Raw genomic sequence first — 57,671 nt, 5'->3', positions numbered from 1 at the left:
CGCAGAATTGCGATCAGCGGGAGTTTAGTTTGCCACTGCATGAGCGATGCTCCTTATACCTGCCTGAAATGCCGTGTCACCGGCCACCGTCGCCACGTCACGCCCGGCGGCGCGAAACGCCTGCTGATAGCGCGACGTCAACGAGGAGCCTGCAACAATGGTGATGGCCTGCTCACCCGCAACAAAGTCGCGCATACTGGCGACTTCAGCGCCAATCAGCAGGCCCGATAAAAACTCGCCGACCTGCTCACGCGGGAGGCTTCCCAGCACGTGTGAGGCGCGAACTTCAAACAGTTTCGGCAGAACATCAGGCGAGGCGAGACCGCGCTCAAGCCCGGCACAGAAGACCTCTGCAGCGCTTTCCTGCTCCGGCAATCCTGCGCCAACCAGCGAATGATTCAGGAGCAGATGGTGCAGCTCACCGGTCATCACCGTGCGAAAATCGTGGATCTGGTCAGCATCGGCACGCACCCATTTGCAGTGCGTTCCAGGCATCACATACACCGAAGAGGGGGAAAGGGTGCGCGCGCCGAGCAGCTGCGTCTCTTCGCCGCGCATCACATTGTGGTTGTCGTCACGAGAGACGCTAAGACCCGGAATGATCCAGATATTGTCGCCAACGGACGTTAACTGTTCGCCAATGGCAGAGAAATGGGCAGGAACCGGCAGATAAGGTGCCACTTTCCAGCCGACATTGCTGCCGACCATTCCCGCCATCACCACCGGCGTGGCGCCCTGGCGCCAGCCCTGAGTCACTTCTGCTAACACCGCTTCCGGGGACTTACCGTTCAGACGCGTAACGCCTGCTTCCGATTGCCTGCTCTCCAGGCATTTGTCGCCCTGATAAAGCCAGGCGCGCAAATTGGTCGATCCCCAGTCAATAGCGATGTAGCGAGATGTCATGTGATTTCCTTCAACCTTCGTGTTGAGCTGGCGATCATGGTTAACGCCGCCTGCTCTGCCGCATCGCTGTCCTGATGCCGTATCGCATCGAACAGCGCTTTATGTTCCTGGAGCGTCTTCGGCATGTTGGCCTCATCACCCATCCAGGTTCGTTCAAATACTGCTCGCTGGAGCGAGCTGATCGCGATGCTGAGCTGCTGCAGCACCGGATTATGCACCGACTGCAGCACCGCCTCGTGATAGCGGATATCCGCTTCGTTAAAGGCATCGCGATCCTGGTTATTGGCGATCATGTCGTTGAGCGCCGCCTCAATGTGTGCCAGATCGCCAGAGGTTGCGCGCTCTGCTGCCCAGCGGGCTATCGCCGGCTCGACCAGATTTCGCACCTCGCTCATGGCGCCGATCAGCCGTGGGTCATAGTCGTTTTCCAGCACCCACTGCAGCACATCGGTATCGAGGTAGTTCCACTGGTTACGTGGGGCGACAAAGGCGCCACGATAACGCTTCATTTCTATCAGCCGCTTCGCCATCAGCGAGCGGAATACTTCCCGAATGATGTTGCGCGACGTTTCGAACTCTTCACACAGCTCCGCCTCTGCAGGGAGCGGCGAGCCGGGAACATATTTACCGCCAACAATCTGGGTTCCCAGGGTGATGACGATGCGATCGGTTTTATTGAGAGTCATGGAGAGTCCTTGTGCTCTGTGTGTCCATCCCTACTTTACCGCGACCGCTGAATTTCACCTCACTTTTGCAGTACAAACGTGAAGTCATTCGTTAATGCTATGGTCGCAATGTAGTACAACTTATATGTGTTGTACTACAATCCAGATCACAAAAAGAACAATTCAATAATCTGAAGGCAAAAAAAAGCCCCGGTTGATAACCGGGGCCGATGAATTCACGAACTGTTAACGCAGAACAAACTTCTCAATCGCGTAAGCTACGCCGTCTTCGAGGTTAGATTTGGTGACGAAATTGGCCACCTCTTTCACCGACGGGATCGCGTTTTCCATCGCCACGCCTAAGCCTGCGTATTCCAGCATCGCAATGTCGTTTTCCTGATCGCCAAGGGTCATGATCTCTTCTGGCGCGATCCCCAGAGCATCGGCCAGCGACTTCACGCCGGTGCCTTTATTGACGCGTTTATCAAGGATTTCGAGGAAGTACGGCGCACTTTTCAGCACGGTATATTTCTCTTTTACTTCCGCCGGGATGCGGGAAATGGCTTTGTCCAGGATCTCTGGCTCATCAATCATCATCACTTTCAGGAACTGGGTCGCCGGATCCATTTTATCCGCTTCACAGAACACCAGCGGGATAGTGGCAACGAAAGATTCATGCACGGTGTAGTAGCTGATATCGCGGTTGGCGGTGTACAGCGTGTTGCGATCGAGTGCGTGGAAATGAGAACCCACGTCGCGGGAGAGTTGTTCCAGATACCGGTAATCGTCATAGCTCAGCGCGGTTTGCGCCACCGTGCTGCCGTCGGCCGCTTTCTGCACCAGCGCGCCGTTGTAAGTGATGCAGTAATCACCCGGCTCATTCATGTGCAGCTCTTTCAGGTAACTGTGCACGCCTGCGTACGGACGACCGGTGCACAGCACCACAATTACGCCCTGCGCACGCGCAGCAGCAATCGCGTTTTTAACGGCTGGAGAAATGGTGTGGTCTGGCAGCAGCAGCGTGCCGTCCATATCGATTGCAATGAGTTTGATAGCCATGGGATCCCCGGTTGGAATGAGTCTTTCCTCATGCTAACGCGATTCCGCTCAAAAAACAGTAAAGAAAAGGGGGATAGAAAGGGGAAGCAGGATTCCTCTTTTGCGGGCAAAGAAAAGCCCGGTAGCGCTAACGCTTACCGGGCCTGCAACGTCGAGGGTTACGTTAAATATCGATGTTCGCCGCTTTCAGGGCGTTTTCTTCGATAAAGGCGCGACGCGGTTCTACAGCATCACCCATCAGGGTGGTGAACAGCTGGTCGGCAGCAATGGCATCCTTAACGGTCACGCGCAGCATGCGGCGGCTTTCTGGATCCATGGTGGTTTCCCACAGCTGCTCTGGGTTCATTTCGCCCAGACCTTTATAACGCTGAATATACAGACCGCGACGGGACTCTTTCACCAGCCACTCCAGCGCCTGCTCGAAGCTGGCAACCGGCTGACGACGCTCACCACGTTCGATGAAGGCATCTTCTTCGATCAGGCCGCGCAGCTTCTCACCAAGCGTACAGATACGGCGGTATTCCGCACCGGTCACGAACTCCTGATCCAGCGGATAGTCGGTATCGACACCGTGGGTACGGACGCGGATAACCGGCTCGAACAGCTGCAGTTCTGTATTTTCAGTGATGTCGAACTTCCACTGGCTGCCGTGCTGCTCGTTCTCGTTCAGATCGCTGACCAGGGTATTCACCCAACGGGTGACCGCCTGCTCGCTGCTGAGATCGGCTTCGGACAACGTCGGCTGATAGACCAGCGCTTTCAGCAGCGTGCGCGGGAAGCGACGCTCCATGCGGCCAATCATCTTCTGCGTAGCGTTGTATTCAGAAACCAGCTTCTCTAAACCTTCGCCTGCCAGGGCTGGTGCCCCTTCAGTTGCATGCAGGGTCGCGCCATCCAGAGCGATAGAGAGCTGATATTGATCCATCGCCTCGTCGTCTTTAATGTACTGTTCCTGCTTGCCTTTCTTCACTTTGTACAGCGGTGGCTGGGCAATGTAGACATGGCCGCGCTCAACGATTTCTGGCATCTGACGATAGAAGAAGGTCAACAGCAGCGTACGGATGTGCGAGCCGTCGACGTCCGCATCGGTCATGATGATGATGCTGTGATAGCGCAGCTTGTCCGGGTTGTACTCATCGCGGCCGATGCCGCAGCCCAGCGCAGTGATAAGCGTTGCCACTTCCTGAGACGCGAGCATTTTGTCGAAGCGCGCTTTCTCGACATTGAGGATTTTACCTTTCAACGGCAGGATCGCCTGGTTCTTACGGTTACGCCCCTGTTTTGCAGAGCCGCCCGCTGAGTCCCCTTCCACTAAGTACAGCTCGGAGTGTGCCGGATCGCGTTCCTGACAGTCAGCCAGTTTGCCTGGCAGGCCTGCCAGGTCCAGCGCGCCTTTACGGCGGGTCATTTCACGGGCACGACGTGCCGCTTCACGGGCACGTGCCGCATCGATAATTTTGCCGACCACGATTTTCGCGTCAGACGGGTTTTCCAGCAGGTATTCGCTCAGCAGTTCGTTCATCTGCTGTTCAACCGCCGTTTTCACCTCTGAAGAGACCAGTTTATCTTTGGTCTGAGAGGAGAACTTCGGATCCGGCACCTTCACGGACACTACGGCAATCAGGCCTTCGCGGGCATCGTCACCGGTAGCGCTGACTTTCGCTTTTTTGCTGTAGCCTTCTTTGTCCATGTAGGCGTTCAAGGTACGGGTCATCGCCGTACGGAAGCCTACAAGGTGGGTACCGCCATCACGCTGGGGAATGTTGTTGGTAAAGCAGTAGATGTTTTCCTGGAAACCGTCGTTCCACTGCAGCGCCACTTCCACGCCGATTCCGTCTTTTTCTGTGGAGAAATAGAAGATATTCGGGTGAATTGGCGTTTTGTTCTTGTTCAGATACTCAACGAACGCCTTGATGCCGCCTTCGTAATGGAAATGGTCTTCTTTGCCGTCGCGCTTGTCGCGCAGGCGGATAGAGACGCCGGAGTTCAGGAACGACAGCTCGCGCAGGCGCTTGGCCAGGATCTCGTATTCGAATTCCACCACGTTGCTGAACGTTTCATGGCTTGGCCAGAAACGGACCTGAGTCCCGGTCGCGTCGGTATCACCGGTAACCGCCAGCGGTGCCTGAGGTACGCCGTGGACGTAGGTTTGCTGATGTACTTTGCCTTCGCGGCGGATCAGCAGTTCCAGCTTCTGCGACAGGGCGTTAACCACTGACACGCCTACGCCGTGCAGGCCGCCGGAAACTTTATAGGAGTTATCATCGAATTTACCGCCTGCGTGCAGCACGGTCATGATAACTTCCGCTGCAGAGACACCCTCTTCCGGGTGAATACCGGTTGGGATCCCACGACCATCATCGGTCACGGAGACAGAGTTGTCGGCGTGGATCGTCACCACGATATCTTTACAGTGACCCGCGAGTGCTTCGTCGATAGCGTTATCCACAACCTCGAATACCATGTGGTGCAGACCGGTGCCGTCATCCGTATCGCCGATATACATACCCGGGCGCTTACGTACCGCATCCAGCCCTTTCAGGACTTTGATACTGGAGGAGTCATAAGAATTCGACATCAACGTTTCTCGCTCATTTTTTCTTGGGTTAATCCGTTATTTTACCCTTTTCCACGGTGAACATCTTCGAATTTTTGTCCGACATGTCCATTACGTGCTCAGCGCTGATGGCGCTGACGAAAACCTGCGACTGCGTGGCTTTTAAGCGGCTGGCCAGCAGCCCGCGCCGCGCATCGTCAAGTTCCGAGGCAAAATCATCAATCAGATACAGGCAGCGTCGCCCGCTTTCACGGGTGAGAAACTCCCCCTGCGCCAGGCGCAGCGCACACATCAGGAGCTTGAGCTGCCCGCGCGATAAAGTATCTTCAACCGGCGCACCGTCAGCACGAATGCGGAAATCCGCCTTGTGCGGGCCATGCGCGGTATAGGTCAGCATGCGATCGCGCTCGAAGCTTCTCTCCAGCACCTCGGCATAGTCGGTCTCTTTCTCCCAGCCACGCTGGAAGGAGAAACTGAGAGAAAACTCCGGCAAAAACTGTTTGCAGGTGTCGGCCATGTCTTCGGCGATGCCTGCACTGTATTCGGCGCGCCAGCGGCTGATCTGCTCCGCCAGCGGGATAAGCTCTTTATCCCACGGCCGCAGCTGGGCGTAGCGGGTGACCTGTCGCAACGCGGCGTTACGCTGTTTGAGCAGGCGTTTAAGGTTGCTCCAGGCGTTAAAAAAACCCGCTTCGTTATGAAAGCAACCCCAGTCGAGGAAAGCTCTTCTGTATTTGGGGCCGCCGTTGAGTAAAGTAAACCCTTCGGGGGTGATCAGCTGCATCGGCATCAGTAGCGCCAGCTCGGCCACCTTATGGCCATCGGTGCCGTCAATGCGCACCTTACTGTCGCCGTGCTTGTCTTTGGTCAGGCCGATGGCGGTTTCACGCGCTTCACCCTGTAAACGGCCGTGAAGCACAAAGGCTTCCTGCTCGTGGCGAATGACGCGACCAATCTGCAAACTGCGAAATGCCCGGCCATGGCCGAGGGTATAGATGGCTTCCAGCACGCTGGTTTTGCCACTGCCGTTGGCGCCAACCAGGAAGTTAAAGCCGGGGGATAAGGCAAGATCCGCGCTTTCGATATTGCGAAAGTCGCGGATCAATAGGCGGGTCAGCGACATTACAGTCTCATTGGCATAACAACATAGGCTGCCGACTGAGACGCAGCATCTTCAATCTGTACGCTTGAAACGGAGTCAGTGAGCAGAATGCGAACGTTCTCGCACTTCAGCGCATTCAGCACATCCAGCACGTAGCTGACGTTAAAGCCGATTTCCATTTCGGTGCCCGCAGCGTAAGTGACGTCGAGGATCTCTTCGGCCTCTTCCTGCTCCGGGTTGTTAGCGGTGATTTTAATCTGGTTTTCGCTCACATACAGACGCACACCGCGGAACTTCTCGTTAGAGAGGATCGCCGCACGGGCAAACGCCTGTTTAAGGATGTCACAGCCCGCTTCCAGCGTTTTGTCCGGGTTCTTCGGCAACACGCGGCGATAATCCGGGAAACGGCCATCAACCAGCTTAGAGGTAAAGATAAAGTCACCGACATGGGCGCGGATATTGTTGCTGCCAATCTGCACGCGCAGCGGGTTTTCGCCGCCGTCGAGCATACGCATCAGCTCAATCACACCTTTACGCGGCACGATCACCGAATGGTTCGGCAGCGTGACGCCAATCGGCATCGAGCACACCGCCAGACGGTGACCGTCGGTCGCGACGGTACGCAGCTCTTCGCCTTCGGTTTCAAACAGCATGCCGTTTAAATAGTAGCGAACGTCCTGATGCGCCATCGAGAACTGGGTGGCTTCAATCAGGCGTTTCATGGTCGCCTGCGGCAGGGTGAATTCAACTTCACTCTGCCAGTCGTCCAGATTCGGGAAGTCAATGGCCGGGAGCGTAGAGAGCGAGAAGCGGCTGCGGCCAGAACGCACCAGCATCCGATCGCCTTCGAGCTGCACGGCGATTTCTGCCCCTTCCGGCAGACCACGGCAGATATCAAACAACTTACGTGCCGGAACCGTCGTCGCGCCCGCTTCATGCGGGTGAGTCAGCGTCACGCGAGCGACCATTTCCATCTCAAGATCGGTACCGGTCAGCGACAGCGTACCCTCTGCAACCTGCAGCAGCAGGTTACCGAGAATAGGCAGCGTAGGGCGGCCGCCTAATGGGCCACTCACCTGTTGCAGCGGTTTTAATAAGTGTTCACGTTCAACGGTAAATTTCATAGCATCACGATGATAATGTTCTGATTAAATTGGAGAAGTCTTCTTTAATGTCGTGGCTTTCTTCGCGCAGCTGCTCGATCTTACGGCAGGCGTGCAGCACGGTAGTGTGGTCACGGCCACCAAACGCATCGCCGATTTCCGGCAGACTGTGATTGGTTAATTCCTTTGCCAGCGCCATCGCCATCTGACGCGGTCTCGCCACCGAGCGGGAACGACGTTTGGACAGCAAATCTGCCACTTTAATTTTGTAGTACTCCGCCACCGTCTTCTGAATATTGTCGATGGTGACCAGCTTTTCCTGCAGCGCCAGCAGATCGCGCAGCGCTTCACGCACGAAATCGATGGTAATCGCCCGGCCGGTAAAGTTGGCGTTGGCGATCACGCGGTTCAGTGCGCCTTCGAGCTCACGCACGTTAGAGCGTAGACGCTTGGCGATGAAGAAGGCGACTTCGCCCGGCAGACGAATGTCGTTTTCGTCAGCTTTTTTCATCAGGATCGCCACGCGGGTTTCCAGCTCCGGCGGCTCGATCGCCACTGTCAAGCCCCAACCAAAGCGTGATTTCAGACGATCCTCAACCCCGTTGATCTCTTTAGGATAGCGATCCGAAGTCAAAATGATCTGCTGATTGCCTTCCAGCAGGGCATTGAAGGTGTGGAAAAACTCTTCCTGGGATCGTTCTTTATTAGCAAAGAACTGAATGTCATCGATCAGCAGCGCATCAACGGAACGGTAGTAGCGTTTAAACTCTTCGATCGCGTTGTTTTGCAGGGCTTTTACCATGTCCTGCACAAAGCGTTCGGAGTGCATATACACCACTTTCGCATTCGGCTTACGCGCAATGATGCCGTTGCCCACCGCATGCAGCAGGTGCGTTTTACCTAAACCGGTGCCGCCATAAAGGAACAGCGGGTTATACGCACCGCCAGGGTTATCAGCGACCTGACGGGCCGCCGCGCGCGCCAGCTGGTTCGACTTACCTTCAACGAAGTTATCGAACGTGTGCTTGAGGTTAACGTTGGAGCGATAGGTCGGCTCCGCTGGGGCCGGAACGTTGTCCCAGCCAGAGCGCGGCGCAGGCGCAACGCGTGGCATATAAACCTGCGCGGTTTGCGCAGGTGCAGCGGCAACGTTAACGGTCGTTTTCAGGGTTTGGGGAGCCGGTTTGGTGCCCACTTCGAAACGCAGTTGTGGGATTTCGGTACCGCAAAATTCGTTTAGCAGTCCATTGATGTTATTGAGGTATTTATCCCTGACCCAATCGAGCACAAAACGGTTTGGCGCATACAAAGCCAGCGTGTTATCGCTCAGTTCCGCCTGCAACGGGCGGATCCACATACTGAATTCTGTGGCTGGTAACTCATCCTGCAATCGGGCAAGACATTGCTGCCAAAGCGAAAGTGACACGGCGGACTCCACTCGAACATAAAAAGAAAGCTATTGAATAGTCATGATTGTAGACACACGTCGAAAAGACCCGGCGTTTAAGGGTGACGTGCGAACCGCTATCGGCGGTTTTTACCCGTTCAGGATCCTGGGGAACGATCGGGACCGCGGATCATAGCCTAAACTGAGCCAGAGATCTTGTGTTTCTCACAGTTTCTTCCCGTTTTATCCACAGGAGGATCCGAAACCGGATAAGTGTAATCGATCCTGATGGAGGGGCCCTACGATTCAGGCCGCATATTGGAAAAATTAATGAGTAACGCCCCCATTTTTGCTTAAATGATCTAACGAAGATCCGGGACGATCCTTGCGCTTTAACCAGGAGCCCGTATAATCCTCCACCCGGCGCGTGGGAGTCGAATTCCTGTGTCTGGCACTGCTTATTTTACGCGCGAAAAGGTGCGGAAAGACGCAGGAAATAAGGAAAGAGAATTGACTCCGGAGTGTACAATTATTACAATCCGGCCTCTTTAATCACCCATGGCTTCGGCGTCCATCGTTCGTTATTCGTTCGGACTCCTTAAAAAGCCATTGAATTTATTCAAGTTTAGGTAGAAATCGCCATGAAACGCACTTTTCAACCGTCTGTACTGAAGCGCAACCGTTCACACGGCTTCCGTGCTCGTATGGCTACTAAAAATGGTCGTCAGGTTCTGGCACGTCGTCGTGCTAAAAGCCGTTCACGTCTGACCGTTTCCAAGTAATTAAGCTAACCCCTGAGTGGTTAAGCTAGCATTTCCCAGGGAGTTACGTTTGTTAACTCCCACTCATTTCACTTTCGTCTTCCAGCAGCCACAACGTGCTGGCACGCCGCAAATCACCATCCTCGGCCGCCAGAATTCGCTGGGGCATCCCCGCATCGGTCTTACAGTCGCCAAGAAAAACGTTAAACGCGCGCATGAACGCAATCGGATTAAACGTCTGACGCGTGAAAGCTTCCGTTTACGTCAACATGAACTCCCGTCTATGGATTTCGTGGTGGTGGCGAAAAAAGGGGTTGCTGACCTCGATAACCGTGCTCTCTCGGAAGCGTTGGAAAAGCTATGGCGTCGCCATTGTCGCCTGGCTCACGGTTCCTGATAGCCCTTATCCGGGTCTATCAACGCCTGATCAGTCCGCTGCTTGGGCCGCACTGCCGTTTCACTCCAACCTGTTCAAGCTACGGAATTGAGGCATTGCGCAGGTTTGGAGTGATAAAAGGCAGTTGGTTGACGGTGAAACGCGTATTAAAATGCCACCCTTTACATCCCGGTGGAGACGATCCCGTCCCCCCAGGACCTTTTGATACCAGAGAACACTAACGATGGATTCGCAACGCAATCTTCTTATCATCGCTTTGCTGTTCGTGTCTTTCATGATCTTCCAGGCTTGGGAGCAGGATAAAAATCCTCAACCTCAGCAGCAGATCACGCAGACAACGACCACCGCAGCGGGTAGCGCCGCCGACCAGGGCGTACCGTCCAGTGGCCAGGGTAAACTGATTACGGTTAAAACCGATGTGCTTGAACTGACCATCAACACCCGTGGTGGTGATGTTGAGCAGGCGCAGCTGGTAACGTACCCGAAAGAGCTCGCATCTACTGAGCCTTTCCAGTTACTGGAAACCACACCGCAGTTTATCTATCAGGCACAGAGTGGCCTGACCGGTCGTGATGGCCCGGATAACCCGGCTAATGGCGCGCGTCCGCTGTATAACGTCGATAAAGATGCGTTTGTGCTGGCTGATGGCCAGAACGAACTCGCGATCCCGATGACTTACACTGATGCTGCTGGCAACACCTTCACCAAAACCTTCACCCTGAAACGCGGTGAATATGCGGTGAGCGTAGGCTATAACGTGCAGAACACCGGTGCGAAACCACTGGAAGTCTCCACCTTTGGTCAGCTGAAGCAAACCATCAATCTGCCGACGCACCGTGACACCGGAAGCAACAACTTCGCGTTGCACACCTTCCGTGGCGCTGCGTACTCCACGCCAGATACCAAGTACGAGAAATACAAATTCGACACCATCGCCGATAACGAAAACCTGAACGTCAGCTCTAAAGGCGGTTGGGTAGCGATGCTGCAGCAGTATTTCGCGACGGCATGGGTGCCTAATAACGCGGGCTCCAACAACTTCTACACCGCCAACCTGGGCAACGGCATTGCCGCTATCGGCTATAAGTCTGAGCCGGTTCTGGTTCAACCGGGTCAAACCGGTACGCTCGGCAGCACCCTGTGGGTCGGCCCGGAAATCCAGGACAAAATGGCTGCTGTGGCACCGCACCTGGATCTGACCGTAGATTACGGTTGGTTGTGGTTCATCTCTCAGCCGCTGTTCAAACTGCTGAAGTGGATCCATAGCTTCCTGGGTAACTGGGGCTTCTCGATCATCGTTATTACCTTCATCGTTCGTGGCATCATGTACCCGCTGACTAAAGCGCAGTACACCTCCATGGCGAAGATGCGTATGCTGCAGCCGAAGATTGCGGCGATGCGTGAGCGTCTGGGCGATGATAAGCAGCGTCAGAGCCAGGAGATGATGGCCCTGTATAAAGCAGAGAAAGTAAACCCACTGGGTGGTTGCTTCCCGCTGCTGATTCAGATGCCAATCTTCCTTGCGCTGTACTACATGCTGATGGGTTCCGTTGAGCTGCGCCACGCGCCGTTCGCCCTGTGGATCCATGACCTGTCCGCACAGGACCCGTACTACATCCTGCCGATCCTGATGGGTATCACGATGTTCTTCATTCAGAAGATGTCGCCTACCACTGTGACCGACCCGATGCAGCAGAAGATCATGACCTTTATGCCGGTCATCTTCACCGTGTTCTTCCTGTGGTTCCCGTCAGGTCTGGTGCTGTACTATATCGTCAGCAACCTGGTCACCATTCTGCAGCAGCAGCTGATCTACCGTGGTCTGGAAAAACGTGGCCTGCATAGCCGCGAAAAGAAAAACTCCTGATTAGGTTAGGCTGTAGCTAAAATAAAGGCGGTCATCAGACCGCCTTTTTTATTGCTTTTAAAAGAGATAAACCATGAGCCATAACGACACTATCGTCGCCCAGGCAACCCCACCAGGACGCGGTGGTGTGGGCATCCTGCGCATTTCCGGTCTGAAGGCGCGCGAAGTGGCCGAAGCGGTGCTGGGCAAGCTGCCAAAACCACGCTACGCCGATTATCTGCCGTTTAAGGATAACGACGGTATCGCGCTGGATCAGGGCATTGCGCTGTGGTTCCCGGGCCCAAATTCCTTTACCGGCGAAGACGTACTCGAGCTGCAGGGTCACGGTGGGCCAGTGATCCTCGATCTGTTGCTCAAACGGATCCTGACCCTGCCCGGCCTGCGTATTGCCAGACCGGGCGAGTTCTCCGAGCGCGCCTTCCTGAACGACAAGCTGGACCTGGCCCAGGCCGAAGCAATTGCCGACCTCATTGACGCCAGCTCCGAGCAGGCCGCGCGTTCAGCGCTCAATTCGCTGCAGGGGGCGTTTTCTGTCAGGATAAACCATCTTGTGGAAGCGCTGACTCACCTGCGCATTTACGTCGAAGCGGCGATTGATTTCCCGGATGAAGAGATCGACTTCTTGTCTGATGGCAAAATCGAAGCCCAGCTGAACGGCGTAATGGCCGATCTGGATGCGGTGCGGGCCGAAGCGCGCCAGGGCAGCCTGCTGCGCGAAGGGATGAAGGTGGTGATTGCCGGGCGTCCCAACGCCGGTAAATCGAGCCTGCTGAACGCCCTCGCGGGCCGTGAAGCGGCGATCGTGACCGACATTGCCGGTACCACCCGCGACGTGCTGCGTGAACACATTCATATCGACGGGATGCCGCTGCATATTATCGACACCGCCGGTTTACGCGATGCCAGCGACGAAGTGGAGCGCATCGGCATCGAGCGCGCCTGGCAGGAGATCGAGCAGGCCGACCGGGTGCTGTTTATGGTTGATGGCACCACCACTGCTGCACTCGACCCGGCTGAGATCTGGCCGGACTTTATCGCCCGCCTGCCTGCAAAGCTGCCGATCACCGTGGTACGTAACAAAGCGGACGTCACCAGTGAAACGCCGGGCCTCAGCGAGGTGAACGGTCACTCACTGATCCGTCTGTCGGCGCGTACCGGCGAAGGCGTGGACGCACTGCGCAGCCATCTGAAACAGAGCATGGGCTTTGATACCAACATGGAGGGCGGTTTCCTGGCCCGTCGTCGTCATCTGCAGGCGCTGTCCGATGCCGCCGATCATCTGGAGCAGGGCAAAGCCCAACTGCTCGGGGCCTGGGCGGGTGAACTGCTGGCAGAAGAGTTGCGTCTGGCGCAGCAGGCGTTAAGCGAGATCACCGGTGAGTTTACCTCGGACGATTTGCTGGGGCGCATTTTCTCCAGCTTCTGTATTGGTAAGTAATTCCCCTTAACACAAGGTGATTTCCTCACAGGAAATCACCTTTGTCCAAATGGCAACTCGCCACCTCCCCGTTATCCCCCTATGCTGCTTGCCTGTATCTATGGGGGTTATATGGCTCGTTTTCTGTTTTGTAGTTTTGCGCTGGTGCTGCTGTATCCATCAGGGATTGATATGTATCTGGTGGGGCTGCCGCACATCGCCCGCGATCTGGGCGCCAGCGAAGCGCAGCTGCATATCGCGTTTTCGGCCTACCTCGCCGGGATGGCGTCATCGATGGTGTTTGCCGGGAAGATTGCCGACAAAGCCGGCCGCCAGCCTGTCGCCATTACCGGAGCGATCATTTTTGCCCTCGCCTCGGTGCTGTGCTCGCTGGCTCAGGACAGCACCCTGTTCCTCACCGGGCGCTTTATTCAGGGTATTGGCGCAGGCGCCTGCTATGTGGTGGCCTTTGCAATTTTACGCGATACCTTAAGCGCCCAGCGCCGCGCCAAGGTGCTGTCGATGCTGAACGGCATCACCTGTATTATCCCGGTGCTGGCGCCGGTAGTGGGTTATCTGATTATGCTTAAGCTGCCGTGGCAAAGCCTGTTCTGGACGATGGCGGCAATGGGCGCACTGGTCTTTATTCTGTCGATTACGGTGCTGAAAGAGACCCATCCGGGGTCGCAGAATACGGGCCATGGCGCCACAAGCCTACCGGATGAAAAGCTCCTCAACCGTTTCTTTATCAGTCGGCTGCTGGTGACCACGCTGAGCGTGGCGGTGATCCTGACCTATGTAAACGTTTCCCCGGTGTTGCTGATGGAGGTGATGGGTTTTGATCGCGGGGAATATTCCACGGTGATGGCCTTAACGGCAATGGTCAGTATGGCCGTGTCGTTCTCAACGCCGTTTGCCCTGAATATCTTTAGCCAGCGCACGCTAATGCTAACCTCTCAGGTGCTGTTCCTGGCGGCGGGCGTGATTCTGACCATCGCCAGTTCCCACGCCCTGATGCTGGCGGGGATCACCCTGATTTGCGCCGGATTCTCGGTGGGCTTTGGTGTCGCCATGAGCCAGGCGCTGGGCCCGTTTGCCCTGCGTGCAGGGGTGGCAAGTTCGGTGTTGGGGATCGCTCAGGTATGCGGTTCTTCGCTGTGGATTTGGCTGGCGGCAATAATCGGGCTCAATGCGCTGAATATGCTGATCGGGGTGCTAATTGGCTGTAGCATGCTGTGCATTACCTTACTTTTGGTTATCCGGCCCGCAGCGCACTATGAAGAAACCCATCAGCAGTCTCGATCTTAACCTTTTGTTGTGCCTGCAGCTTTTGCTGCAGGAGCGCAGCGTGACCAAAGCCGCCAAGCGAATGAACGTCACCCCGTCGGCGGTCAGTAAATCACTGGCCAAGCTGCGCGACTGGTTCGAAGACCCGCTGTTCGTTAAAACTCCGCTGGGCTTGCTGCCGACGCCGCTGACGGTGAGTCTGGAGCAGGATCTTGCCGACTGGATGCAGATTGGCAATCAGATCCTGGACAAATTCCATCACGACTCCCCTGGCGGCCTGACGTTCGAGATGGCTGCGGAAACGCCGCTGATGCTGATCCGTTTTAACACTCTGCTGGAACAGATTAATCAGCGCTATCCGCAGGCCACGGTCAAAATGCGCCACTGGGATTACGATTCGCTGGACGCCATTACGCGTGGGGAGGTCGACCTTGGCTTTACCGGGCGGGAAACCCACCCGCGCTCCCGCGAACTGCTCAAGCTGATGCCGTGGTTTATCGACTATGAAATACTGTTTAGTGACCGCCCCTGCGTCTATCTGCGTGAGGATCACCCCGCGCTGCAGGACGAGTGGAACCTTGAGACGTTTCTGCGCTACCCACATATCAGTATTTTTTGGGAACGTAGCGACACTTGGGCGCTGGATGAAGTGCTAAGAGAGATGGGCCGTACGCGTAATATCGCCATGAGTTTGCCGGGTTTCGAACAGTCGATGTTTATGGCCGCGCAGCCGGGCCATAACTACATTGCCACCGCACCGCAGTACTGCCATCACTATAACCAGCTCCACCAGCGCAAGCTGATTGCCCTGCCGATCCCCTTCGATGAAGCACAGGCTCAGAAGCTCACCGTGCCCTTCACCCTGATCTGGCACAAGCGTAACAGCCACAATCCTAAAATCCTCTGGCTACGGGAAACCATTAAGGCGATTTATGGTTCACCACTGTGTTAGCAAGCGCGTTTTTGACTAAAAATAATGTAAAGTTCGGCTCCAGGACTTCTCTTCGCCTCATTTAGCCATTAAAACAGACGGAAAGTTAAGCGATAATGATGTAAGCGTTTAACATCACTACTGACCATTATCATGGAGCGAAAAATGGCTACGCATTTTGCAAGAGGGATGCTTACCGAGGGGCGACTGGTTTCATCCAGACTCCCGTCATCCTGTCATAACGAAGCCCGTAAGCTACCTGAACATCGCCGAACCCGGTTCCTGGCCTCCCGGGCGCTGCTCGCTGAACTGCTGTTTATGCTTTACGGCACCAGCGAGCTACCAGAGATGATCACCCAGCCCGAAGGCCGGCCTGAATTTGCCGATCCGGATCTGCCGCGTTTTTCTATTGCTTACGCCGGAAACATCGTGGGGCTGGTGCTGACGACCGAGGGCGACTGCGGGCTGGACATGGAACTCCAGCGCGCGATCCGCAACCTGCACGGTTCCCATGCCCACGACGAGTATCCGCTTTCCAGCAATGAGAGCTTATGGGTGCGTAATCAGAACGATCCCAACGAAGCCAAAGCCCAGCTGATCACCCTACGCCAGAGTATCCGTAAGCTGTCAGGCGACGCCAGTGATTGCGCCAGCCTGCTGCAGCTGTTACCCGGCTCGGGTCGCCTGCGCGCCACCAGAGCCCCCGAGATTGAAGCCCTGAGCGATGCCGAAGACGTGCTGATCTGGTCGATTGCCGTCACCCCAGCCATTGAACGCCTCAAAATCTGGCAGTTTGATAGCCGCCTCGGCTGGCACTGTCTGCCGGACGTGCCGGCGCGCGCAAACGAGCCCGAAGCGCGCCTGATGCGCTTAACCAGTTTACCGATTGAAAAAGCCATTATCCTAAACTGACCCTTCAGGGCCATCATGATGAAGAAGGAGTAATCATGTCTGATACGCTGAACGTTGTTACGTTACTGGGAAGTCTGCGCAAAGAATCCTTTAACGGGATGGTTGCCCGGACGCTGCCGAAGCTGGCCCCGACGGGAATGGCGATTTCCGCCCTGCCTTCGATTGGCGATATTCCGCTGTACGACGCGGATGTGCAGCAGGAAGAAGGATTCCCGGCGGCAGTCGTCGCGCTGGCAGATCAGATTCGCCAGGCCGATGGGGTGGTGATTGTCACCCCGGAATATAACTACTCGGTGCCGGGCGGCTTAAAGAATGCTATCGACTGGCTTTCTCGTCTGCCAGAACAGCCGCTGGCGGGTAAACCGGTGCTGATCCAGACCAGCTCCATGGGGGCAATTGGCGGCGCACGCTGCCAGTATCACCTGCGTCAGATTCTGGTGTTCCTTGATGCAATGGTGATGAACAAGCCGGAATTTATGGGCGGAGTAATTCAGAACAAGGTCGACCCGCAGACGGGTGAAGTGGTGGATCAGAGTACCCTGGACCATCTGACCGGTCAGTTGACCGCGTTTGGGAAATATATTCAGCGGGTTAAAGCGTAAGGTGAGTGCGGCCTGATGCCCTCACCACGCCCCTCTCCCTGTGGGAGAGGGAGAAAACACCAAAGCCCTTTTCTTAGAAAAGGGCTTACTGTTTATTAATGTGCGTCGATAAACGCAATCTTCAGAATGAACAGCAGCGCCACCACGATCACGCACGGGCTCAGTTCACGCCAGCGCCCGGTGCCCAGCTTCATCACGCAGTAAGAGATAAAGCCCAGCGCAATCCCTTCGGTGATAGAGAAGCTGAACGGCATCATCACCGCGGTAATAAACGCCGGAACCGCTTCGGTCAGGTCGTCCCACTTCACGCGCGACAGGCTGGATGTCATCAGCACACCCACGTAAATCAACGCGCCTGCAGCAGCGTATGGTGGCACCATGCCGGCCAGCGGAGAGAGGAAAATCACCAGTAGGAACAGCAGACCGACAATCACTGCGGTCAGGCCGGTACGGCCACCGACAGAGACACCGGAAGAGGATTCGATGTAGGCGGTAACCGAAGAGGTGCCGATAAAGGAACCCGCTACGGAAGAGATGCTGTCGACATAAAGCGCCTGCTTCATGCGCGGGAATTTGCCTTTCTCATCGGCCAGACCGGCTTTATCGGTCACGCCAATCAGCGTACCGGAGGAGTCAAACAGGTTCACCAGCATGAAGGAGAAGATCACACCCGCCAGGCCCAGATTCAGCGAGCCCGCCAGATCGACATGACCAATCACGGTAGTGACGCTTGGTGGCGCAGAGATGATCCCGCCGTATTTCACATCGCCCATCATCCAGCCCAGCAGGGTGGTGACCACGATGGAGACCAGCACCGCCGCGTGGATATTACGCGAGGCCAGAATCGCAATGATAAAGAAGCCCAGTACGCCCAGCAGCACGCTGTGCGACGTCAGGTTGCCGATGCTGACCAGCGTTTCCGGGTTCGCCACAATCACGCCAGCGTTTTTCAGCCCCATCATGCCGATAAACAGGCCGATACCGCTGGTGATGCCTACGCGCAGGCTGACCGGGATATTGGCAATCATCCAGTAACGCACGCGGAAAATGGTCAGGATCAGCAGACCGACGGCACCCCAGAAGATGGCACCCATCCCCACCTGCCACGGCAGGCCCATCGCCTGAACCACCACAAAGGCGAAGAAGGCGTTCAGACCCATCGCAGGCGCCAGCGCCACCGGCAGGTTAGCGAACAAGCCCATCAGGATGCTGCCGAAGGCGGCGATCAAACAAGTAGTCACGAAGACGGCGCTGGTATCCATGCCAGCAACGCCCAGAATTTGCGGGTTCACGAAAACGATATAGACCATCGTCAGGAAGGTAGTGAAACCGGCGATCACTTCGGTGCGTGCCGTTGTGCCGTGTTCGCGCAGTTTAAACACGCGCTCAAGCAAACCCGTTCCAGAAGACTGGGTAGTGTGTTGTTGACTCATCATCTATTTCCGAACAAGGAGGGAAAATTCGTCGCTATCCTATACCAAAATGCGACAATAGGGGCGGTTGGCGCGCATTTTTTTTCATTGAATTTGCTTATACGGCAACGATTGCGTCCCACCATTCGGTATTACGTAAACGTTAAACTTGTTAAGAAAGGGAAAGGCATGTCTCAGATTGAAGCAGTGTTTTTCGACTGCGACGGTACGCTGGTCGACAGTGAGGTCATCTGTTCCCGGGCGTATGTCACCATGTTCCAGGAATTTGGTATTACGCTCGATCTCGAAGAGACGTTCAAACGCTTTAAGGGCGTGAAGCTCTACGAAATCATCGATATCATTAACGCCGAACGTGGCGTCAGTTTCGCGAAAGCGGATCTGGAGCCTGTTTACCGCGCCGAGGTCGCACGCCTCTTCGACTCCGAACTGGAAGTGATCACCGGTGCCAGCGAGCTGCTGGATGCGATGGCCGTGCCGATGTGCGTGGTCTCCAACGGTCCGGTCAGCAAAATGAATCACTCTCTTGGCAAGCTGCAAATGCTGCACCATTTTCCGGAAAAACTGTTCAGCGGCTACGATATTCAGCGCTGGAAGCCCGATCCGGCGCTGATGTTCCACGCGGCTAAAGCGATGAACGTCAATGCGGAAAACTGCATTCTTGTGGACGATTCCAGCGCGGGCGCGCAGTCGGGTATTGATGCGGGGATGGAGGTGTTTTACTTCTGCGCCGATCCGCATAACAAACCGATCGATCACCCGAAGGTGACCACCTTTACCGATCTGGCTCAGTTGCCAGAATTGTGGAAAGCACGCGGCTGGAATATCACCCGCTAAGCCTGACCAGCCGTAAAGTGATGTGCTTTACGGCTGTACGCCGAATATCAGTGCGGCTGAGTTAGCGCCGAGACCGCCGCGTTATCCGCAATAATGGTCAGCGACGGATGCAGCTGCAGCACCGACGCCGGAAGTTGTTCCGTTACCGGCCCTTCAAGCACCCCCTTCAGCGCCTTCGCTTTACCTTCACCGTTCACAATAAGCAGCAGGTTTTTTGCTGCCATGATGCTTTTCGGCCCCATCGTCACGTAGCAGTCCGGCACCAGCGAAAAATCTCCGCCCAGTTCGCCGTGTGCCACAAGATCGACCATCTCGCCTGCAATGGGTACTGCAACGGTCATATCGTGAAAATGGGTGGTGTTGGGTAGGTTTCCGCAAAAATGTCCATCAGCTCCCAGTCCCATTACCACCAGATCCAGCCCACCCTGATTTGCAATGTTGGCATCATGATGGCGATAATTCTCTAGGGTCAGCTGCTGAATGTTCTCTTCGCTGATGCTGGCTGGGGTAAAAAACAGGCTGCGTAAATTGGTGATGGTCACGCCATCCCCGGTTTTGCCGCGAAACGGAATTTCATCGAAATTATAAAAATGCACGTTCTTCAGCCAGGCTTTGCCTCGTACGGACGCGGTAAGCAGCTCATACATTCTCTTGGGCGTTTTGCCCGCCGTGATCGCCAGATTCACCCGGCGCGTTTTTAGCATGAATTCTACCAGGTGATGCGCCGCAACCTGGCTCATCTGCTCATAGTCTTCCGTTATAATTAGCTTCATCTTTTAACTCCCGCGATTATTTGAATAATTTTTGCACAAAGGACGAGTAAGCCGGACGCCAGACGTCCATCTCATGATTCAGGCCGGGATATTCCTGGTAATCAAAGCGGATCTGCCGTTTCTCAAGCTCTTGCTTCAGCCCGAGGATGTCTTTACCAGTGACGACGTCTTTCTCACCAACCACCACCGTGAAATTGCGCAGCTGCTTGTTGATCGACTCCGGGTCATTCAACCGCGCGCTGACGCCCGCGTCCGGCACAGTGGTGGTGGTCACACCGCTTAAGGTGGCCAGCCAGCCAAAGCTTTCCAGATGGTTCATCCCCGAGACCAGCGCCTGATAGCCACCCTGCGACAACCCCGCCAGCGCACGGCCATCGGCATCATTCCGCACATGAAAGCGTTCGCTAATCAGCGGGATAATGTCGTTCATCAGCTCGCGATCGGCGGCCTGGGCATTCAGCGGGTAGAAGGCCTTGCGCCGCTCGTTGGGAACGAACGCTTCTGCGACGATCCCCGTAGCGTCGGTTTCGGTGTCTGGCACCACCACCAGCATCGGCTCAATTTTGCCGTCGGCGAGCAGGTTATCCATGATCTGCGCGATACGCCCCTGATCGATTGCCGAACGGCCGGTGTCGCCAAAGCCGTGATAGAAGTAGAGCACCGGCAGCGGTTTGCCCTGCCCGCGGTAGCCCGGTGGCGTCCAGACGTACAGCTGGCGCTCAGACTTGAGCGCAGCAGAGTGATAGGTCAGGGTAATGAGATCCCCGTGCGGTACCGGATTCACATCCAGAATGCTCCCCGGCACCAGCACCATGCTGGTATTCACCTGGCGCTGCGGCTTGGTCATCGCCGTGCCAGTATCGATGCTGCGCACGCCGTCAACGTTGAAGAAATACTCGTAAAGATTGGGCTGCATCACCGGCCCCTGCCAGTGCCAGAGGCCCGCGCTGTCTTTGGTCATCGGATGAATATTTTCCGCTGAGGGGATCCCTACCACCACCGACACGCTTTTCGCGGTCGGCGCAAAGTAGCGATACGTCACCGACTTATCGGCATTCACCTGCGTGACATATTGACTCAGTGGCCGGGACGGGTCCGGCGCAGCCGGGAGATCGGCCGCGAAAGCGGTCTGGCTCATACAGAGGCACAGCGTAATCAACGATAAGCTCGTTTTGATGCGTTTCATCGGTATCGTCCTTAATAAATTGATCGGGTTACCACCAGATTTCAGCCTGCGCACCCACTGCAAACTGATCCGTCTTCTGATCTTCGAACGTGAAGTTATCCAGCTCGGTGTCTTCCGCTTTAATGTAAGTCGCGTAGAAACGGATTTCCGGGCGGGAGGTCAACATACTGGTGTTGACTTTAAAGGTATGAAAGAGCGTGGTTTTGTAGCCAGGCTCGTCATATTTCTCGCCGCTGAGATCGGTATTCTGCTGTTTGAAGTACCCCAGCTCGACGCCGGTCTGGTTATATTGATCCCAGATATACGCCGGGCGCACGACGGCACGGATGGATTCGAAGTCGGAATGTGCCCCGGTTTCATAGCTGTAAACGCCATTACCGAAGGAGTAAACCAGCGCATTGGCGACAATAACCCGGTCGTTAAGGTACATCTCGCTGATCCTTTAACAGTATTGGGCAAAAAAAAACCTGAAAAAGATGCCTCTTCTTGAGAAGATCATCTCTTTCAGGTTTTGCCCGTATGATTACGGTAGCAATCCACTATTTAAAACTGTTACACCATCGAATAAATAATTAATGATGACTATTATTGTCGTTGAAGTGTTTTATTTCAGTTGGGATTTAAAAACAATGCGGGATTAAAGTAAATGTGACTGGCGTCGTAATTAATAACAACAAAGGGCAGGAGGTATTGATGGGGTAGATATAACGCCAGCATAACTGGCGTTATGAATGATATTACTCTTTCGGATCTTTACCCGCGAGCATTTTGTCCAGCTCATCACCGCCAACGTGACGGAAATCCTGACCCTTCACGAAGTAGAAGATGTATTCGCAAATGTTCTGGCAGCGGTCACCGATACGTTCGATAGAACGGGCGCAGAACAGGGCGGTCAGTACGCTTGGAATGGTACGGGGGTCTTCCATCATGTAGGTCATCAGCTGACGCACAATACCTTCATATTCCTGGTCGACTTTCTTGTCTTCACGGTAGATACGCACCGCTTCGTCCAGATCCATACGCGCGAAGGCATCCAGCACGTCGTGCAGCATCTGCACGGTGTGACGGCCAAGCGACTCCAGGCTAACCAGCAGCGGCTGGTGCTGCTGAGAGAATTTCTCCAGCGCAGTGCGGCAGATTTTGTCCGCCACGTCGCCAATACGTTCCAGCTCGGCGATGGTTTTAATGATCGCCATCACCAGACGCAGGTCGCTCGCCGTTGGCTGACGCTTGGCGATGATCCGTACGCAGGCTTCGTCGATGGCGACTTCCATCATGTTGACGTTTTTATCGCCTTCCACCACGCGCTTCGCCAGCTCGCTATCCTGGTTATGCATCGCGGTGATTGCATCAGACAGCTGCTGCTCGACCATTCCGCCCATGGTCATCACCTGGGTGCGGATGCTTTCCAGCTCTGCGTTGAACTGGCCGGAAATGTGTTTATTAAGATTGAGGTTGTCCATGGTTAACTCCAAATCAACCGTAGCGGCCAGTAATGTAATCTTCTGTTTGTTTCTTCGCGGGCTTGGTGAACAGATCGTCCGTTTTACTGAACTCAATCAACTCGCCCAGGTACATAAACGCGGTGTGGTCGGAACAACGCGCAGCCTGCTGCATGTTGTGGGTCACGATCACCACGGTGTAATCCGCTTTCAGTTCCGTGATCAGTTCTTCGATACGCCCGGTGGAGATCGGGTCCAGCGCTGAACAAGGCTCATCCAGCAGCAGCACTTCCGGGCGAATGGCGATGCCACGCGCAATGCACAGACGCTGCTGTTGACCACCAGAGAGAGAGTATCCGCTCTGGTGAAGTTTATCTTTGGTTTCGTTCCATAATGCGGCCTTGGTCAAGGCCCACTGCACGCGCTCATCCATATCGGTACGGGAGAGCTTCTCGAACAGGCGCACACCAAAGGCGATATTGTCATAAATGGACATCGGGAACGGCGTCGGCTTCTGGAACACCATCCCCACCTTCGCACGCAGTAGCGCGATATCCTGGGTATTGGTGAGAATGTTATCGCCATCGAGCAGGATTTCGCCTTCGGCGCGCTGCTCAGGATAAAGCGAATACATTTTGTTAAAGGTTCGCAGCAGGGTGGATTTTCCACAGCCTGAAGGACCGATAAATGCCGTCACCTGGTTCTTGGCGATATCCAGATTGATGTTCTTAAGGGCATGGAACTTGCCATAGTAAAAGTTCAAATCACGAACCGTAAGAATACCTGGGGCAGTATCAACCATACTCATTGACTCATTTCCTCATCCGGCGCCGCAGAGTGCCACGCCGTCAATAATTAACCGTGTTTCTTCTTCGCGAAAATAACGCGCGCCAGAATGTTCAGTAACAATACACACAGGGTAATAATCAGAACCCCGGCCCAGGCCAGTGACTGCCATTCGGCAAACGGGCTCATCGCAAATTTAAAGATGGTCACCGGCAGGTTGGCGATCGGCTGCATCATGTCCGTGCTCCAGAACTGATTGGAGAGCGCAGTAAACAGCAGCGGTGCCGTTTCACCTGCGATACGGGCAATGGCCAGCAGTACGCCGGTCAGGATCCCGGAGACCGATGCCTTCAGGGTGATGGCAGAAATCATCTTCCACTTCGGCGTACCCAGCGCGTAGGCCGCTTCACGCAGGCTGTCCGGCACCAGTTTCAGCATGTTCTCGGTGGTACGGATGACGATAGGCACCTGCAACAGCGCCAGCGCAATCACACCCGCCCAACCGGAGAAGTGTTCCATCTGCGCCACCACGATGGTGTAGACGAACAGGCCGACCACAATTGACGGAGCGGAAAGCAAAATATCGTTAATGAAGCGGATCACTTCTGCGACCCACGACTTGCGCCCGTATTCCGCCAGATAAATCCCCGCCATGATGCCCAGCGGTGTACCGAAAACGGTCGCCCACAGGATCAGCAGGCCGCTGCCCGCCAGGGCATTCGCCAGGCCGCCACCCGCCGTGTTAGGCGGTGGGGTCATTTCAGTGAACAGCGCCAGCGACATACCGTCGATACCGCGGGTCACCGTGGAGAACAGGATCCAGACCAGCCAGAACAGACCAAATACCATCGTCGCCATTGAGAGCGTCAGCGCCAGGCGGTTTTTAAAGCGGCGCTTCGCCTGCATTTTGCGGCGGGATTCTGCCAGCTCTGCGGTGTTTTGCATTTCGAGCGTTGCCATTAGCGTGACCCCTCATTTTTGGCCAGGCGCGTGATCATCACTTTAGAGATCGCCAGAACGATGAAGGTGATAACAAACAGGATTAAGCCCAGTTCCATCAGCGCAGCTACGTGCAGACCTGATTCCGCTTCGGCGAATTCATTGGCCAGCGCCGAGGTAATGCTGTTACCCGGCATGTAAAGCGATGCGCTGTCGAGCTGGTAGGTATTACCGATGATAAAGGTCACGGCCATGGTTTCACCCAGGGCACGACCCAGACCCAGCATCACGCCGCCAATCACCCCGTTGCGGGTAAACGGCAGGACGATACGCCAGATAACTTCCCAGGTAGTGCAGCCGATGCCGTAGGCCGACTCTTTCATCATCACCGGGGTTTGTTCAAAGACATCGCGCATGACCGCCGCAATGTACGGAATAATCATGATGGCCAGGATCACGCCTGCAGCCAGGATCCCGATACCGAATGCCGGGCCGGAAAAGAGCGCGCCCACAAACGGAATATTCGACAGGATATTGCCGACCGGCTCCTGGAAGTACTTCGCGAACAGTGGCGCAAAGATGAACAGGCCCCACATGCCGTAAACGATACTCGGGATCGCCGCCAGCAGTTCGATGGCGATACCCAGTGGTCGCTTCAGCCAGTTCGGTGCCAGTTCAGTCAGGAACAGTGCGATACCGAAGCTTACCGGTACTGCGATCAGCAGGGCGATAAACGAGGTGACCAGCGTGCCGTAAATCGGCACCAGCGCACCGTAGATATCGTTCGGTGCATCCCACTCTTTGGTCCACAGGAAGGAGAAACCAAATTTCTGGATGCTCGGCCAGGAGGAGACAATCAGCGACACGATAATGCCGCCCAGCAGCAATAGCACAATCAGCGCAGCCAGTCTTACCAGCGCGCTGAAAATCATGTCACCTTTTTTACCCGGAGGGTTAAATGCAGGCTTGGTTGCAGCCATAAGTTACTCTTCTGTTTGAGACGTCTTACGAACATGCCCGGTGGCGCGAGCGCTTACCGGGCCTACTGTTGGAGCTGTAGGGCGGATAAGCGCCAGCGCCACCCGCCATCTTCGTCAAATATATCCTGTTAGTACAGCGCTTTACCGCTGCTGTCTTTCACGTTGGTTTTCCATGCAGCACGAATCTGCTCAACCACGCTGTCTGGCAGGCTGGCGTAGTCCAGGTCATTAGCCTGTTTGCCGCCATTTTTGTACGCCCAGTCGAAGAACTTCAGCACTTCAGTACCCTGCTCAGGTTTCTTCTGATCTTTGTGCACCAGGATGAAGGTGGTGGACGTGATTGGCCACGCCTCGTCACCTTTCTGGTTGGTCAGGTCCTGGGCGAAAGATTTGCTCCAGTCAGCGCCTTTAGCCGCGTTAGCGAAGCTCTCTTCGGTCGGGCCGACAGGCTTACCATCAGCAGAGATCAGCTTGGTGTAGGCCAGGTTGTTTTGCTTGGCGTAAGCGTATTCTACGTAGCCGATTGAGCCTGGCAGACGCTGTACGAACGCGGCGATACCGTCGTTACCTTTACCGCCCAGACCAGTCGGCCAGTTAACGGTAGAGCCAGAACCGACTTTGGATTTCCACTCTTCGTTCACTTTCGCCAGGTAGCTGGTGAAGACGAAGGAGGTACCGGAACCGTCAGCACGACGAACCACAGCGATGTTCTGCGAAGGCAGCTTCACACCTGGGTTCAGTTTGGTGATGGCTTCGTCATCCCATTTTTTGATTTTGCCGAGGTAGATATCCCCCAGAGTTTTGCCATCCAGCACCAGCTCGCCAGATTTCAGACCCGGGATATTCACGGCCAGCACAACACCACCGATAACGGTCGGGAACTGGAACAGGCCTTCCTGCGTCAGTTTTTCATCAGACAGTGGAGCGTCAGATGCGCCGAAATCAACGGTATTCGCCGTAATTTGTTTTACGCCACCGGAGGAGCCGATACCCTGGTAGTTAACCTTGTTACCAGTCTCTTTCTGGTAAGTATCAGCCCATTTGGCATACACCGGCGCAGGGAAGGTTGCACCAGCGCCAGTCAGGCTCGCCTCTGCAAATACAGAGAAAGCGCTCATCGATAAGGTCGCGGCGACAACAGTTGCGACAGTGGTACGCATAACTTTCATAATGTCTCCTGCAAGGATTTCGTAAATCATTGTTTAAGTGGCTACGTTGAGCAAAATAGGACAAACAGGTGACAGATAAATGTCTGAATTATGACAGTTTTATGACAACGAAATTTGCGGGAAAAAATCTACAAAATAACTGTTTAACTTCATGATGTTAGAGTTAAACGTGACAGATTTTTTTCAGTAAAATTATCTTTATGTGACACTGAAAAAGTAGCTGAAGATGACGAATTGTCATACAGAGGCGGGAAAAAAAACTCCACCCGAAGGTGGAGTCTGGAGAGATTATTCTACGGTAACTGACTTCGCCAGGTTACGCGGTTGGTCAACGTCAGTGCCCTTGATCAGCGCAACGTGATACGCCAGCAGCTGCAGCGGAACGGTGTAGAAGATTGGCGCAATCACCTCTTCCACATGCGGCATCTCGATGATGTGCATGTTGTCGTTGCTGGTGAAACCGGCATCGCTGTCCGCGAAGACATACAGCTGGCCGCCACGGGCACGCACTTCTTCGATGTTGGATTTCAGTTTTTCCAGCAGTTCGTTGTTTGGCGCCACGACGATCACCGGCATATCCGCATCAATCAGCGCCAGTGGGCCATGTTTCAGCTCGCCTGCCGCGTAGGCTTCTGCGTGAATGTAGGAGATCTCTTTGAGCTTCAGCGCGCCTTCCAGCGCGATCGGATACTGATCACCGCGACCGAGGAACAGGGCGTGATGCTTGTCAGAGAAATCTTCTGCCAGCGCTTCAATACGCTTGTCCTGAGACAGCATCTGCTCAATACGGCTCGGCAGCGCCTGCAGACCGTGAACGATATCCTGCTCAATGGCCGCATCCTGGCCTTTCAGACGCGCCAGTTTCGCCACCAGCATCAGCAATACCGTCAACTGAGTGGTAAACGCTTTGGTCGACGCCACGCCGATTTCGGTTCCGGCGTTGGTCATCAGCGCCAGATCAGATTCACGCACCAGCGACGAGCCTGGCACGTTACAGATCGCCAGCGAACCGAGAAAGCCCAGCTCTTTAGACAAACGCAGCGCCGCCAGGGTATCGGCCGTTTCTCCGGACTGAGACAGGGTGATCATCAGGCTGTTATTGCGTACAGCCGATTTGCGATAGCGGAATTCAGAGGCGATTTCCACATCGCACGGCACGCCTGCCAGCGATTCAAACCAGTAGCGGGACACCATACCGGAGTTGTAGGAGGTGCCGCAGGCAACAATCTGAATGTGCTCGACTTTCGCCAACATTTCGTTGGCGTTCGCCCCCAGCTCGCTCAGATCTACCTCACCGTGGCTGATGCGCCCGGTCAGGGTATTTTTGATGGCGTTAGGCTGCTCGTAGATCTCTTTCTGCATGTAGTGGCGGTATGCGCCTTTATCACCCGCATCGTACTGCAGGCTGGATTCGATATCCTGACGCTTCACCTGCTCGCCGGATTTATCAAACAGGGTCACATCGCGACGGGTCACTTCGGCGATATCGCCCTCTTCCATGAAGATAAAGCGACGGGTAACCGGCAGCAGCGCCAGCTGATCGGAGGCGATAAAGTTCTCGCCCATCCCCAGACCGATAACCATCGGGCTGCCAGAACGCGCGGCCAGAAGGGTGGACGGGTCACGGCTGTCCATGATCACGGTGCCGTAGGCGCCGCGCAGATGCGGGATCGCACGCATCACGGCTTCACGCAGCGTACCGCCCTGCTCCAGTTCCCAGTGAACCAGGTGGGCGATCACTTCGGTATCCGTTTCAGAAACGAAGGTATAACCGCGCGCGGTCAGATCTGCGCGCAGGGGTTCGTGGTTTTCGATGATGCCGTTATGCACCACCACAATGTGTTCTGAGACATGCGGGTGCGCATTGCCTTCTGAAGGTTCACCGTGGGTTGCCCAGCGGGTATGAGCAATACCTGTGCCGCCATGAAGCGGGTTTTCTTCCGCCGCCTGCGCCAGCATGTTCACTTTACCGAGGCGACGCAGGCGGGTCAGATGACCTTCTGCATCGACCACAGCCAGACCGGCTGAGTCATAACCACGGTATTCCAGACGACGTAATCCTTCGAGAAGGATTTCAGCAATATCACGCTGCGCAACTGCTCCAACGATTCCACACATAGTTTTATATTCCAGATAGAGGCTTTACGCCTGTGTTGTCGCTGACCTGTTTTGCCCGTTTTATCGGGCGCCCCGAGCCTTGTAGAGAGTGGGGTTATATTTATTAGATACTGCCTTTGGGCGGGGGATTATGTTATCCCCTCAACCCTGTTTGCCGGATGTCGCTAACGCTAATCCGGCCTACAAAATCGGAATTACTTCTTTTTCACCGGGCGTTTCCAGCCGGGCTTCTGCACCTGCGGTACGCGGCTGATAACCAGCGCGTTTTCTGCCACGTCGCGCGTGACGGTGGTGCCTGCCGCAATAGTGACGCCATTGCCCACAGTGACCGGGGCCACCAGCTGGCTGTCGGAACCGACAAACACGTCATTACCGATAATGGTTTTAAACTTGTTCGCGCCGTCGTAGTTACAGGTGATTGTACCGGCGCCGATATTCACGTTGTCGCCGATCTCTGCATCGCCCAGGTAAGTAAGATGACCCGCTTTGGATCCTTTACCCAGACGCGCTTTTTTCATTTCGACGAAATTACCGACATGCGCACCTTCCAGCAGCTCCGCGCCAGGACGCAGACGAGCAAACGGCCCGATGGTGCAGGCGGCAGCCAGGTTTGCATCTTCAACCACGCTGTAGGCGCTGATTTCGCAATCGTCGCCAATCACGCTGTTTTTGATAACGCAGCCCGCGCCGATCTTCACGCGGTGACCGAGGGTCACGTTACCTTCAAGAATAACGTTAGTATCGATTTCAATATCGCGCCCGTGATTGAGCACGCCTCGTAGATCGAAACGTGCCGGGTCACGCAGCATTACGCCTGCCAGCAGCAGCTTTTCAGCCTGCTCGGACTGGTAGACGCGTTCCAGACGGGACAGCTGCAGACGGTTATTCACGCCTTCGACTTCGCTTAAGCGATCCGGGTGCACGGCGGCGATCTCGTGGCCTTCCTGATACGCCATCGCAATAATATCGGTGATGTAGAATTCACCCTGTGCATTGTTGTTGTTCAGGTTTGCCAGCCAGCGCTTCATGTCCGCACCATTGGCGATCAGAATCCCGGTGTTAATTTCCTGAATTTCACGCTGCGCGTCGGTCGCGTCTTTATGTTCGACAATCCCGGTCACCTTGCCGTTATCACGGGTGATTCGGCCATAGCCGGTCGGATCGTCCAGCTTGACGGTCAACAGACCAATGCCGCCCTGCGGTTTTGCTTCACGCAGGCGAGCCAGGGTTTCAACGGAGATCAACGGCACGTCGCCGTAGAGCATCAGGATGTCTTCATCATCAGAAAAGAACGGCGAGGCCTGCTGCATAGCATGACCGGTACCCAGCTGTTCAGCCTGCAGTACCCAGTTGAGTTTGTCGTCACGCAGCGTCTGCTTAAGCAAGTCGCCACCGTGACCGTACACCAGATGGACCTGGCTGGCGCCAAGCTCATTTGCCGCGTCGATGACATGCTGCACCATCGCTTTCCCTGCCAGGGTATGCAGCACTTTTGGAAGATCGGAATACATGCGGGTGCCTTTGCCAGCGGCAAGAATGACCACGCTCATCGTATTATTCAACATACACGTCCTGACTGTAATTTGAGTGAGAAGTAGAACCCTTCGGTGTTGAAAATTCTACATATTTTTCGCCATGAAATGGAGCGACTGTAAAACGTACAACATCACATGATCCGGGCTATTTACCGGTACTTTTTACAGCAGAATAAGTAACTTTGCCTAAGGAATATAGCCCCGTTTAGCCAAGTCTCCAGTCCTCACAACATGTTAGCCATTCTTTCGCCCCATGAATAAAGACACCAGAAAACAAAACGCCGTTTTATTTATCTAATTATGTGACAAATGAAAAAGAAACGATGTTTCAACCTGATGATAATAGCGCTCAATTATTACTCAGGAGAATAAAATGAAGTCTACAATACCTCTGGCCCTGATGATGTGCTCCGCCTTCGCTGCCACCGCTGCCGAGCAGCCTCGTGTCTGGAAGGCCATTGCCTTTGGTCAGTCAACGGACGTGAATTTTTCGTCTAACGTGCTGCCCGAAAAAATTGGCGTTAACGATGTCACTGTCGACGGGAAAACGCTGAAGCCGCAGGAGAGCGTCGATCTGGCCAAAGCCATCACGCTGGAAAGTCGCGGCGGTAAAATTGCCAACGCCCATGACGGCCTGACCTTCTTCTATACTGAGCTGCCGGCCGGGGAGAATTTCGTCTTACAGGCCAATATTAAGGTAGATCAGTTTGGACCGGAAAATGGGGCTAAACCGGCGGCCCAGGAAGGTGCCGGGCTGCTGGTGCGCGATATTATCGGCACGCCACGTCAGCAGCCGCTGAAAGCCGGTTATGAAGAGTTTCCTGCCGCCTCGAACCTGGTGATGAACGCCATCATGACCCAGGACAAAAAGGATCATCAGCGGGTGAAGATGCAGACCATCACCCGGGAAGGGATCACCCGTCCGTGGGGGAATGCCGGCGCCGCCATCAAAAAGCAGAGTTATAAGGAAGAGGTGGATCTAAGCCAGACCCCGGAATTCCGTCTGAAACTGCAGCGCACCAACGACGGGTTTGTTACCGCGTGGGCGCCGGCAGGCAGCGACAGTTGGGTGAGCAAAACGGTGCCGCGTGCCGATCTGATTTCAGTGCAGAATAAAGATCGCTATTACGTCGGCTTCTTTGCCTCCCGCAACGCTAAAATTACGGTGACCGATGCCTCACTGACCACCTCCAGCGCCAACACCGTCTCATCCGCCCCGTGGAAAGCAGAGCCGCTGCCGCTACTGGTCCAGCTGGCATCCGCTAGCACCAGCCCATCCGCGGATTACCTGCTACAGGCACGCGCTAACGAGGACGGTACCTTTAACGTGCGACAAAATGAAGTGGTGATCGGGAATGCGAAAGCGGTAAAAGCAGGCGAGATGTACACCCTGCCGACCCGCCTGGAGCAGACCAGCCACTTTGCTCTCACCTTTACCCCTGCGCAGGGCGAGCCTGTGACGCAGCAGTTCAGCGTCGAGCGCGTTGCTGAGCGTAAAACCGACATCCTGTACGCCGCACCGGATGGCAAAGCCGATGCGCAAGGCACAGCCGATGCGCCACTGGATTTTGCCACGGCCATCACCCTGCTGGCCCCCGGCGGTAAGCTGGTGCTGAAAAACGGGGATTACCCACGCGGGCAGATCCCTCTTACCGCCAGCGGCACCCCCGATAAGATCAAAACGCTGGAGGCAGACGGAAAAGTGGTAGTCCACGGCCTGCTGGTGGACGCCAGCTACTGGCATATCAAGGGTATCGACATTACGGAGAAAAGCCTGCGTATCCAGGGTAGCCATAACCTGATTGAGCAGGTCACCGCGTACCGCAATGACGATACCGGGATCCAGATATCCTCCCCGGAGAAAATTGGTCGCCCACTGTGGGCAAGCTATAACCGGGTGATCAATTCAGAATCATATGGCAACCAGGATCCTGGCAAGATTAACGCCGATGGTTTTGCGGTGAAGATGCGCGTGGGTGAGGGAAACCGACTGGAAAACTGCTATGCGCATGACAATATCGATGACGGCTTTGACTTGTTCAACAAGATTGAAGATGGGGCGAATGGCGTGGTGGTGATCGAGAATTCAGTCGCCAGCAACAATACCAGCAACGGCTTTAAGCTTGGCGGGGAAGGGCAGCCTGTGGCGCACCAGATCCGTAACAGCAAAGCGACGGGCAATCATCTGGATGGCTTCACAGACAACTTTAACCCAGGCAAGCTGGTGGTGGAGAACAACCTTGCGGTGGATAACCAGCGCTTCAACTATATCTTCCGTCCAAGTCCGTACGGCGATGTGACCACGCAGGGGACGTTTACCGGCAACGTGTCGATCCGTAACCAGCCAGGACAGTACGATGATGCGGTGGTGGGGATAATTGATAACACCAATTACTTTATGGCCGGGGGAAAAAGCGTTAATACAGAAGGGAAAGAAGTCGATAAAGCTCAGGTTAAAACCCAGTAACCAGAGAGGCGCTTCGCTTATCACACTACGGTAAGCGTGGCGCCACCCGGCAGTTCAGCACTTAGTGATTGATTGTACCGAAAGAGATGGTCATGTTGCTGAAAAGGGCGATGATTTTGTTGATAATTTTCATGATGGCATCCTGATGTTATTGGAGTTCAGTTATGTGACATTCATCACAAAACAGAGTCTACTCCTGAACATTTTGCCGATCAAGCTTTTGTGATGTAAATCACAAAATAAATAAAACACCTTTTCAGTTTTAAAATTAGTGAAACGCAGCCATAAAAAAAAGCCAGCCTGGATACCAGACTGGCTTTTATGCTTTCAAGCCGGTGTTACATCGCTTTTTTGGTCAACTCGATAACGCGCAGTTTCGCGATCGCTTTGGCCAGCTCTGCAGACGCCTGAGCGTAATCCACGTCGCCATGAGAGCTTTTAATCTGCTCTTCTGCTTTACGCTTCGCTTCCAGAGCTCGTGCTTCGTCGAGATCCTGGCCACGAATTGCGGTATCAGCCAGTACGGTCACGCTACCAGGTTGCACTTCAATAATGCCGCCTGACAGATAGATAAACTCTTCATGACCGAACTGTTTAACGATGCGGATCATACCAGGCTTAATGGCGGTGAGCAGCGGGGCGTGACCCGGGAAAATACCCAGTTCACCTTCGCTACCCGTTACCTGGATTTTTTCGACCAGACCAGAGAACATTTGTTGCTCTGCGCTGACGACATCCAGGTGGTATGTCATTGCCATATCACCCTCCGATTAAGGCGTTAAAGTTTTTTGGCTTTTTCCACTGCTTCGTCAATGGAACCGACCATATAGAACGCCTGCTCCGGCAGGTGATCGTATTCGCCTTCCATGATGCCTTTAAAGCCACGGATGGTGTCTTTCAGCGCAACGTATTTGCCCGGAGAACCGGTAAATACTTCTGCTACGAAGAACGGCTGGGACAGGAAGCGCTGGATCTTACGTGCGCGTGCTACCACCAGTTTGTCTTCTTCAGACAGTTCATCCATACCCAGGATGGCGATGATGTCTTTCAGTTCCTGATAACGCTGCAGCAGTGACTGTACGCCACGCGCGGTGTCATAGTGTTCCTGACCAACAACCAGTGGATCCAGCTGACGGCTGGTGGAATCCAGCGGGTCAACGGCCGGGTAGATACCCAGAGACGCGATCTGACGGCTCAGTACCACGGTTGCATCTAAGTGAGCAAAGGTGGTGGCTGGTGATGGGTCAGTCAAGTCATCCGCAGGTACGTATACCGCCTGAACAGAGGTGATAGAACCGGTTTTGGTAGAGGTGATACGTTCCTGCAGAACACCCATCTCTTCCGCCAGGGTCGGCTGGTAGCCTACCGCTGATGGCATACGACCCAGCAGTGCAGATACTTCTGTACCGGCCAGGGTATAACGATAGATGTTGTCAACGAACAGCAGTACGTCACGACCTTCGTCACGGAACTTCTCAGCCATGGTCAGACCGGTCAGCGCAACGCGCAGACGGTTTCCTGGTGGCTCGTTCATCTGGCCATAAACCAGGGACACTTTGTCCAGAACGTTGGAGTCGGTCATTTCGTGGTAGAAGTCGTTACCCTCACGAGTACGCTCACCCACGCCTGCAAACACGGAGTAACCGGAGTGCTCGATCGCGATGTTACGGATCAGCTCCATCATGTTTACGGTTTTACCTACACCCGCACCGCCGAACAGACCGACTTTACCGCCCTTCGCGAACGGACACATCAGGTCGATAACTTTGATGCCGGTTTCCAGCAGTTCCTGAGAGCTTGACAGCTCTTCATAGGAAGGTGCTGGACGGTGAATAGCCCAACGATCTTCTTCGCCGATGTCGCCTTTCATATCGATCGGCTGACCCAGGACGTTCATGATACGACCCAGAGTTGCTTTACCTACCGGGACTTCGATCGGGTGCTCGAGGTCTTTAACATCCAGACCACGACGCAGACCGTCGGAAGAACCCATGGCGATGGTACGCACGATACCGCCACCGAGCTGCTGCTGAACTTCCAGCACCAGGCTCTCGTTACCATTCTGAACCTCAAGAGCATCGTACACGCGCGGTACGGCATCCTGAGGGAATTCGACGTCAACCACGGCGCCGATTACCTGGACAATTTTTCCAGTAGCCATCTTGAATCCTCTACGAATTAACCTGGTTATACCGCGGATGCACCACCGACGATTTCGGTGAGTTCCTGAGTAATGCTGGCCTGACGAGCTTTGTTGTATACCAACTGCAGCTCTTTAATCAGGCTGCCGCCATTGTCGGTCGCGGCTTTCATCGCCACCATACGTGCGGCCTGCTCGCTGGCCAGGTTTTCTACCACACCCTGATAAACCTGAGATTCAACATAACGACGCAGCAGGGTATCCAGCAGCGGTTTAGGATCAGGTTCATACAGGTAATCCCAGGATTTACGCTTCAGCTCACCGTCTTCTGATGCCGGTAACGGCAGCAGTTGCGTGAGGGTCGGAGCCTGGGACATGGTATTAATAAATTTGTTGCTGACAACGTACAACCTGTCCAGACGGCCTTCATCATAGGCCTGCAACATCACTTTTACCGGGCCGATCAGTTCGGATACGGACGGGTTATCACCCATGCCGGTCACCTGGGCGACGATATTGCCGCCTACGGAATTAAAGAAAGAGACGCCTTTAGAGCCGATCATCGCGATATCGCTCTGAACGCCTTTATCAGACCACGCTTTCATATCCGCCAGCAGCTTTTTAAACAGGTTAATGTTCAAGCCACCGCACAAACCACGGTCGGTAGACACCACCAGGTAGCCCACGCGCTTAACATCGCGTTCTTCCAGGTAAGGGTGCTTATATTCCAGATTACCGTTCGCAAGGTGACCAATCACTTTACGCATGGTATCTGCATAAGGACGGCTGGAAGCCATACGCTCCTGCGATTTACGCATTTTGGAAGCGGCGACCATCTCCATCGCTTTAGTGATTTTTTGCGTATTCTGGACGCTTGCGATCTTACTACGTATCTCTTTTGCGCCGGCCATGAGCTTCTCCTCAATGCCTTGCGGTCTGCCCTAAGACAGACCGCCAGACTTTACCAGGACTGGGTTGCTTTGAAGGAATCGAGCAGGCTTTTCAGCTTGCCTTCGATCTCGTCGTTATAGCCACCGGACTGGTTGATCTCTTGCATCAGTGGAGCATGGTCACGGTCAGCGTAAGCCAGCAGAGCGGCTTCGAAGCTACCGATTTTCGCCAGTTCTACATCCCCCAGATAACCACGTTCTGCTGCGAACAGTACCAGGCCCTGCTGTGCAACTGACATAGGGGCATACTGTTTCTGTTTCAGCAGCTCGGTCACTTTCTGACCATGGTCAAGCTGTTTACGGGTTGCATCATCAAGGTCAGATGCAAACTGGGAGAACGCTGCAAGTTCACGATACTGTGCCAGCGCGGTACGAATACCACCGGACAGTTTCTTGATGATCTTGGTCTGCGCTGCACCACCCACACGGGATACGGAGATACCTGGGTTAACTGCCGGACGAATACCGGAGTTAAACAGGTTGGTTTCCAGGAAGATCTGACCATCGGTAATCGAGATTACGTTGGTCGGAACGAACGCAGAAACGTCACCCGCCTGGGTTTCGATGATTGGCAGTGCGGTCAGAGAACCGGTCTGGCCTTTCACTTCACCTTTGGTGAAAGCTTCAACGTATTCCGCGTTAACGCGGGATGCACGCTCCAGCAGACGGGAGTGCAGATAGAACACGTCGCCCGGGAATGCTTCACGTCCTGGTGGACGACGCAGCAGCAGGGAAACCTGACGGTAAGCAACAGCCTGTTTGGACAGGTCATCGTACACAATCAGTGCATCTTCACCGCGGTCACGGAAGTATTCGCCCATGGCGCAACCGGCATACGGAGAAAGATACTGCAGTGCAGCGGATTCAGAAGCAGTCGCCACAACAACGATGGTGTTAGCCAACGCGCCGTGCTCTTCCAGTTTACGCACCACGTTTGAAATGGTGGACGCTTTCTGGCCGATAGCCACGTACACACATTTGATGCCAGAATCACGCTGGTTGATGATTGCATCGACAGCCATCGCGGTTTTACCGGTCTGACGGTCACCGATGATCAGCTCACGCTGGCCACGGCCGATTGGAATCATCGCATCAACGGATTTGTAACCGGTCTGCACCGGCTGGTCGACGGACTGACGTTCGATAACGCCTGGCGCGATAACTTCGATTGGCGAGAAGCCATCGTTATCAATCGGACCTTTACCGTCGATTGGTGCACCCAGGGTGTTCACCACGCGACCCAGCAGGCCACGGCCAACCGGAACTTCAAGAATACGGCCAGTACACTTAACCTTCATGCCTTCGGCGAGGTCAGAATACGGACCCATCACAACTGCACCTACGGAGTCGCGCTCCAGGTTCAGTGCGATAGCGTAACGGTTACCCGGCAGGGAAATCATCTCACCCTGCATACAATCGGCCAGGCCGTGGATGCGGATAACACCGTCGCTTACAGAAACAATAGTACCTTCGTTGTGAGCTTCACTCACAACACTGAACTGAGCAATGCGCTGCTTGATCAGTTCGCTGATTTCGGTGGAATTCAGTTGCATGCTCCAGTCCCCTTAAGACTGCAAGACGTCTGCAAGGCGTTCAAGACGGCCGCGTACGCTGCCATCAATGACCATATCACCCGCTCGGATGATTACGCCCGCCATTACAGACTTATCTATATTGCAATTCAGCTTCACTTTGCGTGACAAACGTTTTTCCATCGCAACGGTGATCTTCGAAAGCTGTTCTTTACTCAGTTCAATTGAAGAAGTTACATGAACTTCAACGGTCGCTTCACTGAGGGCACGTAAGTGCTCGAACTGCTCAAGAACATCCGGGAGCGCTTTAAGACGACCATTTTCTGCCATTACCCGAATCAGGTTCTGACCGTTGGTGTCCAGTTGCTCACCGCAAATGGCGATGAACGAACTGGCGAGGGTCTCTGGTGCCAGTGCACCAGAAAGCATCTCAGCCATGTGTTCGTTTTTCGTTACCTCAGCGGCAAACGCCAGCATATTCTGCCAGCGATCGACATTTTGGTGTTCGATAGCAAAGTCAAAAGCTGCTTTGGCGTAGGGGCGAGCTACCGTAATAAATTCAGACATCAGCCCCTCCCTCCTTACAGTTCAGCGACAAGTTTGTCCACGATGTCGCTGTTAGCAGCTACATCCACGGAACGTTCGATGATCTTCTCGGCGCCAGCAACAGCCAGAATCGCGACCTGCTTACGCAGTTCTTCACGAGCACGTTTACGCTCGGCATCAATTTCTGCCTGCGCCTGTGCAACGATCTTAGTGCGTTCCTGTTCTGCTTCAGCTTTCACGTCGTCCAGGATCTGAGAACGGCGTTTGTTAGCCTGTTCAATGATCACCTGAGCTTCAGCTTTCGCTTTTTTCAGCTGGTCTGTCGCGTTGGCCTGTGCAAGGTCCAAATCTTTCTTAGCGCGTTCAGCAGAAGCCAAACCGTCAGCAATTTCTTTTTGACGTTTTTCGATGGCTGCCATTAAAGGCGGCCATACATACTTCATGCAGAACCAGACAAAGAGAATAAACGCGATGGCCTGGCCGAGGATTGTTGCGTTCATGTTCACAGCACAATACCTCTTAAATTTCTGTGGCTTGGGGTTTTAAAAACTGATTACGCGACAGCAAACATCACGTACAGACCCAGACCAACAGCGATCATCGGGATTGCATCCACCAGACCCATAACGATAAAGAACTGTGTACGCAGCAGAGGAATCAGATCCGGTTGACGCGCTGCGCCTTCCAGGAATTTGCCCCCGAGGATGCCGATACCGATCGCAGCACCGATAGCCGCCAGACCCATCATCACAGCGGCAGCCATGTACAGCAGATCCATATTCAGGTTTTCCATGACAGTCTCCAGTTTGTTTCAATAAAAACGTAGTAGTGGTGGTAAAGAATCAGTGCTCTTCAGACGCCATCGACAGATAGACGATCGTCAGAACCATGAAGATAAAGGCTTGCAGCGTAATGATCAGGATGTGGAAAATGGCCCAAGGCACATTCAGAATCCACTGTGACCACCACGGCAGAAGACCCGCGATCAGAATGAAAATCAGCTCACCCGCATACATGTTACCGAACAGTCGCAGACCAAGAGAAACTGGTTTGGACAGCAGGCTAACGCCTTCCAGGATCAGGTTGACCGGAATGAACGCCCAGTGATTGAACGGCTGCAAGGTAAGCTCTTTCACGAAGCCGCTTACGCCTTTCATTTTGATGCTGTAGAAAAGAATGAGGATGAATACGCCCAGCGCCATGGACAGGGTGATGTTCACGTCAGCAGACGGAACCACACGCAGTGCAGGCAGACCAAGCACATGCTCGCCGATGTACGGCAGCAAGTCGATAGGCAGAAGGTCCATCATGTTCATCAGGAAGACCCAGACAAAGACCGTCAGTGCCAACGGAGCAATCAGCTTGCTCTTACCATGGTACATGTCTTTGACACTGCTATTGACGAAGCCGATGACCAACTCGATTGCCGTCTGGAATTTCCCAGGTACGCCACTGGTCGCTTTTTTGGCAACACTATGGAATACGGCCAGGAACAACAGACCCAAAACCACCGAGAAGAACATGGAGTCAATGTTGAGCGTCCAGAAGGTGGCCGGGGGGTTATACGGATCCACCAGCGAGAATGTACGCAAGTCTATCTGAAGGTTCATCAGATGGTGACTAATGTAATCCTGCGGCGTCATATTTTCTGAAGCCATGATGCCTTTTACCCTTTGTTGTTGATTACAGCTGGCGCCAGAACTTGTACCACCAGCACCAAAACCCACGTCACGATCAGCGGCAGAAATACCACCTTAAAAACAGCCAGCGCCACCACCAATAAAGCAAAGGTTAGCAACACCTTACACACTTCACCAAGAGCGAAGGACCAGGCCATGCGGCCTTTGGCGGGTGTATGCGCCTGATGACGCCAGGCAAAAATCATAAACAGCATATTCGGCACAACAACTGCCAAACCTCCGCTTACCGCAGAGATGCCCCAAAAGGGGTCTTTGAGGCAGAATAGCAATCCACTTGCTATCACCGCCAGAAACTGAATGAACAGAAGCTTACGAGCAACGTTTCGACTCAAGAGCGACACTGACATCACGTTTTTACTCCTGCCTACTTCGAGGTATGTCGCGTGTCGTATAAAACGTTCTTTAAGGCTCTGAGTCAAGCAGCAAAAAGCGGTCAAATTATACGGTGCGGCCCCGTGATTTCAAACAATAAGTAGCGAAAAGGTGAATAAATGTTTAAATATTTTTCTGCGACGCTATTTCTTAACTTTTAGTTAAACTGAGAACGACTCATTAAAACTGCAAACCACGTAGAAACATTGGCAGTAAAGCGTGCACACGATCACAAAATAGGCATTTACGTTAAGGTCGAACAAATCAAATCAGTAAATCACCGTATTTCATCTTTCTGATATTAAAGAGTAATTTCAGTAACTTTTCCCAAAACAGCCCTGTACACAATGAAAACCTTTTATTGACATTTATAATAAAAATTTAACATTGCAATCTTGTTACCTCTGCCTACTTTTAGCAGGCTGATATTTCCCTGGTTGATTATATTTCAGGGTTAACGACCCACAACGTTAACCACAGGAAAAACATCAGTAACATTAAGGTTAAAATTAATCTGCACGTTTCCGGTGCCTGACGCTGTTATTTAACATACAAAGAACAGCACAAATTCCACATTTTTTATTAATTTTTTAAAAATTGTTTGGCTTAATTACCACCAAATGACGCTCCCCTTCCAGTTGAGGGACACGCAGCTTAACCGCAGATTCAACAGAGAATCCCGCTGGCATGTGTGCAATTTCATCTTCCGGCAGCACGCCTTTCAGGGCATAGAAGCGTCCGTTTTGCGCAGGCAAGTGCTTGCACCAGCTGATCATATCATTGAGCGAAGCGAAGGCACGGCTGATGACGCCATCAAACGGCGGCTCTGCCGGGAAGTCCTCTACCCTACTCTGCACCGGATGAATATTTTCAAGTTTCAGCTCGTGCTGAACCTGACGCAGGAAGCGCACGCGCTTGCCCAGGCTGTCCAGCAGCGTGAACTGGCACTCAGGGCGTACGATAGAGAGCGGAATACCCGGCAGACCAGGACCTGTGCCAACATCGATAAAACGCTCGCCCTGCAGGTGGGGTGCCACAACGATGCTGTCGAGGATATGACGAATCAACATCTCGTTGGGATCACGCACCGAGGTGAGATTATAGGCCTTGTTCCATTTGTTGAGCATATCGACATACCCCACCAGCTGGTTTTTCTGGTGATCGGTGAGCGAAATGCCGGCTTGATCCAGCAGACGAGTGAGTTTGTTGAGCACGGTGAATACCTGTTTAAAAGAATTGCCCGGTGGGGCTGACGCTTACCGGGCCTGCGAATGGTAGGGCGGGTAAGCGTTAGCGCCACCCACCATAACCACAGCGAAGAACGGAATTACGCGCTGCGGCGTAACATTCCCTGTTTTTTCAGCCAGACCAGCAGAATCGAGATGGCCGCAGGCGTGATGCCTGAAATACGCGTTGCCTGACCAATGGATGACGGCTTATGGTCATTCAGCTTGGCGATCACCTCGTTGGAGAGACCATTCACCAGGCGATAATCCAGCGTTGCCGGCAGGATCGTATTCTCGTTTCGCTGCTGTTTCTCGATCTCGTCCTGCTGACGGGCGATGTAACCTTCGTACTTCACCTGGATTTCAACCTGTTCTGCAGCTTGTACATCGTCCAGCCCTGGGGCGAACGGCGTCAGCTGGGTCATCTGTGCGTAAGTCATCTCCGGACGACGGAGCAGATCTTCACCGCTGGCTTCACGCGACAGTGGCGCAGACAGGTGAGCATTCACTTCGGCTACAGACTCTGTGGTTGGGTTTACCCAAGTGGATTTCAGGCGCTGACGTTCACGCTCGATGTTTTCCAGCTTCTCGTTGAAACGCGCCCAGCGGGCATCATCCACCAGACCCAGCTCGCGACCCATTTCGGTCAGTCGCAGGTCGGCGTTGTCTTCACGCAGCATCAGGCGATATTCCGCACGCGAGGTAAACATGCGGTACGGTTCTTTGGTCCCGAGCGTGCAGAGGTCGTCCACCAGCACACCCAGATAAGCCTGAGAACGTCCCGGTGCCCAGCCTTCTTTCTCGGCAGAGAAGCGCGCTGCGTTCAGACCGGCCAGCAGGCCTTGTGCAGCGGCTTCTTCGTAACCGGTGGTGCCGTTGATCTGGCCCGCGAAGAACAGACCCTCGATAAATTTGCTTTCCAGGGTCGGTTTCAAGTCACGCGGATCGAAGAAATCGTACTCAATGGCATAGCCCGGACGCACAATCTTCGCGTTTTCCATCCCCTGCATCGAACGGACGATTTGCATCTGTACGTCGAATGGCAGGCTGGTGGAGATCCCGTTAGGGTAGATCTCGTTAGAGGTCAGCCCTTCTGGTTCGAGGAAGATCTGGTGTTGGTTACGATCGGCAAAGCGCATCACTTTGTCTTCGATCGACGGGCAGTAACGTGGACCGATCCCTTCGATCACGCCAGCATACATCGGGCTACGATCGAGGTTATTGCGGATCACGTCATGGGTTTTCTCGTTCGTATGCGTGACATAGCACGGCACCTGGCGCGGATGTTGATCCACATTGCCCATGAACGAGAAGACCGGTATTGGGTTGTCACCGTGTTGTTGTGCCAGCACGCTAAAATCGATCGTACGGGCGTCAATACGGGGCGGCGTGCCGGTCTTCAGGCGGCTGACGCGAAGCGGCAGCTCGCGCAGTCGGCGCGACAGCGAAATGGACGGCGGATCGCCTGCACGGCCACCGCTGTAGTTATCCATCCCGATATGAATTTTGCCATCAAGGAACGTCCCGACTGTCAGCACTACGGCTTTGGCACGGAACTTGAGACCCATCTGAGTGACGGCGCCAACGACGCGATCGTTCTCGACGATCAGATCTTCAACCGCCTGTTGGAAGATCATCAGGTTCGGTTGATTCTCCAGCGCAGTACGCACCGCCTGACGGTACAGCACGCGGTCGGCCTGAGCACGAGTCGCACGAACGGCGGGGCCTTTGCTCGCGTTTAGTATCCTAAACTGAATGCCAGCATGATCGATCGCGGTCGCCATCAGGCCGCCAAGCGCATCGACTTCTTTTACCAGGTGTCCTTTCCCAATGCCGCCAATCGCCGGATTACAGGACATTTGTCCCAGCGTGTCGATATTGTGTGTCAGAAGCAGGGTCTGCTGACCCATACGCGCTGCGGCCATCGCGGCCTCAGTGCCTGCGTGACCCCCGCCAATGATGATGACGTCAAAAGGATCCTGATAAAACATGCTTTCCTGCCTTGCGTAAAGCGGTTTGAAAATGGATTGAAGCCCGGGCCGTGGATTCTACTCAACTTTAGTCGATCGAGAAAGCACTGGGATCCTGGCTATTAAAAAGAAGATCTTTTTATTTAGAGATCTGTTTTATTATGATCTCTTATTAGGATCGCGGTTTTCTGTGGGTAAGCCGGATCTCATGAATAAGATCATGTGGTTAGGAAGGATCGTTTGCTGTGTATGATCGGTGATCCTGCGACGTATAAGCTGGGATCAAAATGGCATGTTATGCACAGGCCAAAAAGTCACCAGCGGTTGTTCATGGGATAACTACCGGTTAATCAAAGCTTTTAACCATAGTTATCCACAACTGATCGCACGATCTTTAATCGTTTTTGAGTAAATTTTTCCATTCAGCCAGCCAGATCTCTGCTGGATCTTCCGGAATATCGTGATCGAGGATGTTGATCTTCAGCGTTTCACCAATCTGTTGCGCTCCGCAGGCCTTGAATTCCGTCTCAACTTTCTCAACGGCACCGCAGAAGGTGTCATATTCCCGGCTACCGAGGCCAATCGCACCAAAACGGACGTTCGCGAGGTCAGGCTGCTGCTCTTTTAACTCTTCATATAAAGGAAGCAGGTTATCCGGAAGATCCCCGGCACCGTGCGTTGAGGTGATCAACAGCCAGATCCCGTCGATCGGCAGATCTTCTAATAACGGCCCGTGCAGCGTTTGTGTCGAAAAGCCGGCATCTTCCAGCTTCTCGGCCAGATGTTCCGCGACATATTCAGCGCCGCCAAGGGTGCTACCGGTAATGAGAGTTACATCCGCCATGATCGACCACTCCTGAGTTCAGAGTGGGGTATTGTACGCTGTGAATGCCCTGGGATCTACCTGTGGAAAATGTGGTGATTATTTTGCCTGTCTACGGGCGGATGGTACGCATAATCGGGTTCTGCAGCGAGATCAGCGTCTCGGTGGACTGAATTTCATCAATTGTTTGGATCTTGTTGATAAGTACCTGCTGGAGGGCATCGATCGATCGACACATCACCTTAATAAAGATGCTGTAGTGGCCGGTGGTGTAATAGGCTTCGGTGACTTCATCCAGCGCATTCAATTTTGCCAGCGCTGAAGGATAGTCTTTTGCGCTTTTCAGGATGATGCCGATAAAGCAGCACACGTCGTAACCCAGATGTTTTGGGCTGACGTCGATATGCGCCCCGGTAATGATCCCCGCCTGTTTCATTTTCTCTACGCGAACGTGAATGGTACCAGGGCTGACGCCAAACTGTTTTGCCAGTTCGGCATAGGCGGTACGGGCGTTGGCCATCAGGGCTTCAAGAATGCCGCGGTCCAGATTGTCGATCTGATAATTTTCCATAGTTTTTTCTTATGAAGATTAATGAATCACTCTATTTTAGCGGGTAATTTTAGTGAATCAAAAGCGATGGCGTCATTTTATTGTTGGATTATTGAAAGGCGTTCTTTTTTGTTGCTTAATCAGTGCCAACAGGACGCAGGAGTATAAATAATGAAAACCGCTTACATCGCACAACAACGCCAGATCAGTTTCGTAAAATCCCATTTTTCCCGCCAGTTGGAAGATAAGCTTGGCCTGATTGAAGTGCAGGCGCCAATTTTAAGCCGTGTGGGCGATGGGACGCAGGACAACTTGTCTGGTTGCGAAAAAGCGGTACAGGTGAAAGTGAAAACACTGCCCGATGCCCAGTTCGAAGTGGTTCATTCGCTGGCGAAGTGGAAACGGCAAACCCTGGGACAACACGACTTCAGCGCGGGCGAAGGGCTTTACACGCACATGAAAGCCCTTCGCCCCGATGAAGACCGCCTTACCGCTATTCACTCTGTTTACGTTGACCAGTGGGACTGGGAACGCGTAATGGGTGACGGCGAACGTCATACCCGCACGCTGAAATCGACGGTAGAAGCCATCTATGCCGGGATCAAAGCCACTGAAGCGGCGGTCAGTAAAGAATTTGGTTTAACCCCGTTCCTGCCGGAAACGATCCAGTTTGTCCACAGCCAGGAACTGCTGAGCCGTTTCCCGGATCTGGATGCCAAAGGCCGTGAGCGCGCGATCGCCAAAGAGTTGGGTGCCGTGTTCTTGATTGGGATTGGCGGCAAACTGTCTCATGGACAGCGCCATGATGTGCGTGCCCCGGATTATGATGACTGGAGCAGTGAAGGTGACAGCGGACTGGCTGGCCTGAACGGCGATATTTTGGTGTGGAACCCGGTGCTGGAAGATGCCTTTGAGCTCTCCTCCATGGGGATCCGCGTCGATGCCGAAGCGCTGCAGCGTCAGCTGTCGATCACCGGCGATCAAGATCGTTTGCAGTTGGAGTGGCACCAGGCCCTGCTGCGTGGCGAGATGCCGCAGACTATCGGGGGCGGTATTGGTCAGTCTCGTCTGACCATGCTCCTGCTGCAGCTGTCGCACATCGGCCAGGTTCAGTGTGGCGTCTGGCCGCAACAGGTGCGTGATAGCGTGGATGCGCTGCTGTAATTAGCGTTTCCAGCGCCGCAATAAACGGCTCCGTAACCCGGTATCAAAGCGCCAGATATGATCGAAGATGCGCATGATGCCGGGTTTTCCATGGGTGGACATCGCCACCGCATGAAAACGATGTTGATGTTCCCGCTGCTGCACCTTTATTTTACTGACCACCTCATCCGGCAGCCGCTGGGCAATAAAATCCGAGATCACCACCGCGTCTGCGTCATACCACTCTCCGCCCTGCATTCGCTCGATAACGGCGCGAAAACAGCTGGCAAGATCGGTACCACCGCGAAAGCGCTGGCTTAAAAAACGGATCGCCTGCTCCAGACCGTGCTCACCCGAGAGTTCATAGCCCACCACCTCGCTGGAAAACAGCATGATATAGCAGCGCCGTCTATCGGCGAGGGCCACGCGCATCAGCGCCAGACAAAAGGCTTTGGCGCATTGCTCATTAAAGCCGCCCATCGAACCGGACGTGTCCACGCAGACGATAAACGGCCCCCGCGGTTGTTCGTCGAAATCCTGATGCACCGCCGGGCGCTGGCTGACCTTCTCACGCCAGGTATCTCCATGCAGGCGGTAGGTCAGCAGCTGTTTTTCGACCAGCCGACGGTAAAATTCATATTCGAGTTCCGTTATACCGAGGGTGGCCAGCTCCGGCGGCAGTAGCCGCAGGATATCGTCACTCTGTTGTAACCCGTCCACCTGCTCCGGTACCGTCGCCGGTTCGCGCACCAGGGTGCGGAAGGTTTCCAGTGGGGCATCCTTTTTTGGCACCGACTTCGCCTCCCGCGAACGGCCCAGCTGTTCTGCCAGCTGCATCAGCTCCGGCTGCTGCGCCAGAAAGTCACCATAGCGGACGATAAGCTGATAATCGCCGCGTTTGATCTGGCCCGCGCTCATATCCCAGAGCCGTCCGGCGGCATTTTCGTTCTCGACCAGCACCGGCTCCAGCGCCCCGGTCAACGTCATGCGTTCCTGCACTTCGCTGAGCAGTTGCTCGCGCTCTTCTTCCAGTAATTGCTGATTCAGCGACGTGGCCTGTACCACCAGGCTTAATCGCCAGCGCTGTAAAAACAGTGTGTGCAGGGCGGGCGTGAAGGTAGTGTTATCGGCCACCAGCTGTCGGGCCTGGCTGGCGTACGGGGAGTGAACCTTGTCCAGCAGGGTCAGGATCTGCGGCAGCTGTACAATCAGCTGCGGCGTGGAGACCAACTGGCTCTGCTGATAACACATCACCTCTTCGGTGAGCTCCGGCGGGACGCGGGTATCTTTCAGGCGCTTGCGTAAGTTATCCCGCCAGCGGGGGAGATCGTCGGTGATGGCGGTTTTGAGTCGGGGAAATTTTTCAAAAAAGACCACCAGCTGCGGCGAGGCCAGCAAGGCGAGGATGATCTCTTCGATCATCCCCTCTTCACCGACGGCCAGCATGATGTTGAGCGTATCCAGCGTCAGCATTGACGCGCCTGTTTAATCTGCGCGATCACATCCTGCAGGCTGGATTCAATGCGTCCCAGCCAGTCGCTGTGAATAAAGAGGCATTTTTGCTGTTCGCTAAAGCGGGTGTGCTGCAGGTGCCACTGGTTATCCAGCGCTTCCAGCTGCTGTTTGATCTCTTCCGGGACGCTTTCCGATGTGGTGCCGGGCAGCGCAAGACGCGATCCCTGCAAGCTGACGTCACGGATCACCAGATGCAGGCTGCCGTCCACTTCCATATTGAGCTGTTGGGCAAAGCCGATGCCGTTGAGTTTGCCGCGGATCTCGCCGCCTTTGCTCAGCCACAGGGAGAGGGCTTCACGCTCAATGGTGATGTGAATCACCTGCATTTCATGGAGCTTAAGCGGCTGCTGGAGCAGCAGCGTCAGCGTGGTATCGGTCAGTTCGTCCGGTAATTCATAATGCGGTTTCCGGGCGAACATGCCGCTCTGGCGGCTCACTCTCAGGGCGGTTTTATCGCTTTGCTGCTGTTGCAGCTGGAGGCGGCGCTGAGTAATGGCCCCAAGCTGATTGAGCATCTCCTGCTGCCCCCACGCGTGCCCGGTCATCAATATTTCCAGCTGCTGCTGCATCAGGTTCATGCCGCTGGCGTCATGCCACAGGCAATCCTTCAGCAGGATCAGATCGATGGGGGCAACCGCATCGCGGCCGCTGAACAGGGCGCTGGCCTGCAGCAGGCGAATGGCTTTTTTCCAGCGACGGTCAGACACGTAAGGCGCGCCCGGCAGGTTATCCAGCTGCTGGCGCAGCATAAAGACCAAATCGAACACCGCATCCGGCAGCGTGATTTTGCCGATATCGTGCTGCCACTGCTGATACTCCTCGTCAGTGACCTGAAGTGCGGCAGGCACGGGATTGTCGTTCTCATCCTGCTGGGTAATCAGCAGCGAGCGGAAATTCGCTTTGTCCTGCACTTTGTCGAGCCACAGACGGATCAGCATGCGGTCATACAGCGCTTCCAGGCTGCTGTCGGCTTCGGGCAGTTCGTTGGACGCGGCCACCAGCAGGCGCATCGGGATTTTGCCTTCGTACGCACCGTTACGGAACCGGCGTTCATTGATGGCGGTCAGCAAGGTATTGAGGATCGCCGGGCCGGCTTTCCAGATCTCATCGAGAAAAACAATCTCTGCTTCCGGGAGATAGCCCGCAGTCAGACGTTCATAGCGCCCTTCATCTTTTAGCGCCTGAATCGAGAGCGGGCCAAAGACCTCCTCTGGCGTAGAAAAACGGGTCATCAGGTATTCAAATGCCCGGGCATGTTGAAAAGCGAATTTTAGTCGGCGGGCAATCAGGCTTTTGGCAATCCCGGGCGGACCCAGCAGAAATACACTTTCGCCGCTTAGCGCCGCCAGCAAACAGAGTCGAATCGCATGACTGCGTTCGAATAGCCCTTTTTCCAACGCGTTGCTGAGGCGGGAAATTCTTTCTGCTAATAAATGAGTGTGAGCCATAATTGTTTTGCATCCTTTCGCCGTAAACCCGGCTAATTGAAGCGAGTATAGACGTTTCGGTCAGGGCTGGTAATAGACTGAACTGCGGTGCTATTTTCTTTGCGCTATGTTAATGCGGTTGCATTTAGGGGTACGATTCTGCGATTAATCGTGCATACTGTGCGCCTTTTGTGGGCCAAGGGACTAAGCACACATTTGTTATATAAACGAAAAGACTAGTCTATGAGCACTGATAATAAGCAATCATTACCCGCAATAACGCTCGCGGCGATTGGGGTTGTCTATGGTGATATTGGCACCAGCCCGCTTTATACGCTTCGTGAATGTCTGTCCGGCCAGTTTGGTTTTGGTGTTGAACGTGACGCTGTGTTTGGTTTTTTGTCACTGATCTTCTGGCTGCTGATCCTGGTTGTTTCTGTTAAATATCTCTCTTTCGTCATGCGCGCAGATAACGCCGGCGAAGGCGGTATCCTGACGCTGATGTCACTTGCCGGGCGCCACACGTCCGCCAGAATGACCTCGTTCCTGGTGATCATTGGTCTGGTCGGCGGCAGTTTCTTCTTTGGCGAAGTGGTGATCACGCCTGCTATCTCGGTGCTGTCGGCGATAGAGGGGCTTGAGATTATCGCGCCCCAGCTTGATGCATGGGTTGTGCCGCTGGCCATTATTGTTCTGACGCTGCTGTTCATCATCCAGAAACACGGTACTGGGCTGGTGGGGAAACTCTTCGCGCCGATTATGCTGACCTGGTTCCTGGTGCTGGCTGCACTGGGCTTACGCAGCATTATTGCTAACCCGGACGTGCTGCACGCGCTGAACCCTCTGTGGGCGGTTAACTTCTTCCTTGAATACAAGATGGTGTCGTTTGTGGCGCTGGGTGCAGTGGTGCTTTCTATTACCGGTGTTGAAGCGCTGTATGCGGATATGGGCCATTTCGGCAAACTGCCTATTCGCGTGGCATGGTTTTCTGTCGTGCTGCCGTCGCTGGTGCTGAACTACTTTGGCCAGGGTGCGCTGCTGCTTACCAATCCGGAAGCCATTAAAAACCCGTTCTTCCTGCTGGCACCGGACTGGGCGCTGGTACCGATGCTGATCCTCGCGACGCTGGCCACCGTGATTGCCTCTCAGGCGGTGATCTCCGGTGTGTTCTCCCTCACGCGTCAGGCAGTGCGCCTGGGCTATCTTTCGCCGATGCGCATCATTCATACGTCGGAGATGGAGTCGGGCCAGATTTACATTCCGTTCATTAACTGGCTGCTTTACACCGCAGTGGTCATTGTTATCGTTAGCTTTGAGCATTCGAGCAATCTGGCGGCGGCGTACGGTATTGCCGTCACCGGTACAATGGTGCTGACCTCCATTCTCTCCACCACGGTGGCATACCGAAACTGGCACTGGAACAAGTTCCTGGTGGCGATGATTCTGGTGGGCTTCCTGTGCATTGACGTCCCGCTGTTCTCGGCGAACCTGGACAAGATTGTCTCCGGTGGCTGGCTGCCGCTGACGCTGGGCCTGGTGATGTTCATTGTGATGACCACCTGGAAAAGCGAGCGCTTCCGCCTGCTGCGCCGGATGCACGAACACGGCAACTCTCTTGAGGCGATGATCGCCTCGCTGGAGAAATCACCGCCAGTGCGCGTGCCGGGCACGGCGGTATACATGTCGCGTGCCCTGAACGTCATTCCGTTTGCGCTGATGCATAACCTCAAGCACAACAAAGTCCTGCATGAGCGAGTGATCCTGCTGACGCTGAGAACCGAAGATGCGCCGTACGTGCATAACGTTCGACGCGTACAGATAGAGCAACTCTCGCCGACCTTCTGGCGGGTGGTGGCAAGCTACGGCTGGCGTGAAACCCCGAATGTGGAAGAGGTGTTCCACCGCTGCGGGCTGGAGGGCTTAAGCTGTCGGATGATGGAAACCTCCTTCTTTATGTCGCATGAGTCGCTGATCATCGGCAAACGCCCCTGGTATCTGCGCCTGCGCGGCAGGCTCTATCTTATCCTGCAGCGTAATGCCCTGCGTGCGCCCGACCAGTTCGAGATCCCGCCTAACCGCGTGATTGAGTTAGGGACCCAGGTCGAGATTTAAGCCTCCCCGCGGCCTGATGCCCTCACCTCAACCCGCTCCCACAGGGAGAGGGCGCAAACATCAAAAACGGTAACCTAAGGGTTACCGTTTTGCTTTCACCTCTCCTGCATTTCACTTAGCGAAACGTTTCGACGACGATCACAAATCTGCAACGCTGCGGTGGTTTTCTGTTCATCGATAAGATTAAACTTATCTCAGCGAAACGTTTCGCTGGTGGAGCAGAAAAATGAAGAAAGGCACGGTACTTAACTCTGAAATCTCATCGGTCATCTCCCGTCTGGGGCATACCGATACGCTGGTGGTTTGCGATGCAGGCTTACCGGTTCCGCGCAGCACTACCCGTATTGATATGGCATTAACGCAGGGCGTTCCCTCGTTTATGCAGGTACTGGGCGTGGTGACGGCAGAGATGCAGGTTGAGTCAGCCATTCTGGCGGCGGAAATCAAACAGCATAATCCGCAGCTCCACGAAACGTTGCTTGGTCATATCGAGCAGCTGCAACAACACCAGGGCACCACCATAAAAATTAATTACATAACGCACGAACAGTTCAAACAACACACCGCTGACAGCCAGGCGGTCATTCGCAGCGGGGAGTGTTCCCCGTATGCGAATATCATTCTCTGTGCTGGCGTCACCTTCTGAGGTCACCATGGACGCACTACTGCAACTGAAAGGGATCGATAAATCGTTCCCGGGTGTCAAAGCCCTCTCCGGCGCAGCGCTGAATGTCTACGCCGGGCGCGTAATGGCGCTGGTCGGTGAAAATGGCGCCGGCAAATCCACCATGATGAAAGTGCTGACCGGCATCTATATGCGCGACGCCGGTTCGCTGCTGTGGCTGGGCAAAGAGACCAGCTTTAACGGCCCTAAATCCTCTCAGGAAGCGGGTATTGGTATCATTCATCAGGAATTGAACCTGATCCCGCAGCTGTCAATTGCTGAGAACATCTTCCTCGGGCGTGAGTTCGTTAATCGATTTGGCAAAATCGACTGGAAACAGATGTATGCCGAAGCCGACAAACTGCTGGCAAAGCTGAATCTGCGCTTTAAGAGCGATCGGCTGGTGGGCGAACTATCGATTGGCGATCAGCAAATGGTCGAAATTGCCAAGGTGCTGAGCTTTGAATCCAAAGTCATCGTCATGGATGAACCCACAGACGCGCTGACCGACACGGAAACCGACTCTCTGTTCCGGGTGATTCGCGAGCTGAAATCCCAGGGGCGCGGCATTGTTTACATCTCCCACCGTATGAAAGAGATCTTCGAGATTTGCGATGACGTGACGGTTTTCCGCGACGGACAGTTTATTGCCGAGCGCGAAGTGGCCACGCTGACCGAAGACTCGCTGATTGAGATGATGGTGGGACGCAAACTCGAAGACCAGTATCCCCGTATTGCTAAGGCCCCGGGTGATATCCGTCTGAAGGTGGATAACCTGTGTGGTCCAGGCGTGCATGACGTCACTTTTACCCTTCGTCAGGGTGAAATCCTCGGTGTAGCCGGATTAATGGGGGCCGGGCGGACGGAACTGATGAAAGTTCTGTATGGCGCCCTGTCACGTACCAGCGGTTATGTCACCCTCGACGGTCATGAGGTTGTCACCCGTTCACCGCAGGATGGGCTGGCGAACGGTATCGTCTACATCTCCGAAGATCGCAAGCGAGATGGTCTGGTTCTGGGGATGTCGGTAAAAGAGAATATGTCGCTGACCGCGCTGGGCTACTTCAGCCGCAGCGGTGGTGGCCTGAAACATAAAGATGAACAGCAGGCGGTGAGTGATTTCATCCGGCTGTTTAACGTCAAAACCCCGTCAATGGAACAGGCGATCGGTCTGCTTTCCGGTGGTAATCAGCAGAAAGTGGCGATTGCCCGCGGCCTGATGACGCGTCCGAAAGTGCTGATCCTCGATGAGCCAACCCGCGGTGTGGATGTCGGCGCGAAGAAAGAGATTTACCAGCTCATTAACCAGTTTAAGGCTGACGGGCTGAGCATCATTCTGGTCTCTTCCGAGATGCCAGAAGTATTAGGCATGAGCGATCGCATTATCGTCATGCATGAAGGGCATCTCGGCGGTGAATTCACTCGCGAGCAGGCCACCCAGGAAGTTCTGATGGCTGCCGCTGTGGGCAAGCTTAATCGCGTGAATCAGGAGTAAGAAGATGACTACCCAGGCTATTTCTGGACGCCGATATTTCACTAAGGCATGGTTGCTGGAACAAAAATCGTTGATTGCCCTGCTGGTGCTAATCGCGGTGGTTTCGACCATGAGCCCGAACTTTTTTACCGTTAATAACCTGTTCAACATCCTCCAGCAAACATCGGTGAACGCCATTATGGCGGTCGGGATGACGCTGGTTATCCTGACCTCGGGTATCGATCTGTCTGTCGGTTCCCTGCTGGCGCTCACCGGCGCGATTGCGGCTTCAATTGTAGGGATTGAAGTCAACGCGCTGGTGGCCGTGGCGGCTGCACTGGCAGCAGGTACAGCAATTGGTGCTGTTACCGGAATGATCGTGGCGAAAGGGCGCGTGCAGGCTTTTATCGCCACGCTGGTGATGATGCTGCTGCTGCGCGGGGTGACGATGGTTTATACCAACGGCAGCCCGGTCAATACCGGCTTTACCGACAACGCAGACCTGTTTGGCTGGTTCGGTATCGGTCGCCCGCTGGGCATCCCGACCCCGGTCTGGATCATGGGCCTGGTGTTCTTAGCGGCCTGGTACATGCTGCATCACACGCGCCTGGGTCGCTATATCTATGCGCTGGGCGGTAATGAATCAGCAACGCGCCTGTCCGGGATCAGCGTTAATAAAGTCAAAATTATCGTGTACTCCCTGTGTGGCCTGTTGGCTTCGCTGGCGGGGATTATCGAAGTGGCACGTCTCTCCTCGGCACAACCGACCGCAGGAACAGGCTATGAGCTGGATGCCATCGCGGCGGTCGTGCTGGGCGGAACCAGTCTGGCAGGCGGTAAAGGCCGGATTATCGGTACGCTGATTGGCGCACTGATCCTCGGCTTCCTGAATAATGGTTTGAATTTGTTAGGTGTTTCTTCCTATTACCAGATGATCGTCAAAGCGGTAGTGATTTTGCTGGCGGTACTGGTAGACAACAAAAAACAGTAACTGACAACACTACAGGACATCTTTGATATGAACATGAAAAAACTGGCTACCCTGGTTTCTGCTGTCGCGCTGAGCGCAACCGTGAGTGCTAATGCCATGGCGAAAGACACTATCGCGCTGGTGGTTTCTACCCTCAACAACCCGTTCTTCGTCTCCCTGAAGGATGGTGCGCAGAAAGAAGCGGATAAACTGGGCTACGACCTGGTGATCCTGGATTCCCAGAACAACCCGGCAAAAGAGCTGGCTAACGTTCAGGACCTGACCGTTCGCGGCACTAAAATTCTGCTGATCAACCCAACCGATTCCGACGCTGTGGGTAATGCCGTGAAGATGGCGAACCAGGCTAACATCCCGGTAATTACGCTTGACCGCGTTGCGTCGAAAGGCGAGGTGGTCAGCCACATTGCTTCTGATAACGTGCTGGGCGGTAAAATTGCCGGTGACTACATCGCCAAAAAAGCCGGTGAAGGCGCGAAGGTTATCGAGCTGCAGGGTATCGCCGGGACATCTGCTGCCCGCGAACGCGGCGAAGGTTTCCAGCAGGCGGTTGCTGCACACAAATTTAACGTGCTGGCCAGCCAGCCGGCTGACTTTGACCGCACAAAAGGTCTGAACGTTATGCAGAACCTCTTAACCGCTCATCCGGACGTGAAAGCGGTGTTCGCGCAGAACGACGAGATGGCGCTGGGTGCGCTGCGTGCCCTGCAAACGGCCGGTAAAACTGATGTGATGGTTGTCGGATTTGACGGTACGCCGGATGGTGAAAAAGCGGTAAACGATGGCAAACTGGCGGCGACCATTGCTCAGCTTCCTGACCAGATTGGCGCTAAAGGCGTTGAAACGGCAGTAAAAGTGCTGAAAGGCGAGAAAGTCCAGGCTAAATATCCAGTTGACCTGAAACTGGTCATCAAGCAGTAATATGCGATTCAGGCAGCTAATGGCTGCCTGAGGGACAACCTAATAAAGAAAAACGTGGCATATGCCACCGGGTCAGCCCGGTGGCACTCTCTGATGGACACGCCCAATATGAAAACTGCAGGTAAGCTCGTCGTCCTTGGCAGTATTAATGCCGATCACATTCTCAACCTTGAATCGTTCCCGACGCCGGGTGAAACGGTGACGGGCCATCGTTACCAGGTCGCCTTTGGCGGTAAAGGCGCTAACCAGGCGGTCGCTGCGGGGCGCAGCGGGGCAGACATCGCCTTTATCGCCTGTACGGGTGATGACGATACCGGTGAGCGCGTGCGCAAGCAGCTGGAGAGCGACAATATCGATATCGCACCAGTCAGCGTAGTGCAGGGCGAGTCCACCGGCGTGGCGCTGATTTTTGTCAACGCCGAAGGTGAGAATGTAATCGGTATTCATGCGGGTGCTAACGCGGCGCTGACGGTTGAACGCGTCGAGGCGCAGCGCGACATTATCGCGGGTGCCGAAGCCCTGCTGATGCAGCTGGAATCACCGGTAGAAAGCGTGCTGGCGGCGGCAACAATTGCCCATGAAAATCATACCACTGTCGTACTGAACCCCGCGCCTGCCCGTGTATTATCAGACGAGCTACTGGCGCTGGTGGACATCATCACCCCGAATGAAACTGAAGCCGAAAAGCTGACGGGGATTCGCGTTGAAAATGACGATGATGCGGCGCGTGCGGCAAAAGCCCTGCATGAAAAAGGAATCAATACTGTCATCATTACGCTTGGCAGCCGTGGGGTCTGGGCCAGTGTCAACGGTGATGGATGTCGTGTACCGGGCTTTAAGGTACAAGCGATCGACACGATTGCTGCAGGTGATACCTTTAATGGTGCGTTGGTGACGGCGCTGCTGGAAGGCGAACAATTGGACAAGGCGATCCGTTTTGCCCATGCGGCCGCAGCTATTGCCGTGACGCGTACCGGCGCGCAGCCTTCTGTTCCCTGGCGCAATGAGATCGACGAATTTTTAAGTCAGCAGAGGTAACGCTTGGCCACAATGAAAGATGTCGCCCGTATGGCGGGCGTCTCTACTTCAACGGTTTCCCATGTCATTAATAAGGATCGCTTTGTTAGCGAGGCGATTCGGGAGAAGGTCGAAGCCGCGGTTAAATCCCTCAATTACGCGCCTTCCGCCCTGGCGCGCAGTCTGAAACTCAATCAGACGCGCACCATTGGTATGCTCATCACCGCCAGTACCAATCCCTTTTACTCCGAGCTGGTGCGCGGTGTAGAGCGCAGCTGTTTTGAACGCGGCTACAGCCTGGTGTTGTGCAATACCGAAGGTGATGAACAGCGCATGAACCGCAATCTGGAGACGCTGATGCAAAAACGCGTCGACGGATTATTGTTGCTGTGCACCGAAACGCACCAACCCTCACCCGAGATTATGCAGCGCTATCCCTCCGTTCCGACGGTGATGATGGACTGGGCACCGTTCGACGGCACCAGCGACCTGATTCAGGATAACTCCCTTCTGGGCGGTGACATGGCGACGCAGCATCTGATTGATAAAGGCTACACTCGCATCGCCTGCATAACCGGTCCGCTGGATAAAACCCCTGCCCGTATGCGTCTGGAAGGTTTTCTGGTGGCGATGGCGCGCGCAGGTTTACCCGTGCCTGACGGCTTCCAAATCACCGGTGACTTTGAGTTTAGCGGTGGGTTTGAGGCAATGCAGTCGCTACTGGCGTGGGAAGAGCGCCCGCAGGCGGTCTTTATTGGTAATGATGCGATGGCTGTGGGGGCCTACCAGGCGTTGTATCAGGCGGGATTACGCATCCCGGACGATATCGCCGTGGTGGGATATGATGATATCGAACTGGCACGCTATATGACGCCGCCGCTCACCACTATTCATCAACCGAAAGATGAGCTGGGCGAACTGGCTATTGATGTGCTGATTCACCGAATTGCTCAACCCACGCTACAACAGCAGCGGTTGCAACTAACGCCTGTGCTGATGGAGCGGGGATCGGTTTAACGTTTTACTGTACCGGTGCGGCAAGTAGCGCCTGGCTTGCCGCCATGGCGCGTGGCCCGTCGCTATCCTGAATGGCGTCGACGATGGCCTGGTGTAAATCCAGCTTCACCACTTCATCCTGAGTAATAGAGGTGAAGTAGGTGTGGTATATAGAATGAAAGAGTGAAGCGAAAGAGTTCAGGAACGGATTACCACTCATTTCATAGACATGTTCATGCCATGCCATATCGACTTCAATCCAACGCTCGCGGTTAAAGTGCTTTTTCAGATGAACCATCTCATCCATCAACGTATTCAATCGCGCTTTCTGTTCCGCTGAACCAAGCGTGGCCGCCAGTAAGCAGGCGTGCGGCTCCAGGCTGATGCGCATTATCAGGAAATGGTCGATGACCTGCTGAAAGTTATCCTCTGTCATCCACCATGACAGCAGCTCCTGATCGAGGAAGTTCCAGTTGCCCTGGGGCATCACCCGCGTACCGATACGCGGACGCGGTAGTACCATCCCTTTCGCTGTTAATGTTTTCACCGCTTCACGAACGGCTGTGCGGCTCACACCAAACTGCTCGCCCAATTCCATCTCACCCGGCAAAATGCTTCCGGGCATGTATTCACCTGTCAGGATCCGCTGTGCCAGTTTCTCTGCCAGCACATATGAAAGGTTCTTTTGTGCCGCCAGCTGTTGCGCGCTCAAGGACATAACGCTTATTCCTTAATTCTTAATACCCTTAAGTATGCCACCTGCACGGATAATGTGGTTGCTAAAACAGCAATTCACGCCGGTTATGGCGTAAAGATAAGCGCTTTGGCGAAAAATAACGCGGTTAGTGATTTTTTTTAAATTTACACTTGTCACCGTCAGAGAACTCCCTATAATGCGCCTCCACTGACACGGAACAACGGATTACAAACCGCCGTGGCAGCAGGGGTTCAGCGATGAACGCCGACAGAGAAAAGCGAAAATAAACGCTTGAC

At 54.3% G+C, this 57,671-nt stretch carries 53 protein-coding genes and 2 pseudogenes (1 of these 55 running past the window's edge); 20 read left to right on the top strand and 35 right to left on the bottom strand.

All coding sequences use genetic code 11. The features are described 5' to 3' along the window. The 8 genes from M8013_RS02025 to dnaA form a co-directional block, all read right to left on the bottom strand. Positions 1-41, bottom strand: partial view of a 2-dehydro-3-deoxy-6-phosphogalactonate aldolase gene (locus M8013_RS02025; RefSeq protein ID WP_271266166.1) — the beginning only. It extends 577 nt beyond the left edge of the window; only the first 41 of its 618 coding nucleotides appear in the window; it begins with the start codon at positions 39-41; the stop codon falls past the left edge of the window. Next, positions 25-903 carry a 2-dehydro-3-deoxygalactonokinase gene (locus M8013_RS02020; protein ID WP_271266165.1) on the bottom strand — a complete coding sequence of 293 codons (879 nt, stop codon included), beginning with the start codon at positions 901-903 and terminating at the stop codon, positions 25-27. The genes M8013_RS02025 and M8013_RS02020 overlap by 17 nt, the downstream gene beginning before the upstream one ends. Next, positions 900-1,589, bottom strand: a complete 690-nt coding sequence (gene dgoR / locus M8013_RS02015; RefSeq protein ID WP_271266164.1) for a D-galactonate utilization transcriptional regulator DgoR — start codon at positions 1,587-1,589, stop codon at positions 900-902. Before dgoR ends, M8013_RS02020 begins: the two co-directional genes overlap by 4 nt. A 225-nt stretch (positions 1,590-1,814) precedes the next feature. Further along, on the bottom strand, positions 1,815-2,627 hold the full coding sequence (gene yidA / locus M8013_RS02010; protein WP_271266163.1) for a sugar-phosphatase: 813 nt from the start codon (positions 2,625-2,627) through the stop codon (positions 1,815-1,817). Positions 2,628-2,790: 163 nt separating this feature from the next. Beyond that, positions 2,791-5,205, bottom strand: coding sequence for a DNA topoisomerase (ATP-hydrolyzing) subunit B (gene gyrB, locus M8013_RS02005; RefSeq protein WP_271266162.1), 2,415 nt, complete (start codon positions 5,203-5,205; stop codon positions 2,791-2,793). A gap of 28 nt (positions 5,206-5,233) precedes the next feature. Further along, positions 5,234-6,307 (bottom strand): DNA replication/repair protein RecF, encoded by a 1,074-nt coding sequence (gene recF / locus M8013_RS02000; RefSeq protein ID WP_271266161.1) that lies wholly within the window; start codon positions 6,305-6,307, stop codon positions 5,234-5,236. Next, positions 6,307-7,410, bottom strand: coding sequence for a DNA polymerase III subunit beta (gene dnaN / locus M8013_RS01995; protein WP_271266160.1), 1,104 nt, complete (start codon positions 7,408-7,410; stop codon positions 6,307-6,309). The genes recF and dnaN overlap by 1 nt, the downstream gene beginning before the upstream one ends. A gap of 4 nt (positions 7,411-7,414) precedes the next feature. After that, positions 7,415-8,815 (bottom strand): chromosomal replication initiator protein DnaA, encoded by a 1,401-nt coding sequence (dnaA, locus tag M8013_RS01990; RefSeq protein WP_271266159.1) that lies wholly within the window; start codon positions 8,813-8,815, stop codon positions 7,415-7,417. Between the two features lie 322 nt (positions 8,816-9,137). On the opposite strand from dnaA, the pseudogene M8013_RS23590 reads away from it, so the two are divergent. From M8013_RS23590 to M8013_RS01945, 10 genes and pseudogenes are all read left to right on the top strand, one after another. Further along, a pseudogene (locus M8013_RS23590) lies at positions 9,138-9,188 on the top strand (hypothetical protein); the annotation flags it as partial. 229 nt (positions 9,189-9,417) lie between these two features. Further along, positions 9,418-9,558: a 50S ribosomal protein L34 gene (gene rpmH, locus M8013_RS01985; protein WP_002220736.1), complete on the top strand. Its 141-nt coding sequence runs from the start codon at positions 9,418-9,420 to the stop codon at positions 9,556-9,558. A 16-nt stretch (positions 9,559-9,574) separates the two neighbouring features. After that, complete coding sequence (gene rnpA, locus M8013_RS01980; protein ID WP_014072458.1) at positions 9,575-9,934, top strand: ribonuclease P protein component; 360 nt, start codon at positions 9,575-9,577, stop codon at positions 9,932-9,934. After that, positions 9,898-10,155, top strand: a complete 258-nt coding sequence (gene yidD / locus M8013_RS01975; protein WP_271266158.1) for a membrane protein insertion efficiency factor YidD — start codon at positions 9,898-9,900, stop codon at positions 10,153-10,155. The genes rnpA and yidD overlap by 37 nt, the downstream gene beginning before the upstream one ends. A 2-nt stretch (positions 10,156-10,157) precedes the next feature. Continuing rightward, positions 10,158-11,801 carry a membrane protein insertase YidC gene (gene yidC / locus M8013_RS01970; RefSeq protein ID WP_271266157.1) on the top strand — a complete coding sequence of 548 codons (1,644 nt, stop codon included), beginning with the start codon at positions 10,158-10,160 and terminating at the stop codon, positions 11,799-11,801. Positions 11,802-11,874: 73 nt separating this feature from the next. Further along, entirely contained in the window at positions 11,875-13,239 is a 1,365-nt protein-coding gene (gene mnmE / locus M8013_RS01965; RefSeq protein ID WP_271266156.1) for a tRNA uridine-5-carboxymethylaminomethyl(34) synthesis GTPase MnmE, read from the top strand. A 111-nt stretch (positions 13,240-13,350) separates the two neighbouring features. Then, positions 13,351-14,526: an MFS transporter gene (locus tag M8013_RS01960; protein ID WP_271266155.1), complete on the top strand. Its 1,176-nt coding sequence runs from the start codon at positions 13,351-13,353 to the stop codon at positions 14,524-14,526. After that, entirely contained in the window at positions 14,495-15,457 is a 963-nt protein-coding gene (yidZ, locus tag M8013_RS01955) for an HTH-type transcriptional regulator YidZ (protein ID WP_271266154.1), read from the top strand. Before M8013_RS01960 ends, yidZ begins: the two co-directional genes overlap by 32 nt. A gap of 144 nt (positions 15,458-15,601) precedes the next feature. After that, positions 15,602-16,348, top strand: coding sequence for a 4'-phosphopantetheinyl transferase family protein (locus M8013_RS01950; RefSeq protein WP_271266153.1), 747 nt, complete (start codon positions 15,602-15,604; stop codon positions 16,346-16,348). Positions 16,349-16,383: 35 nt separating this feature from the next. Next, positions 16,384-16,950, top strand: a complete 567-nt coding sequence (locus M8013_RS01945) for an NADPH-dependent FMN reductase (RefSeq protein ID WP_271266152.1) — start codon at positions 16,384-16,386, stop codon at positions 16,948-16,950. Positions 16,951-17,045: 95 nt separating this feature from the next. Here M8013_RS01945 and M8013_RS01940 read toward each other — a convergent pair whose 3' ends face one another. Beyond that, positions 17,046-18,383: an NCS2 family permease gene (locus M8013_RS01940; RefSeq protein ID WP_271266151.1), complete on the bottom strand. Its 1,338-nt coding sequence runs from the start codon at positions 18,381-18,383 to the stop codon at positions 17,046-17,048. Positions 18,384-18,551: 168 nt separating this feature from the next. Here M8013_RS01940 and yieH point away from each other — a divergent pair, with 168 nt between their 5' ends. After that, on the top strand, positions 18,552-19,217 hold the full coding sequence (gene yieH / locus M8013_RS01935; protein ID WP_271266150.1) for a 6-phosphogluconate phosphatase: 666 nt from the start codon (positions 18,552-18,554) through the stop codon (positions 19,215-19,217). A gap of 47 nt (positions 19,218-19,264) precedes the next feature. On the opposite strand, the gene M8013_RS01930 is transcribed toward yieH, so the two are convergent. The 10 genes and pseudogenes from M8013_RS01930 to glmU all read right to left on the bottom strand — a co-directional run bounded on the left by M8013_RS01930 (position 19,265) and on the right by glmU (position 30,175). Continuing rightward, positions 19,265-19,990 (bottom strand): glucosamine-6-phosphate deaminase, encoded by a 726-nt coding sequence (locus M8013_RS01930; RefSeq protein ID WP_271266149.1) that lies wholly within the window; start codon positions 19,988-19,990, stop codon positions 19,265-19,267. 16 nt (positions 19,991-20,006) lie between these two features. Then, the gene (locus tag M8013_RS01925; protein ID WP_271266148.1) at positions 20,007-21,176 is read right to left on the bottom strand and encodes an alpha/beta hydrolase; all 1,170 of its coding nucleotides are present in this window, start codon (positions 21,174-21,176) and stop codon (positions 20,007-20,009) included. Between the two features lie 28 nt (positions 21,177-21,204). Next, a pseudogene (locus M8013_RS01920) lies at positions 21,205-21,609 on the bottom strand (carbohydrate porin); the annotation flags it as partial. Positions 21,610-21,913: 304 nt separating this feature from the next. Then, complete coding sequence (gene phoU, locus M8013_RS01915) at positions 21,914-22,639, bottom strand: phosphate signaling complex protein PhoU (protein ID WP_271266147.1); 726 nt, start codon at positions 22,637-22,639, stop codon at positions 21,914-21,916. 13 nt (positions 22,640-22,652) lie between these two features. Further along, positions 22,653-23,426: a phosphate ABC transporter ATP-binding protein PstB gene (pstB, locus tag M8013_RS01910; protein WP_271266146.1), complete on the bottom strand. Its 774-nt coding sequence runs from the start codon at positions 23,424-23,426 to the stop codon at positions 22,653-22,655. Positions 23,427-23,473: 47 nt separating this feature from the next. Further along, positions 23,474-24,364: a phosphate ABC transporter permease PstA gene (pstA, locus tag M8013_RS01905; RefSeq protein WP_271266145.1), complete on the bottom strand. Its 891-nt coding sequence runs from the start codon at positions 24,362-24,364 to the stop codon at positions 23,474-23,476. Then, on the bottom strand, positions 24,364-25,323 hold the full coding sequence (pstC, locus tag M8013_RS01900) for a phosphate ABC transporter permease PstC (protein ID WP_271266144.1): 960 nt from the start codon (positions 25,321-25,323) through the stop codon (positions 24,364-24,366). Before pstC ends, pstA begins: the two co-directional genes overlap by 1 nt. Positions 25,324-25,451: 128 nt before the next feature. Then, positions 25,452-26,492, bottom strand: coding sequence for a phosphate ABC transporter substrate-binding protein PstS (gene pstS / locus M8013_RS01895; protein WP_271266143.1), 1,041 nt, complete (start codon positions 26,490-26,492; stop codon positions 25,452-25,454). A 288-nt stretch (positions 26,493-26,780) separates the two neighbouring features. Beyond that, a complete protein-coding gene (glmS, locus tag M8013_RS01890) occupies positions 26,781-28,610 on the bottom strand; it encodes a glutamine--fructose-6-phosphate transaminase (isomerizing) (protein ID WP_271266142.1) in 1,830 nt (609 codons plus the stop codon). A gap of 194 nt (positions 28,611-28,804) precedes the next feature. After that, on the bottom strand, positions 28,805-30,175 hold the full coding sequence (gene glmU / locus M8013_RS01885) for a bifunctional UDP-N-acetylglucosamine diphosphorylase/glucosamine-1-phosphate N-acetyltransferase GlmU (protein WP_271266141.1): 1,371 nt from the start codon (positions 30,173-30,175) through the stop codon (positions 28,805-28,807). 343 nt (positions 30,176-30,518) lie between these two features. On the opposite strand from glmU, the gene M8013_RS01880 reads away from it, so the two are divergent. Then, positions 30,519-32,612 carry a right-handed parallel beta-helix repeat-containing protein gene (locus tag M8013_RS01880; RefSeq protein WP_271266140.1) on the top strand — a complete coding sequence of 698 codons (2,094 nt, stop codon included), beginning with the start codon at positions 30,519-30,521 and terminating at the stop codon, positions 32,610-32,612. A 338-nt stretch (positions 32,613-32,950) separates the two neighbouring features. Here M8013_RS01880 and M8013_RS01875 read toward each other — a convergent pair whose 3' ends face one another. The 13 genes from M8013_RS01875 to asnC all read right to left on the bottom strand — a co-directional run bounded on the left by M8013_RS01875 (position 32,951) and on the right by asnC (position 44,442). After that, positions 32,951-33,370 (bottom strand): F0F1 ATP synthase subunit epsilon, encoded by a 420-nt coding sequence (locus M8013_RS01875; protein WP_271266139.1) that lies wholly within the window; start codon positions 33,368-33,370, stop codon positions 32,951-32,953. Between the two features lie 20 nt (positions 33,371-33,390). After that, the gene (gene atpD, locus M8013_RS01870) at positions 33,391-34,773 is read right to left on the bottom strand and encodes a F0F1 ATP synthase subunit beta (RefSeq protein ID WP_271266138.1); all 1,383 of its coding nucleotides are present in this window, start codon (positions 34,771-34,773) and stop codon (positions 33,391-33,393) included. 26 nt (positions 34,774-34,799) lie between these two features. After that, entirely contained in the window at positions 34,800-35,663 is an 864-nt protein-coding gene (atpG, locus tag M8013_RS01865) for a F0F1 ATP synthase subunit gamma (RefSeq protein ID WP_271266137.1), read from the bottom strand. Positions 35,664-35,713: 50 nt separating this feature from the next. Continuing rightward, positions 35,714-37,255 (bottom strand): F0F1 ATP synthase subunit alpha, encoded by a 1,542-nt coding sequence (gene atpA / locus M8013_RS01860; protein ID WP_271266136.1) that lies wholly within the window; start codon positions 37,253-37,255, stop codon positions 35,714-35,716. Positions 37,256-37,267: 12 nt separating this feature from the next. After that, positions 37,268-37,801, bottom strand: a complete 534-nt coding sequence (gene atpH / locus M8013_RS01855; protein WP_271266135.1) for a F0F1 ATP synthase subunit delta — start codon at positions 37,799-37,801, stop codon at positions 37,268-37,270. A gap of 14 nt (positions 37,802-37,815) precedes the next feature. Continuing rightward, positions 37,816-38,286: a F0F1 ATP synthase subunit B gene (atpF, locus tag M8013_RS01850; RefSeq protein WP_271266134.1), complete on the bottom strand. Its 471-nt coding sequence runs from the start codon at positions 38,284-38,286 to the stop codon at positions 37,816-37,818. Between the two features lie 47 nt (positions 38,287-38,333). Further along, positions 38,334-38,573 carry a F0F1 ATP synthase subunit C gene (gene atpE, locus M8013_RS01845; protein ID WP_000429386.1) on the bottom strand — a complete coding sequence of 80 codons (240 nt, stop codon included), beginning with the start codon at positions 38,571-38,573 and terminating at the stop codon, positions 38,334-38,336. A gap of 49 nt (positions 38,574-38,622) precedes the next feature. After that, positions 38,623-39,438: a F0F1 ATP synthase subunit A gene (gene atpB / locus M8013_RS01840; protein ID WP_271266133.1), complete on the bottom strand. Its 816-nt coding sequence runs from the start codon at positions 39,436-39,438 to the stop codon at positions 38,623-38,625. 8 nt (positions 39,439-39,446) lie between these two features. Next, on the bottom strand, positions 39,447-39,827 hold the full coding sequence (atpI, locus tag M8013_RS01835) for a F0F1 ATP synthase subunit I (protein ID WP_271266132.1): 381 nt from the start codon (positions 39,825-39,827) through the stop codon (positions 39,447-39,449). A gap of 615 nt (positions 39,828-40,442) precedes the next feature. Next, positions 40,443-41,066, bottom strand: a complete 624-nt coding sequence (gene rsmG / locus M8013_RS01830; RefSeq protein WP_271266131.1) for a 16S rRNA (guanine(527)-N(7))-methyltransferase RsmG — start codon at positions 41,064-41,066, stop codon at positions 40,443-40,445. A 113-nt stretch (positions 41,067-41,179) separates the two neighbouring features. Then, complete coding sequence (gene mnmG, locus M8013_RS01825; RefSeq protein WP_271266130.1) at positions 41,180-43,069, bottom strand: tRNA uridine-5-carboxymethylaminomethyl(34) synthesis enzyme MnmG; 1,890 nt, start codon at positions 43,067-43,069, stop codon at positions 41,180-41,182. A 373-nt stretch (positions 43,070-43,442) separates the two neighbouring features. Further along, entirely contained in the window at positions 43,443-43,892 is a 450-nt protein-coding gene (gene mioC / locus M8013_RS01820) for an FMN-binding protein MioC (RefSeq protein ID WP_271266129.1), read from the bottom strand. Positions 43,893-43,983: 91 nt separating this feature from the next. Beyond that, the gene (gene asnC / locus M8013_RS01815; protein ID WP_271266128.1) at positions 43,984-44,442 is read right to left on the bottom strand and encodes a transcriptional regulator AsnC; all 459 of its coding nucleotides are present in this window, start codon (positions 44,440-44,442) and stop codon (positions 43,984-43,986) included. Between the two features lie 150 nt (positions 44,443-44,592). On the opposite strand from asnC, the gene asnA reads away from it, so the two are divergent. Beyond that, the gene (gene asnA / locus M8013_RS01810) at positions 44,593-45,585 is read left to right on the top strand and encodes an aspartate--ammonia ligase (RefSeq protein ID WP_271266127.1); all 993 of its coding nucleotides are present in this window, start codon (positions 44,593-44,595) and stop codon (positions 45,583-45,585) included. On the opposite strand, the gene viaA is transcribed toward asnA, so the two are convergent. Further along, positions 45,586-47,037, bottom strand: coding sequence for an ATPase RavA stimulator ViaA (gene viaA / locus M8013_RS01805; RefSeq protein WP_271266126.1), 1,452 nt, complete (start codon positions 47,035-47,037; stop codon positions 45,586-45,588). It abuts the gene before it with no gap. Next, entirely contained in the window at positions 47,031-48,527 is a 1,497-nt protein-coding gene (ravA, locus tag M8013_RS01800; RefSeq protein ID WP_271266125.1) for an ATPase RavA, read from the bottom strand. The genes viaA and ravA overlap by 7 nt, the downstream gene beginning before the upstream one ends. A gap of 222 nt (positions 48,528-48,749) precedes the next feature. Here ravA and kup point away from each other — a divergent pair, with 222 nt between their 5' ends. From kup to rbsR, 7 genes are all read left to right on the top strand, one after another. Beyond that, positions 48,750-50,618: a low affinity potassium transporter Kup gene (kup, locus tag M8013_RS01795; protein ID WP_271266124.1), complete on the top strand. Its 1,869-nt coding sequence runs from the start codon at positions 48,750-48,752 to the stop codon at positions 50,616-50,618. A 226-nt stretch (positions 50,619-50,844) separates the two neighbouring features. Then, complete coding sequence (gene rbsD, locus M8013_RS01790) at positions 50,845-51,264, top strand: D-ribose pyranase (protein WP_271266123.1); 420 nt, start codon at positions 50,845-50,847, stop codon at positions 51,262-51,264. A gap of 7 nt (positions 51,265-51,271) precedes the next feature. Next, positions 51,272-52,777, top strand: coding sequence for a ribose ABC transporter ATP-binding protein RbsA (gene rbsA / locus M8013_RS01785; protein WP_271266122.1), 1,506 nt, complete (start codon positions 51,272-51,274; stop codon positions 52,775-52,777). Between the two features lie 4 nt (positions 52,778-52,781). Further along, a complete protein-coding gene (rbsC, locus tag M8013_RS01780; protein WP_271266121.1) occupies positions 52,782-53,747 on the top strand; it encodes a ribose ABC transporter permease in 966 nt (321 codons plus the stop codon). A 27-nt stretch (positions 53,748-53,774) separates the two neighbouring features. Beyond that, positions 53,775-54,665 carry a ribose ABC transporter substrate-binding protein RbsB gene (gene rbsB, locus M8013_RS01775; RefSeq protein WP_271266120.1) on the top strand — a complete coding sequence of 297 codons (891 nt, stop codon included), beginning with the start codon at positions 53,775-53,777 and terminating at the stop codon, positions 54,663-54,665. Positions 54,666-54,773: 108 nt separating this feature from the next. Next, entirely contained in the window at positions 54,774-55,703 is a 930-nt protein-coding gene (rbsK, locus tag M8013_RS01770; RefSeq protein ID WP_271266119.1) for a ribokinase, read from the top strand. Positions 55,704-55,706: 3 nt separating this feature from the next. Further along, on the top strand, positions 55,707-56,699 hold the full coding sequence (gene rbsR, locus M8013_RS01765) for a ribose operon transcriptional repressor RbsR (protein WP_271266118.1): 993 nt from the start codon (positions 55,707-55,709) through the stop codon (positions 56,697-56,699). Positions 56,700-56,703: 4 nt separating this feature from the next. Here the strand turns inward: rbsR and M8013_RS01760 are convergent, their stop codons facing one another. Beyond that, positions 56,704-57,396 carry a FadR/GntR family transcriptional regulator gene (locus tag M8013_RS01760; RefSeq protein WP_271266117.1) on the bottom strand — a complete coding sequence of 231 codons (693 nt, stop codon included), beginning with the start codon at positions 57,394-57,396 and terminating at the stop codon, positions 56,704-56,706. Positions 57,397-57,671 lie beyond the last annotated feature (275 nt).

The organism is Silvania confinis (genome assembly GCF_025564085.1).
In the GTDB taxonomy this organism is placed as follows: Bacteria; Pseudomonadota; Gammaproteobacteria; order Enterobacterales; family Enterobacteriaceae; genus Enterobacter; species Enterobacter confinis.
This window is presented reverse-complemented; position numbering and strand designations above follow the sequence as displayed.

Coding starts and splice junctions, on each gene's coding strand:
- M8013_RS02020 (WP_271266165.1), bottom strand. CDS start 903: ATGACATCTCGCTACATCGCTATTGACTGGGGATCGACCAATTTGCGC.
- dgoR (WP_271266164.1), bottom strand. CDS start 1,589: ATGACTCTCAATAAAACCGATCGCATCGTCATCACCCTGGGAACCCAG.
- yidA (WP_271266163.1), bottom strand. CDS start 2,627: ATGGCTATCAAACTCATTGCAATCGATATGGACGGCACGCTGCTGCTG.
- gyrB (WP_271266162.1), bottom strand. CDS start 5,205: ATGTCGAATTCTTATGACTCCTCCAGTATCAAAGTCCTGAAAGGGCTG.
- recF (WP_271266161.1), bottom strand. CDS start 6,307: ATGTCGCTGACCCGCCTATTGATCCGCGACTTTCGCAATATCGAAAGC.
- dnaN (WP_271266160.1), bottom strand. CDS start 7,410: ATGAAATTTACCGTTGAACGTGAACACTTATTAAAACCGCTGCAACAG.
- rpmH (WP_002220736.1), top strand. CDS start 9,418: ATGAAACGCACTTTTCAACCGTCTGTACTGAAGCGCAACCGTTCACAC.
- yidD (WP_271266158.1), top strand. CDS start 9,898: ATGGCGTCGCCATTGTCGCCTGGCTCACGGTTCCTGATAGCCCTTATC.
- yidC (WP_271266157.1), top strand. CDS start 10,158: ATGGATTCGCAACGCAATCTTCTTATCATCGCTTTGCTGTTCGTGTCT.
- mnmE (WP_271266156.1), top strand. CDS start 11,875: ATGAGCCATAACGACACTATCGTCGCCCAGGCAACCCCACCAGGACGC.
- M8013_RS01960 (WP_271266155.1), top strand. CDS start 13,351: ATGGCTCGTTTTCTGTTTTGTAGTTTTGCGCTGGTGCTGCTGTATCCA.
- yidZ (WP_271266154.1), top strand. CDS start 14,495: ATGAAGAAACCCATCAGCAGTCTCGATCTTAACCTTTTGTTGTGCCTG.
- M8013_RS01950 (WP_271266153.1), top strand. CDS start 15,602: ATGGCTACGCATTTTGCAAGAGGGATGCTTACCGAGGGGCGACTGGTT.
- M8013_RS01945 (WP_271266152.1), top strand. CDS start 16,384: ATGTCTGATACGCTGAACGTTGTTACGTTACTGGGAAGTCTGCGCAAA.
- M8013_RS01940 (WP_271266151.1), bottom strand. CDS start 18,383: ATGAGTCAACAACACACTACCCAGTCTTCTGGAACGGGTTTGCTTGAG.
- yieH (WP_271266150.1), top strand. CDS start 18,552: ATGTCTCAGATTGAAGCAGTGTTTTTCGACTGCGACGGTACGCTGGTC.
- M8013_RS01930 (WP_271266149.1), bottom strand. CDS start 19,990: ATGAAGCTAATTATAACGGAAGACTATGAGCAGATGAGCCAGGTTGCG.
- M8013_RS01925 (WP_271266148.1), bottom strand. CDS start 21,176: ATGAAACGCATCAAAACGAGCTTATCGTTGATTACGCTGTGCCTCTGT.
- phoU (WP_271266147.1), bottom strand. CDS start 22,639: ATGGACAACCTCAATCTTAATAAACACATTTCCGGCCAGTTCAACGCA.
- pstB (WP_271266146.1), bottom strand. CDS start 23,426: ATGAGTATGGTTGATACTGCCCCAGGTATTCTTACGGTTCGTGATTTG.
- pstA (WP_271266145.1), bottom strand. CDS start 24,364: ATGGCAACGCTCGAAATGCAAAACACCGCAGAGCTGGCAGAATCCCGC.
- pstC (WP_271266144.1), bottom strand. CDS start 25,323: ATGGCTGCAACCAAGCCTGCATTTAACCCTCCGGGTAAAAAAGGTGAC.
- pstS (WP_271266143.1), bottom strand. CDS start 26,492: ATGAAAGTTATGCGTACCACTGTCGCAACTGTTGTCGCCGCGACCTTA.
- glmS (WP_271266142.1), bottom strand. CDS start 28,610: ATGTGTGGAATCGTTGGAGCAGTTGCGCAGCGTGATATTGCTGAAATC.
- glmU (WP_271266141.1), bottom strand. CDS start 30,175: ATGTTGAATAATACGATGAGCGTGGTCATTCTTGCCGCTGGCAAAGGC.
- M8013_RS01880 (WP_271266140.1), top strand. CDS start 30,519: ATGAAGTCTACAATACCTCTGGCCCTGATGATGTGCTCCGCCTTCGCT.
- M8013_RS01875 (WP_271266139.1), bottom strand. CDS start 33,370: ATGGCAATGACATACCACCTGGATGTCGTCAGCGCAGAGCAACAAATG.
- atpD (WP_271266138.1), bottom strand. CDS start 34,773: ATGGCTACTGGAAAAATTGTCCAGGTAATCGGCGCCGTGGTTGACGTC.
- atpG (WP_271266137.1), bottom strand. CDS start 35,663: ATGGCCGGCGCAAAAGAGATACGTAGTAAGATCGCAAGCGTCCAGAAT.
- atpA (WP_271266136.1), bottom strand. CDS start 37,255: ATGCAACTGAATTCCACCGAAATCAGCGAACTGATCAAGCAGCGCATT.
- atpH (WP_271266135.1), bottom strand. CDS start 37,801: ATGTCTGAATTTATTACGGTAGCTCGCCCCTACGCCAAAGCAGCTTTT.
- atpE (WP_000429386.1), bottom strand. CDS start 38,573: ATGGAAAACCTGAATATGGATCTGCTGTACATGGCTGCCGCTGTGATG.
- atpB (WP_271266133.1), bottom strand. CDS start 39,438: ATGGCTTCAGAAAATATGACGCCGCAGGATTACATTAGTCACCATCTG.
- atpI (WP_271266132.1), bottom strand. CDS start 39,827: ATGTCAGTGTCGCTCTTGAGTCGAAACGTTGCTCGTAAGCTTCTGTTC.
- mnmG (WP_271266130.1), bottom strand. CDS start 43,069: ATGTTTTATCAGGATCCTTTTGACGTCATCATCATTGGCGGGGGTCAC.
- mioC (WP_271266129.1), bottom strand. CDS start 43,892: ATGGCGGATGTAACTCTCATTACCGGTAGCACCCTTGGCGGCGCTGAA.
- asnC (WP_271266128.1), bottom strand. CDS start 44,442: ATGGAAAATTATCAGATCGACAATCTGGACCGCGGCATTCTTGAAGCC.
- asnA (WP_271266127.1), top strand. CDS start 44,593: ATGAAAACCGCTTACATCGCACAACAACGCCAGATCAGTTTCGTAAAA.
- viaA (WP_271266126.1), bottom strand. CDS start 47,037: ATGCTGACGCTGGATACGCTCAACATCATGCTGGCCGTCGGTGAAGAG.
- ravA (WP_271266125.1), bottom strand. CDS start 48,527: ATGGCTCACACTCATTTATTAGCAGAAAGAATTTCCCGCCTCAGCAAC.
- kup (WP_271266124.1), top strand. CDS start 48,750: ATGAGCACTGATAATAAGCAATCATTACCCGCAATAACGCTCGCGGCG.
- rbsD (WP_271266123.1), top strand. CDS start 50,845: ATGAAGAAAGGCACGGTACTTAACTCTGAAATCTCATCGGTCATCTCC.
- rbsA (WP_271266122.1), top strand. CDS start 51,272: ATGGACGCACTACTGCAACTGAAAGGGATCGATAAATCGTTCCCGGGT.
- rbsC (WP_271266121.1), top strand. CDS start 52,782: ATGACTACCCAGGCTATTTCTGGACGCCGATATTTCACTAAGGCATGG.
- rbsB (WP_271266120.1), top strand. CDS start 53,775: ATGAACATGAAAAAACTGGCTACCCTGGTTTCTGCTGTCGCGCTGAGC.
- rbsK (WP_271266119.1), top strand. CDS start 54,774: ATGAAAACTGCAGGTAAGCTCGTCGTCCTTGGCAGTATTAATGCCGAT.
- M8013_RS01760 (WP_271266117.1), bottom strand. CDS start 57,396: ATGTCCTTGAGCGCGCAACAGCTGGCGGCACAAAAGAACCTTTCATAT.